The following is a 48,967-nucleotide window of genomic DNA, read 5'->3' as shown; positions in this document are numbered from 1 at the left end:
GGCTCCCCCTCCCCGACTCGAACGGGGGACCTGCGGATTAACAGTCCGTCGCTCTAACCAACTGAGCTAAGGGGGAATCGTTTATGGTTGAAAAACTTGGCTCCCCCTCCCCGACTCGAACGGGGGACCTGCGGATTAACAGTCCGTCGCTCTAACCAACTGAGCTAAGGGGGAAGCGTCTTGCCTTTCAACGGGGCGAAATATTAATGACCGAGCCGCAAAGTGTCAACATATAAAAGTCATAAATTGAAAAAAGAGGTTTATTCGTTGTTTTTGTGTTCGATCTGCGTGTTTTATAGCTCTATTAAAGTTATTTTTTTTGAAATTTAAGAATAACAGTGTGACTTTTATTATTGCAGAGTCTTTAAATTGGTTAAATTAAACACGTTATTAAAGTGGCTTGTTATTAAAAAACAACTCAAAAACATAAAAACTCATTTTTTACTTGGCGGTATTTTCAATATTAAATTTGTTTTTGTTTTAAATTTTTAAAAATATACCTACGCGTATATCCACAGAAATATTTTGTGATCTAAATTGTGATCTAATTACTATGAATAAAATAGGTATTTACTTTATCCGTTCAAAAATAGAACAATCAATAACTTAACTTTATGGTAAACGTATTTTTATACCAACCGTACAACTATGTTAAGAAGAAAAATTGGAGAGCTTCAGTTTTTAGCGTGAGTTTATAAAAATGCTACAAATAGCAAATGATCAATTGGCTAGATATCACCGAAAATGGCGGCTCTCTCAAAGCCTTTATAAATGCGGGTTTGAATGAGTTATCCACGGTTTCTGTGGATAACTCTGTTTATGAAACTTTAAGAACATCATCGGCACCAATGGTTTAGGGCGCTACAACGATTTCAAGCTTTTAAATCATTATTTTTAATTTAATATAAAACAATGAGTTATGATTTGATGCAGAATAGATGCAACTCGATGAGGGAATTTTTTCGTAACGATAAACCAAGCATCACCTTTGTGTAAAAAAGCATCAGATATCACTGGGTGTTTGTAATAAAAGTTATAAAAATGTGTTTTAATTGTTTTTTGCGGTGTTTAGGCTCTATTTTAACAAAAAGATGTAAAAACTAAGTTTTACTATTTTTTCGAATCTTTACTTCTTTAATTACTTCAATTGTAGTGATAAATCCGTGGCTTGAACTGCCTTGATGCTTTAAAATGATTCGTTCAGTAAAAGAGGCCTATTTATTTCATGCGCGCAATTTCAAAATCCCAGAATCGCCCAGATTTACTAAACGATCCCATCTTGCCAACATTAAAGACGATGACCATTCCGATGATATTCGGCATGATCACGTTAATGATGTTCAATATTGTCGATACATTTTTTATAAGCTTACTTGGCACCGAACCGCTTGCAGCGGTGAGCTTTACATTTCCGGTTACCTTTACCGTTATAAGCTTAGCAATAGGGCTGGGGATTGGTACATCGGCGGTAATAGCAAAAGCACTCGGTAGTAATAAAATAGATGAAGCGCGTTTTGATGCCAGTATTTCTTTAATGGTTGGTGTGGTTTTGGTTATTGTGTTGTCATCTATTGGTTATTTACTGATTGACCCCATATTTACTCTGCTAGGAGCGGGCGCACAAGTATTACCGTTAATACACGAATACATGAATATATGGTTTATCGGTAGTGTATTTTTAATAACCCCAATGATTGGTAACTCAGTACTGCGCGCCAGTGGCGATACAAAAACGCCAAGTATAGTTATGGGCGGAGCAGGGTTGATAAACGCCATACTCGATCCAGTACTAATATTTGGCTTTGGGCCTGTACCAGCGTTAGGAATTCAAGGCGCCGCCATAGCAAGTGTTATTGCGTGGTCGGTCGCTGTCGTTATTATTTTATATATATTAGCGTTTAAAAAGCGTTTGTTGAGCCTAAAAGCAGGCAAGCAAACAGTGGCTGGCGCTATCCGTAAGATATTAAAAATTGGTCTGCCTGCTGCCGGCGCGAACATGCTTACACCCGTTGCAATGGCTGTAATGACCGCTTTGGTGGCACACCATGGCCCAGAAGCCGTAGCTGCATTTGGAGTAGGAAGTCGAATAGAATCGATTGCAAGTATATTAGTGCTTGCGCTATCTATGACATTACCGCCATTTGTTAGCCAAAACTTTGGTGCTGGCAAATTATGCCGCGTTAAAGAAGCGTACACCGGCACACTAAAATTTGTGATGGTGTGGCAATTTGCCATCTACGTATTACTAATTGCATTCTCAGGCGTTATAAGTCAATTGTTTGGTAAAGAACAAGCCGTAATCGATGTAATTAAGCTCTTTATTTATACCATCCCGCTAAGCTACGGCTTACAAGGGGTGATCATATTATCAAACTCATCGTTTAATGCTTTACACAAACCAATGTATGCATTGGTTTTAAGTGTCATTCGGTTATTCATATTTTATGTACCATTTGCTTATATAGGCAATGAAATAGCCGGATTATTAGGGCTGTTTATTGGCGCTGCGTTAGGTAACTTATTTACAGCAATAGTGGCGTATAAATGGTTTATGAAAAAACTAGAGGCGCTGAGCGGCGAATCGTTACAGGAGTGCAATAATTGAGCGACCATTTTCAGTTAAAATCACATTTTAAACCAGCAGGCGATCAGCCCACAGCAATTAAACAGCTTTGCGAAGGGCTAGAAGCTGGCCTTGCACACCAAACGTTATTAGGTGCTACTGGTACAGGTAAAACCTTTACCATGGCTAATATTATTAACGATTTAAACCGTCCAACAATAATAATGGCGCACAATAAAACGCTTGCCGCGCAGCTATACGGGGAGATGAAAGAGTTTTTCCCTAAAAATGCGGTTGAATATTTTGTATCGTATTACGATTACTACCAGCCAGAAGCCTATGTTGTATCAAGCGATACTTTTATTGAAAAAGATGCCTCTATAAACGAGCACATAGAGCAAATGCGTTTAAGCGCAACCAAAGCACTGCTTGAGCGTCGCGATACTATTATTGTGGCCTCGGTATCGGCTATTTATGGTTTGGGCGACCCTAAATCGTACATGAAAATGATGCTACTTTTAAAAGTGGGCGAAAAAGTAGATCAACGCGACATGCTACGTCGCCTAGCTGAAATACAATATACCCGCAACGACATAGATTTTAGCCGAGGTACATACCGTGTACGTGGCGAAGTGGTCGACATATTCCCTGCAGAATCAGACACATTTGCTGTTCGAGTAGAAATGTTTGATGACGAAATAGAGCGCTTAAGTATTTTTGATCCGCTCACTGGCGCTGTTGAAAAGCACATAGTCCGTACCACTATCTACCCAAAAACACACTACGTTACCCCGCGTGAAAAAATACTCGGTGCTATCGATAAAATACAAGAAGAACTAAAAGATCGAAGAGCCCAGTTACTCAGTGCTAATAAATTAGTAGAAGAGCAACGCGTAACGCAGCGTACGCAATACGATATGGAAATGATGCGAGAGCTAGGTTATTGCTCTGGCATCGAAAACTATAGCCGCTATCTATCTGGCCGTACGCCAGGCGATCCACCGCCTACGTTACTTGATTATCTCCCAGACGATGCATTGATGATTATTGATGAATCGCACGTAACCGTATCGCAAATTGGCGCAATGTATAAAGGCGACAGAAGCCGTAAAGAAAACCTAGTTGAATATGGCTTTAGAATGCCCTCAGCAATGGACAACAGACCGCTGCGCTTTGAAGAGTTTGAAGCTATTTCACCACAAACTATTTATGTATCGGCAACGCCAGGCGACTTTGAATTAGAACGTTGTGTGGGCGCAATTGCAGAGCAAGTAATTCGCCCAACAGGCTTGCTCGACCCACTTATTGAAGTGCGCCCAGTGGGCGATCAGGTTGACGACCTCCTATCAGAAATTTATAAAAGTGTAGAGAAAGGCGAACGCGTACTTGTAACCACATTGACCAAACGTATGTCTGAGGATTTAACCGATTACTTAAGTGAGCATGGCGTAAAAGTGCGTTACTTGCATTCAGACATAGATACCGTTGAGCGCGTTGAGATTATTCGAGATTTACGTGCGGGTGTGTTTGATGTGTTAGTGGGCATTAACTTACTTCGAGAAGGTTTGGATATGCCAGAAGTAGCACTAGTAGCAATATTAGATGCTGACAAAGAAGGCTTTTTACGCTCAGCGCGTTCAATTATTCAAACCATTGGTCGTGCTGCACGTCACTTAGATGGCCGCGCAATTTTATACGGTGATAAAATTACAAAGTCGATGGCCAAGGCCATGGACGAAACAGCGCGCAGACGCGAAATTCAGCATGCTTATAATGTTGAACACGGTATTGAACCGCATTCACTAGCCAAAAAGATTCTTGATGCGATGGATGTAGGCGAAGAGGCCGGCCCTAAAGACAATTTAAGGCTTATTCGTAAAGATTCTAAAAAGGTACTTAGCGCGAAAGAAATTACAGTGCAAATTAAGCAGCTTGAAACCAAAATGCATGCATACGCAAGCGACCTAGAATTTGAAAAAGCGGGCTCTGTTCGCGATGAAATACATGAACTACAACAACAGTTGATAAATTAAAAATGACAGCAAACTTTACTCCTCTTATTACTGCGCTTGAAGATGCGCCAATTTTAAAAAATGAACTGTGCCGTGTCTTTCATGGTCGAGGCCACAGTATTGAGGCGTTAAGCCATATAAATTTAGACTTTTATCCGCCAAGTTTATTTTTAGTTTCGTACGACGAAATTGACGAGCAAACACTAAGCGAGCTTACCGATGTAGTGTGGCAGTGGGCGCAAGCAAATCAGCCTGAGCTTATTAGCTCACTTGTGTATCAGCAACGCGCTGGTGTGCAAAGCCAAAACACCGTGGTTTATGGGCAATTACCTAACCCGCATGTTGTAACCGAAAACGGCATTCGTTTTTTGGTTGATTTACAGAGCCGTCAAAATACCGGGATATTTCCTGACATGCGAAGCGGCCGTGAGTTTGTAATGGCTAATAGTAAGCATGGCAAAGTGCTTAATTTGTTTTCGTATACGTGTGGATTTTCGCTTGCAGCAATGCAAGGCGGGGCAGATCATGTAATGAACATGGATATGAGCAAAGGCGTACTTAAAGTAGGCAAGCAAAACCATCAACTAAACGGTTTTGAGCGCGGCGTAAGCTTTTTACCTCATGATATTTTAAAGTCGTTTGGTAAACTAAAAAAAGCAGCCCCGTTTGACTTAATAATAGTTGATCCGCCAAGCTTTCAAAAAGGCAGCTTTATATTAACTAAAGACTACCAAAAAGTACTGCGCAGATTGCCAGAGCTACTTTGTGATACCACACAATTGTTATTGTGCGCTAATAGCCCAGAGCTTAGCGAAGAGGCGTTTAAAGCGTTAATAAACGAGCACACCCAAGGCGCAATTGAATTTGTTGAGCGCCTAGCCCCTACTGAGCGTTTTACTGAAGTAGACAGCGACAGAAGCTTAAAAGCGCTTGTCTATAAAACGTCACAAATATCTGCTTAAATGAAGCTCAGTAAACGCCTAACTGCCATTAATACATTAATTTCGCAGCATCACGATATTATTTGGGATTGCTGCTGCGACCATGGTTATTTAGGCATGGCGCTATTAAAACGCGTAGCTGCAGAGCAGGTTATTTTTGTTGATATAGTCGCCACTTTAATGAACGACCTAGAAGCGCAATTATCATCTATTAATAAATTACAAAAAGCCTGTAATAAAAATCCACAGTGGCAGGTCTTATGTCAGGATGTAGGCAAAATTGAAATTGCTCAAAGTAAAAGCCAAGTAGTTGTAATAGCAGGTGTTGGCGGTGAGCTGTTGTTAAGTTTAATACAACAAATTACGGCTAATAATGCAGTGGAGCATTTAAATAATGTTCGGTTTATTTTATGTCCAGTGCATCACACTTATAAGTTGCGAGTCGGTTTAAAGCAACTAGGCTTAGGGCTTATAAGTGAGCAAATAGTTTACGACAACAAACGTTTTTATGAAGTAATAGAAGTGAGCTTTAATACCAATAATGAGATTAGTCACACCGGCCACAAAATGTGGGACTTTATCAATACAGAAAACGTTATGTACCAAAGCCAACTTATAAATCATTATAATAAAATGCTCAATAAAGATAAGCCATACTATCAAAAAGTTATAACAGACTATCAAGAACTCACTGATAGTTAAAAAAGCCTGAAAGTAGGGCGTACATGTGATCTAATTACGACATTGATGACGTAATGTGTTCATAGTTTATATCGCACACCGCGAGTTTATTTGGTTTATTTATGTCAGATAACAAGAGTCACATTAATCATTTGCTTAGCAATGAGCAAAAATGGCAACACAGTTACGAGCAACCTATTTCTTATGCACCCCTTGTGCAATTGGCTAATAGTAGTTGGGTGGTGCCACAGCATTTTTTACGTTACAAGCACACGCTTGAAAGCGTAAACGAAGTGCTTGAGAGTATTGAATTTTCGGCTCACTTTAGAGTGCTTGCTGCGCAAAAAGGTGAAGAAATTTACTTGCAAGTAGCAGTGCTCAGCCCAGATAACTATCAAAAAAGTGCATCTACAAATGAAGGCAAAGCCAAAAAGCTATTATTTGGCCGACGCTGGATAGTAGAGGAAAATTTACCTACTTCAGAGCTTATTCAAACAGCATTTTTAGCGTTAAAAGTAGCGCGTGAACATGAAGTAAGAGAGCTTTTTCAGTTAATGCAAAGCGGCGCAACAAGCACGCCATTTAATAACCACCACGATTTACCTGTAATGGCGCAAAACCCCGAGCTTGTTAAAAGTGTAAGTGCTGAAAGCCATGTAGATGAAGTACTTAAACGTATTGTATTTGCAGGAAAAAGTATTGAGCTTAAAAGTCAGCAGCAAATAGCCAAGCAACATTTATATACTGTTGAGCTGTTGTGTGAGAATTGCCAACTTAGCGAGTTTAATAACAAAACTATTTCGTTTTTAACAGCAGATCCATCAGCTAATAGCTTTTTGCACGCCTTAATTACAGTATTGGTAGCCACAAGCAATGATTACGTAAACGAGCAATTTAAGTACAAAGGTTTTGCCCGTTTTAGTAAGCACGTTGTGGTTGAGCAAATAGGTAACTTAAGTATCGCTATGCGCTCGCCAAGCACCGTAGGGCTTTGCTCTATGGGTAAGCAACATGCAAATAAGTTAAACTTTGAGATAGACAGTGGCCGAGCACCACAGGGCTGCGGGCAAGCTATTGGTGGGTTTTTAGCTGCTCATGGCATTGAGCAGCCAGAAAATGCTCATTTATATCCAAATTACTTATAACAACTTAAAGTTTATTAATTTCATCTTTAACGTTAAAGCTAGAATCAGTAACAATAGCCTCAAGTGTTTGTACACGCTCTTTTAATGCAAGCACTTGTGCGTTTGTTTCAGCTAATTGTTTATGGGCATCGCTGTTGTTGTTTTGCATTTTATGCTTAAACTCAAGATGCTTTTTATACATATCGTAAACCACTCCTGAGCCAACCGAAATTAGCACAATAAGTACAATCATCGTAGTTCCAGACATAACCTCATTCCTTATCATTTTATTATTCGTTTATGGTTAAAGTATAACCTTTAAGCGCTTTTGATAAAGCTGACAATTGTAACTTAATTTGTATAGCTTAATTAAGCTCAGCTTTGAGCGTGTTCATCATTTATACACTTAAGATATTGTTTAATGGCTGCATAGCCACCATATAATAAACATACTTTAGCCAATACAGTGAGTTGCCATGTTAAATAATAAAATACCTCCCGTTATTGTTGTGCTGTTTTTTGCAGGCATAATGGCGCTTATTGCGCATTACAGTGTTATTGATTTCACCGCATTTATTACCTACTTAGCAGCAAGTTTGGTCATTATAGGGTGTGTTTTTTGTATTGCAGGGGTGGTGAGTTTTAAAATAGCAAACACCACAGTAAACCCTAGTAAACCTGAGCAAGCGTCAAAACTTATTACGAGCGGCATTTATAAAATTTCCCGTAACCCAATGTATGTGGGTTTTGCATTTATTTTAGCTGGGTGGGGTATTTGGTTAAGTTCTTTGTGGGCACTTTTATGTATTGTCGGGTTTATTGCGTATTTAACGTTTTTTCAAATAATACCCGAGGAGCGAGCGCTCACTAAATTATTTGGCGAAGAGTTTACCGCTTACAAAGCGCGCGTAAAACGCTGGTTATAATCTCTACGTTAAAATTAAACAAACAAAAAAGGCTATCGATGATAGCCTTTTTTATTTGTAGCAACTGTATTACTAATTAATTGCTGCTTATTCGTATTCTAACGGGTCTGTAATGTTATTTAGTGCAAATGCTTCAAGGCGTTCTTGGCACGCGCCACATTTACCACAGGCCTTTTCACGGCCGTTATAACAAGTCCACGTTTGGCTGTAATCTAAACCCATTTCAATACCGTCGGTTAAAATACCAATTTTAGTATTGTTTAAGTATGGGCTAAAAATTTCTACAGCGTCGTAATTAGCAATACGGCACACATCATCCATTTTTTGCACAAATTCAGGACGGCAGTCGGGGTAAATAGCATGATCCCCAGAATGAGCACCGTAATAAACTTGGCTAGCTTTAAGTGATACCGCGTAACCAACCGCAAGCGAGAGCAAAATCATATTACGATTAGGAACAATCGTACTTTTCATGCTTTCTTCCTCGTAATGGCCTTCTGGCACGTCAATATCATCAGTAAGAGATGAGCCACCAATAAGCTGGTTAATCGCCGAAATATCAACAATTTTATGTGGAACGTTTAATTTTTCACACACACTTGCTGCTACTTTAAGCTCTTTTACATGACGCTGACCATAGTCAAATGATAGGGCATATACATCATGGCCTTGTTGCAGGGCTTTATTTAATACGGTAAATGAGTCCATACCGCCGGAATAAATAACAACTACTTTTTGCGTCATATCTGTTTTGCTCTTAGTTTTAATAGAGGTTTATATCAGGGCGCGATATACTACACGGCCGCAGCTTAAATAACAATTTTTGCACAGCGCTTTTTGGTTTTTTAATAGTAGCAATTTGGCTGCTAGGTAGTAAGTGAGATTTCTTTTGTACAAAATTAATGAAGTGTTTGAAACCATCCAAGGTGAAGCAAGTTTTACTGGCACACCTTCAATATTTTTGCGCCTACAAGGCTGCCCAGTAGGCTGCTCTTGGTGCGACACCAAGCAAACGTGGGATGTTGATAATGTATATAAAGTATCGCTGGACGAAACCGTAGAAAAAAAAGCCGACTCAGATCATTGGGCTAACGCCAGTGCAGAGCAAATTTTAGCGTTGTTTCAATCGCGTGGGTATACCGCAAAGCATGTAGTAATTACTGGCGGCGAGCCATGCATGTTTGATTTAAATCCAGTATGTAACTTATTGCACGAACACGGCTTTAGTACACAAATAGAAACCAGCGGCACGTTTGAAATACTCGCCCCAGTGCAAACATGGGTAACGGTATCGCCAAAAATCAATATGCGCGGCGGTTATGAAGTACTTACCAGCGCAATGAAGCGCGCCAACGAAATTAAACACCCCGTTGCCATGCAAAAGCATGTTGAAGAGTTAGAAGAATTATTTGCTAAAACAGGCGTTAATCCTAAGCTTGTTTATTTGCAGCCAATAAGCCAAAAAGTATCAGCAACAAAACTAGCAATCGACACCTGTATTGCCAAAAACTGGCGCCTATCAATACAAGTACATAAGTATTTGGGAATTAGTTAAAGCCCGCTTAAAATTATAGTACGTAAGTTGGGTAGAGCGTAGCGAAACCCAACGAACCTCCAATTTCACACCGTTTTATAACAACTCTCTATAATATTTAAATACACAGGCCGTATAAGCGAAGCGCCATCCGACAACCCTGTACTTTATAGCCTGAACTTTATAGCCTAAAATTTATATCCTAGAATTACATCTACCTTAAAGCTCATATCTTCTTCGTTAATTGTGCTAATTAGTTTACTATGCGCGACTTAAAAATATTCTACTACTTACCACTAGGCTTATATGTCCGCAAATGCACTCTACACCGACCTTTCTGATTACTATGACTTAATGTGTGCAGATATTGATTATCAAGCCCAAAGCAATTCTATTCACAGGCTGCACCAAATTTTTGGTAATGGCGCAAACACCCATCTTGATTTAGCGTGTGGTACCGGCCCGCATGTACGCCACTTTATTGATAACGGTTATAAAAGTAGTGGGCTTGATTTAAACCAGCCAATGCTCGATAAAGCAAAATTTCGTTGCCCAGAAGCGCAATTTTCGTTGCAAAACATGAGTGAATTTAAGGTAACTGAGCACTTGGATTTAATTACCTGCTTTTTGTATTCAATACATTACTGCGACGGAATTGATAAGTTAAAAGAGTGCCTTGCGAGTGTGCATAGCGCATTAAATGTAGGTGGGATATTTTGCTTTAACACGGTTGATAAAAACAAAATCGACAGCGATTCATTTGTAGAGCACACAGCAACAAGCGAAAATAGCTTCTTCACATTTCGCTCTGGCTGGCACTACAGTGGCACTGGCAGTAAACAGTTATTAAAACTCAGCATAGAAAAAACCACCGCAGACAACACACTCGTATGGCACGACGAGCACCCAATGGTTGCTTTTAGTTATACCGAGCTTAAAGAAGCCTTAAAACCGTACTTCAAAATCCACATATTTGAACATGACTACGACAAAATAACCCCATGGGCAGAGCGCTCAGGCAACGCTATTTTCGTCTGCGTAAAAATATAAGTTAAACACTCATCAAGAAGAGATAAAAGGTTGGGCAGAGCGTAGCGAAACCCAACGAACCTCCATACCCACGGCCCCAATAACCCCGCATTATATATTTGAAAACGTAGGTCGGATAAGCAAAGCGCCATCCGACACAGTAACTTATTTAAATTTCGGCGAATATAAATAGCTAATTAATTATGATGTATGAAGTCAAAATTTGACCCCTATGGTACTTTAGAAATATTATCTTCTTTAGCTACCCAAATTGAAACAAGCTCTTGAGCATTAACGTATTCTGGATTTTCAGCTAAAAAGGAAATGGCAATTTTGGCTTCTTCAATAGAAGTTAGCTTTAAATTGCTTCTGTTAAAATACGCAGTAAGCTTTTGTTCTTGTGTTTTAGTCATATTATCGTAGTTGTTTGCAACCCAATATACGATGTGAATTAATGCTTCTGTATGTTTATTTTCCATGCGCAGTATATTAGCTAAATCTACATGCACTGTGGCATCCAGCGCAAGTACTTGTTTGGCAGTGAAACCTACATAATTTGCATGTTTCATATATGACATTTTTTGTTTTTGAAGCAATTTCCATGCTTCATCAAATAACTTATTTTTTATAGCAACTTTTGCATTTTTTTTCAGTTCTGCGGCTTTGCCTAAATGATCCTCAGTAGTAGTGCTACTAAACAACTCCCCTGTATATTTAGATTCTCTCAGTCCACTACGAGAAACTATCTTTGTATCAGGTTTTCTAATCTTCTTATTAATATCTCTTTTTTGCTTTAAAGCTATGAAATATAACAATAGAAAAGCCCCGAGTAGAACTAAAATAAAAATCATCAGAATCTATCTTCCTTATATAGATATTATATTGAATATAAGATTGTTGAATTCAGTAAATGAAGTGTAAACACAAAATAAATTTAGCTCTTAGTACCGTCTGGACTTTTATTTAAATTTTCTACAACTTCTCTATAATATTGCTCTTTCAACTTTTTACGTTCTTCTAACTCTATTTTTTTCTTGGGCAATATTTCACTTGGATTGCAATACACTGATGCTTCTGAAGGAGGTAGTCCAGCCAAAATTCTCAGCTTACTTGCTAATTCTAATGCTTGAATCCCTAATTCAGTATAATGAAAATGCCGAGCATCGAAGCCTTTATCATAAGTTGGTAGATCATCATACTCAAATGCTGCTGATATTATTTCATTCGCATTTTCTATTTTATTCGGAAAGTTTAAAATCTCATACATCAATTTGTGCGGTAGTGATTTCCATTCTACATCTAACTTATAAGGGTCAAAGCTTGGTGGTTCAACTTGTGCAATCGCATAGCCGTTTTTATCATATTGACCACATACAGTTCCGTTATCATTAATTACATCTATGCAGCCATATACAAAACGATCAAGCTCACATACGACCCGAATAGAAAGGTATTCATATTCTTTTTTACGTTTTAAGTGTTGAAGATACCAATCTTTAAATATGCCCAAAACAAAACCAAGACAAACACCTATTAACCCATATGTGGCTTTATCCATAAATCTAAAACTCTTCTATAATTGCTAAACTTTTTTCTGACTCTATTAAGAATAATATTGTTGAAGCAGTCATATGAAGTGTAAACGAGGCTAATGATTCGGGTATATCTACAGTCTGTAAACCAGCCCCATGAGGACCATTTTTGTTTCTTATAGTTGGTATACTACTTTCAAGCAATGTTCTTAAAGAAGTCAATTGAGATTGTAGATAATCTGGAAATAACTTATTTTCAAAGCATATTTTAATTAAACCACTAGCACTTGCTTTAGTTTTAGCTTTATTCTCAGAAGATTCAGTTGCATTTGCAGACGTGTCGTAAAGCCAACCTTGTTTATGAATGATCACTTTCATTACACTCTCAAAAGCTTTGTTACACTCAAGAATAGCAGTGCCATTTTCGCCTTTTCTATATGCTTCATGAGCCTTTAAAAACTCGGTTTCTGCACCTACATACTCTTTTTGATTAAGTAACCTTAAAGCTGGTACAACAGCTTCTGCGTGTATGATCTCAGAATCAATTCGGATAATTTCATTATTTAAAAATTGATAGCCAACAGCATTTTCTTTAAATCTAATGTTTAGCTCGTTTATAGCTTTTTCAGCATCATCTTTACTGAATACTGTGTCATAACTGTTTATAGCTTTAAAAATCAGCTCAATAACGTTGAGGTTTTGATTTAAATCTTTGCTCTTGGTAAAGAAAGTTATAATTTCTAAGCTTGGTACACCCCTAGTTTCATAGCCGTTATGGGGGAGTACAAACTCGCCGTTCTCTCTACATAGAATTTTATGGAAGTAAGCATATACAGGATAAATTTCCTCATTGTGGCAATCCTTGTAGTCACCAAGCACATCATTCCAAATATGAATAATTTGATTTTTCAATTTATTCGGTAAATGTTTATATTGGTAAACATCAACTTGATCACCGTTCAATCTAGCTTGTCGTTTAGAGTAAGTTTCATAGACACTCATTTAAATTCCCTCTTAAATTAACTTTTTAAAGACTTAATATTACACCAGTCATGTTTTTTCTTGCCGCCAGAATATGTAACAGCTAGCTTATTATCAAGTAATTGATTTGCAAGTGATACACCATCTAAGAATACATCAGCCACTATTACTTTAGCTTCTCTTAGCTTTTGAACTGTGAATTGCTTTGCTTTTCTAGCTAATATTTTTTCATTTTCACATTTTCATTTTCACATTTTGCCCTTAACTCAGGCGTGTCGATATTAGCTACTCTAACACTTATATTCTCACCAAAAATTCAGGGCATATCACCATCAAGATTAACTCGAAATGTGTCTTCATCGTAAATACTTACAATTTCAGATACGTTCAAATCCCCATATTTTTTTGCTACTGACAATGGTACGAATAGAAGAGTTAAAATGAAAATAGAAAACCAAAGTGGTCAAATCTTGACTTCATACATCAAAATTATTGTTTGCTTATTTATCCCTCGATCATGCTCTTACTTAATCAAATTTGAGTATATAGCATAAAAACGTTGCGCTAGAGCAATACTTGTCTGTGTCTTTTTAATAGATCAAAGGCTATTCAGCCGTTAAATGAGTTTGGGGCGACTTAAGAGTGAGCTGTAGTCTTAAACTTACAACTATAAAAATTAATACTCACAAGGAAGAACACTTGCATATCCAAATTGCAGAACACATTAAGCTAGCTCCTTTAGTGGAAAGCGATGCTGCGGACATTTTAAAGACTGTTAATTTAAGTCGGGTAAGTTTAGGTGAATTTTTGCCTTGGGTAGAAGGGGTAAACAATATTGAATCAGCTAAAAAGTACATACTCGACAGAGTAAACAGCGGGCTTAATGGTTCGCGGTGGTTTAAAATTTATTACAAAGATAATCTGAGTGGTATTTTTGCAGTTAAGTCTATTTGTCCTGAGTTAAATGTAGCGGAGCTTGGTTACTGGTTAAGTAGTGACGCACAAGGAAATGGTATTATTAGTCAAGTAATTACAAGAGTGCCAAGCATACTCAAAAATACAAGCGCTAAAATAATTGAGTTTAGATGCTTAGAACAAAATGTAGCTAGTATAAAAATTGCTTTAAAATCAGGTGCAAGTTTTGTTGGTACTATTCCAAACTTTGTATCGGTTGATAATACACTACAACAACTTCATATATATCACGTGGCTTTATGAATAACCCTGAATACCACACCCTCCAGTAATAACTCCGTCTATTTAATTACTTTTCTCATCAATCTCTTTCCCGCAATTATAACAATTGTTAGTTGGGAGCTTATAACTAGAAATAGAGCGTATTACTTGGTTTTTCTTACAGGCAGGGCAGGTGTAATTAATTACAGAAATTATAAGCGCAATAGCAAAAACAAAACTACCGATATAAAACGGGTTTGAGTAAAATTGCATACTTGGCTCTGAAAAATTAAAACCGATAATACAGATGATTAAGGCAGTTAAATAAAGTTTAAATTTTAGGTTTTTATTCAAGGTTTAAATATCCAATTGGCAAGGTGCTAATAATAAGTGCTTTGGCAGTTTTAACAAATTATTTACTCAATTACTATTTAAGTTTTATATAGCGCAAATGTATAGGCATAAAAAAAGCGTTGCCCTTGAGCAACGCTTTTCTGTATTTGTCTAATAGCTGGTAGCTAACTTACTCAGCCGCTAGCTTACTCTGCTGCGAGATTACTCTGCCGCTAAATAATCCAACACTACTTGATGATGATCTTTAGTTTTAAACTTATCAAATAGGTGTTTAATTTTACCGTCTTGGCCTACTAAAAATGTTAGGCGGTGAATACCATCGTACTCTTTACCCATAAATTTTTTGTAGCCCCATACCCCAAATGCTTCTGCAATGGCGTGGTCTTCATCGGCTAATAAATCGAAATTAAGCTCTTTTTTAGTTTCAAAGTTTTTAAGGCGCTTAATTGGATCTGGGCTAATACCTACAACGCGGGTGTTAAATTTAGCAAGCTGTGCTTGCTCATCGCGTAGGTTTTCGGCTTGTACAGTACAACCCGGCGTTGACGCTTTTGGGTAAAAGTACACAAGCACTTGTTGCTCTTTTAACAGCTCGCTTAATGTTACTGTTTCGTCGTTTTGGTTTTGTAGGCTAAAAGCGGGTGCAGTATCGCCAGCTTGTAATGGACTAATTGTGTTCATGTTTAGCATCCTTAACGAATTCGTTTAAAAATATAATCTACGTTTAGCGTGTGAGAAAGGCTCTCAAAACTAATTTTAAATTGATCTATATCTACATCAACTGGAATATTAAATTCGATTTCACAACGCATTTTCATATCGACTTTTTCATCGAATGTATCTGACTTTAATGAACAAATGCTGATGTTGTTATCGGCAAAAAAGCGCGTAACTTTGCTCAATGTGCCAGGGGTGTCTATGCCAGTGTATTCTAGGGTGTAACCTGCACAAAACTCACTAGGAGTATGACTCGCTGTACGCTTCATCATGGTTAGTAGGCCAAGTTCCATGGCTTTAGTAGGCAGTACGTGCTCTATGCGGCTTATTGCCGACATGTCGCCGCTGAGTAGCATTATGAAGGTAAATTCGCAGCCTAAAATAGCAATACGGCTGTCAATAATGTTGCAGTGGCAGTCACTAACCAGTTGGGTTAGTTCACTTACAATACCGGGTCTGTCTTCGCCAATCGCTGTTAAAACAATTTGATGATTTGAAAATGCAGTCATGAGTTCAAATACCTTGTTACTTGGATTATATCAACCGAGTTGGCAACACCAAGAATACACACGAGAAGTTGCACGGCGGCGAAGTTTAACACAAAAAGGGCTCTAAACTACAGCACACGCTAATTAAGCGCTTTTAAAGTGCGGTGTTTCTTGTTTTTACTGGCACGGGAAAGTACCATAGCTAAAATTTGCTTATTTGCGCTTAGTTTTATTGCTAAGTAGAAGTGCTGAACTTTATTACATTTAGGCAGCCAAATAATAAATGTAAAGTTAATATTGATTTTACACTGAACCAAATCGGCATTACCCACTCATATATTTGTTAAAACAATTAAAGGGTATGCTAAGGAGAAATATCTGTGCAGTATTGGATCCCAAAAGCACTTGCAGTAAGTGTATTGGTAAGTTTATCAGGGTGTAGTGTATTTATTAATAAGGCACATGACGAACGTAACTATCGTACGCATGAGCCCGTAAAAGCACCAACGTCGTTATCTCAACCAGCTCAAGACCCAGTTTATAAAATGGATGTAGGTCAATACGACAACAATCCTGAAGCTACAAATTACCGCCCACCGGCACAAGTATTAACAATTGCTAAAGGCAGTTGGGTAGAAGAGACAGATAAACAAGCGCGTATTTATTTTGATAAAAACGATGGCATTGCTGATTTAGATGAATTTCTTTGGGATACGATTCAATCGGTACTTGCTGATAATAACGCGGGCACAACTAAAGAAGATAAGCTACTTGGTATCATTGAAACTGATTGGTACTCAATCATCAAAACAGAAGAAAGCTTTTGGTGGTGGGGCGATGAAGTTAACGATGATTTAGAAAAGTTTAGATTCACTATTGAAGAAAAGTCACATCAGCGTACTGCGTCTTTACGTGTAGAGCTGATAGATTTTAAAGGCGACCATACACTTACTGATTTGTTAAAGCAGCAGTTAGAAGTACGTGCGCTTAACCAAGTAGTGAGCGAGTTTGATTACCGTTACCGTCAACTTGAAGTTGATATGCGTAAACGCCAAGGTATTATTTCTCTTGAAATGGGCTTTGATAACAAAGGTAATGCAGCACTTGTAACTGAGCAATCTTACGAAGCTGTGTTTGATCGTTTCTCTGGCTTTTTAGAGCGCTTGTCGTTCACTATTGTTGAAATTAACCCAGATACGGGCTTAATTACTGCTGATTATACTAAACCGGAAACAAGCGTTTGGGATTCAATTTGGGGTGATGACGTAGCTCAACTACCTATTGATGAAGGCCAATACCAAATTTTAGTAAGTAAAACTAAAGAAGGCGGTACTAGCTTAACGTGGATGGATGACAAAGGCGAAACGCTTGAACCAGGTACTATGAATGGTTTACAACAAGCATTAGAAGCAGCACTCATTCAGCGCGGCATTAAAATTTAAATAATAATAAGTTTTACCACAAAAAGAGCGCTATGCTCTTTTTGTGGTTTTTATAGGTTAATAAATATGTCTCAGCTACCTCATCGTTCACACTATACGTGGCGCACTTGGTTTACTTTTTTGGTTCCTTCGTTAATTGGTGTGTTTTTATTTATGACACCCATTAGTACCTCGCAAGGGATGACCATTCCTATTGCCGTTATGGCAAAAGCGGTTCAAGCAATGATGCTTGGCTCTGCTCAAGCAATTATTACTCTCATTATTTGTATTACAGGGGTTATTTCTGTAATTACTAAAGTGTTTAAACCCGCCGCTATATGTAACTCACCTTTGTTAAAGCATTTATTTGACGTGAGCTGGACATGGCTGGTGGTACGCTTATTTGGTATGGCGTTTGGTTTAATGACGTACTTAAGCCTAGGTAGCGAGATGATTACCTCGGCCAATACTGGCGCGCTGGTATTAAATGACTTATTGCCAGTGTTGTTTTCGGTATTTATTTTAGCGGGCTTATTACTGCCGCTATTAATTAACTTTGGTCTACTAGAGCTTGCTGGTACGTTAATGACTAAAGTAATGCGCCCTGTATTTGGTGTACCTGGTAGAAGTGCGGTTGACTGTACTGCATCGTGGTTAGGTGATGGTAGTGTAGGCATTTTGATGACTGCAAGGCAGTACGATCAAAAGCACTATACACAACGCGAAGCGGCTATTATTGGTACTACGTTTTCAGCGGTTTCAATTACGTTTAGTTTAGTGGTGCTTGGGCAAGTTAAACTTGAATACCTATTTGCACCGTTTTACGCAACGGTATGTTTAGCCGGTATTGTTGCCGCTATTATTGTGCCGCGATTACCGCCACTGCGCTTTAAAAAAGACTTACTGATTGATGGTACTGAGCCAGATAGAGACGCTGAAACAATTCCGGGCCATAAAACTTTATTTGGTCATTCGTTAGATGTTGCACTCGCTAAAGCAGATAACTCAACGGGTGTTAAAGGTACTATAAAAGAGGGCGTACATAACGCGCTTGATATGGTATTTGGTGTGTTGCCAGTGGTTATGGCAGTAGGTACATTTGCACTGATCATTGCTGAGCATACGCCTATATTTCAGTATTTAGGTATGCCGTTTGTGCCATTTTTAGAGTTATTACAAGTACCCGAAGCGGCAGCAGCATCGCAAACTATTATGGTTGGTTTTGCTGATATGTTTATTCCGTCAATATTAGCAGCAGGTACTATTGAAAGTGATGTAACGCGCTTTATTATTGCAGCCATGAGCGTAACGCAGCTTATTTATATGTCTGAGGTGGGCGCACTTTTACTTGGCAGTAAAATACCGGTAAACATTTTAGAGTTGTTTATTATATTTATTTTGCGAACGCTAATTACTTTACCTGTTATTGCGCTAATGGCGCATTGGCTAGTAGGCTAAATTAGCATGTATTAAAAAGCCCTGATTAATCAGGGCTTTTTTGTGTCTGTTGCATTTTTAATATTGGCGTTGGGCTTTTTAAACTCCGTTTTTGCAGAGAGTCTAATCAGCGCAATATTACCAATGATAATGGCAAAAACAACGGCGACAATAATTACAATATGCCAAGTTTGCATAACCACTTACCTACTTTAAACAGGGGATAAGTGTGACTGTTTTACGCTATAACAGCAATTAAATTACTTAAAACACAATCAATAACGTTAAAAGCGTCTAGCTACCGAAAGTGTTAAAAAGTTAAGCCCTGGGTTTGGCTCTTTAAAGCCTGCGTTTGAGTAGTGAATAACTCTAAGAGCAACGTTAGTGTGGCCAAAGTCGGCAACGAGGCCTATACGGTCTTCAAACTGGTAGTGAGTGCTTATGTTTTTACCGGCAAACTGCGTCTCATCAATCAGTGATACACCAATTCCTGCTTCTACATAAAATGGGGTGTTGTTAAAACTAAAGGCAGGAAATTGCAGCACAGGTGACATAGCAAGTACTAGGTTTGATTGTGTTTCATCGCCGTGGCGGTATTCCCACATGTTTACGCTGGTTTCAAAGTAAAAGCGAGCATCGCCAATAAGGTTTTGCATACTAGGTGCATGATACTGATACGCAAGCTTAACGCCGTTTACGTTACCTTCGCCTTTGAGAAAATCAACAGCATAACCATGGTTCGATTGAGCAAAAGCAAGTTTGCCAAAAAGTGAAACTACTAATGCAAAAGAGATAATAAGTGTTTTAAGTGACGTTTTCATAGGTGCCAAATGTTTGTTTGATTTAAGTTGATAACTAAATGATAAGGGCGACCTATTAACAATTACAATGAGGACAAAATGCCGGTTGTATATGAGCTGTTAATGGAGATTTCTAACTGCTTGAATTTATTTTAGTTATTTAATTGATGCTGTTTGGGCATTAATAAGTTGCTTATTTGTGCCTTTTTTATTGCGTATAGTTCGCGTAAATTACAGCCATCTTAATCACACAGACATATACAATTATGAAACTCTTTAAACTATTCGTTTTAGCCACTGCTTTTTTTAGTAGTTCGTTATTTGCACAAACTCAGCAATCGCCAGATCAGTTACTTGAATCAGTAGCCGATAAGCTATTTGCAGACATTGGCCAAGTAAATTCAAAAGGCACAGCAAGTAAAGACGCGATGGCCGCCATTATTGAAAAACGTTTAATGCCGCATATTGATGTTAAGTTTGTGTCGTTTAAATTATTAGGTAAGCACATTAAAGGCATTGAGCGCGAACAGGCTGTTAAATTTATAGATGCAGTAGAGCATTACTTAACGGGCACATACGCTGGTGCACTAATGAAGTACACAGGTCAAAAAGTAGTGTTTGAGCGTAATAACGCAAAAAGTGACTCTGAGTACGCAACAGTTAACACACAAATTATTGAGCCAAATGCGCCTACAATCGACTTAAGTTTTAAGCTTCGTTTAGGTAAAAATGATGAGTGGAAAGTATACGATATTGTTGCCGAAGGTATTTCACTATTAAGTGCTAAGCAAAAAGAGATTATTCAACGCATTTCTGAAGTGGGTTTAGATCAAGTTATTAGCGAGTTAAAAAGTAAATAAACTATTTGTCTGGCTCTGATTAAGCCCAACTCCAACCTCAAAAACGGCCAATTACTTATGTACTTGGTCGTTTTTATATTCTTGTCTACGGTAATCCTAAAGGATTGTTGCTATTGCGTAATTTTGCGCTAGCAGCAAAACAAAGGTGTGCTAGAATATCGACACTTTGATTAAGCGTGGTGTCAGCTAAAAACTGATATAACTTACCACCCCCAAGCCACACTGGAGTTGTGTTGTTTTAATGGAAAATGTACTGATTTGGCCAAAGGAATACCCATTACTTATTAAAGGACTGGTAGAACAAAACGGTGCCTTTATTTTAGATGCTTTGGAAGCTTGGCCTGCTTGTCGTTCTACAAATGAAGACGATGGTGTATGCACCACCGTGTTACCGCCTATTTATTATTTGGCATGGTTAACCCCGTTAGAGCCATTTGAAGAATGTTATTTTCAACATATCTCTGAATATGACGAAGACGCACAAGCGTATATTAGTGCGGTTAAAAGCCATTACTACGATAATGAATACACCCCTGAAAGCTTAGTGCTTATGCTATGCCAGCGCCTTGAAAAATACGCAAGCGTGGCGGCGCAAAACACCATAGATACGCCACTGTCTTTAGTTGATTTGTTTTTTAGTAAACGCTATTTCACGTTAATTGAGCATGCGTTAAATAATAAAAGTAAACTCTCGGCAAAAGATACATTAGCCCTTTGGAAAGAAGTTGATTTTAGAGAGCGCTTAAGTGCATTTATACCCGAGTCTGTTGCTGATTTAGATATGCTTTCTGAACTTGCTAGCGAAAAAGTAGCGGCGGGTAAAGACTACTTTACGTTGCTTACACAGGTTTCTCCTGATGTTGACTCTGTTGTACTGCTAGAAAAAGCATTATTAACGCACTTACGTAAAAAAACAGCCAAGCAAACAATGGCCATGCGTTTTATTGAACAAGGCGCCACAGGCGTTCTTGCTGACGAGAACAATAAAACAGCCTTCATGTGGGCCGCCGAAAAAGGCTATGTAAATGTGGTTGAAACGCTACTTGCAAAGCAAGATAAAAAAGCGGTTGATAATTTAGGTAATACAGCGCTTCATTACGCTGTATTTGCTAAAAATGAATCGTTAATGGTGCTGTTAATTAAAGCGGGTTATAACTTTAGAGCGCGCAATAAAGAAGGCTTAAGTTGTTACCGTTTGGCGGTTAGTATTAAAGCCAATAACTTAGTTAAATGCTTAGAGCGTGACTTTGGTATTAAAGAGCTTTCGCCGGAAGGGCAGTTTGATCGTATTAAAAAAGTACATGTGCTGCACGCTATTGTCACTATATTGCTGCCTTTGCAGTTGTTCTTCTTTTTTGATGAAACACTCTCAATTAAAAGTGAGCTGACGCTGGGTTTAACCATGGTTGCAGTGATTTGTTTTTTCTTTGCGACCACTTTAAAACGCTGTGCGTTATATCCACATATTAAACACCCTTGGGGTTTGTTTGTGCTTAGGGGCTTTTCGTTTATTAGCTTAATTGCTCAAATAGGGTTAGCGAGTATTGTGGTACTAGCAGCCTTGAGTGATTTGGTTTAGTCACTTTTAAACAGTTAATAAAAAACGCGCTTAAAGCAATTTAAGCGCGTTTTTTGTATTTATATCCGTTTATGGATAAATATTATTTATTGTGCTCATTTGCTGCTTTTTCTTCAGCTAATTCTTCTTTAAGCTTACGGATTTTTAAACCCTGTTCTTGTCCGCGATGCCTTGCATAATACGTACAGCCGATAAACATTGAAGAGGCAAACACAAGCTCTAACAATACCCATATAAGCTCATCAGGAGCTGCCCAAAGCATGGTTAAGCCGTGTATAAAATACAGCATTACAATAAAGTTAGCCCACGCATAAGTGTAAGTATAGTCTTTTATTATGCCTCTTAGCGGCAGTAGTAATGGAATAATAGGCACAAATAAAGACACTAAACTCGCATTACCATTTAAAGGTGGTACAAAATACATCCACAGTGGAATAAGAACAAGTAAACCTACATAGCCAAATAGTGCGGCACGCTGAAATTTTACTGTAATTGGCTTTTTAGCTGGGTTGTCAGCTGTATTCATTTAAGTTTTCTCGCAATGTGAGTAAGGCGTTTACCAACGCTTTGGCATATTTTAATTTCGTCTTTACTAAGTTGTGCACTATTAGCGCTGCCAGCAACGTGTGTTGCACCGTATGGTGTTCCACCTGTTTGTGTTGCAAGTAGTTCGGGTACATCGTACGGCACGCCCAGTAGCATCATACCGTGGTGTAATAGTGGCAGAGATAAGTTAAGTAAGGTTGCTTCATTACCACCATGCATACTGCTTGATGACGAAAACACACACGCTGGCTTATCTATTAACTGGCCTTTTAGCCACAAGTCGCTGGTGGTTTCCCAAAAGCTTTTAGCTTGGGAGGCCATCATTCCAAATCGGGTTGGTGTACCAAATGCCAAACCATCGCAGTTTATTAAGTCATCTTTGGTGATCACAATGTCGTGCGCATTTTTAGCCACAAAGGTGCGAAGTAGTGCGCTAGCACCTTGTTGCTCTATCGACTCTGCTATTTCGTGAGCCATTGCTTCAACTGAGCCATGGCTTGAGTGATAAAGCACCACTATGGTTGCACTCATTATAAAACGCTTAGTACGTTTTCTGGTGGGCGACCAATCGCGGCTTTATTGTTATTAACCACAATAGGGCGCTCAATTAGTTTTGGATTTTGTACCATAGCATCTATTAATGCTGATTCATTGCTTTCATCTTTTAAATTAAGCGCTTTGTAGTCATCTTCTTTTGTGCGCATTAATTCACGTACGGATGAAAAACCAAGTTGGATTACAAGCGTTGCAATTTGCTCGTGTGTAAGAGGGTTTTTTAAATACTCTACAACACTTGGCTCTATCACTTTACTTTGCAGTAGTGCTAGCGTTTCGCGTGATTTAGAACAACGTGGGTTGTGGTAAATAGTAACAGACATAAAATGATTCCAAAGTGTGAATTGCGTCTATTTTAGGGTAAGCGCTTGCAGACTTAAAGTCTTGCAAGCTCTTTTTGTAAAAGTCGATACTGGGTAAGTAGTGCTTTTAAACGTTGTTGCTTTACAAGTTGGGTAGGCTCTACAAAGTTAAGTGCTTTTTGTACTTCGTCTGCGGCTTTTAAATAAGCGCCATATTGCGCTAATACATCGGCGTTCGCTTCGTGATAAGAGGCTAATTTATCTTGTTTTTTATACGCATCAGCAAGGAGTTGTTTGCCTAAGTTGTGGTCGGGCTTTTCGAGTAAAAAACTCTTTAAAATATTTTCAGCAAGCTCATATTGCTCAGCTTCGAGAGCTGCATTGGCATAGTTAAGCGTAATTACCTGATTATTAGGGCGATACTGATTTAAATCAGCTAAAAACTTAACGGCTTCATCTGCCTTTTCTTGTGCGATAAGTAAATCGGTATGGGTATCTATATAAAATAAGTTTTTAGGATCGTTTTTTAAAAGCTCGTCTAATATTGGCGCTGCTTCATCAAGCTTTTTTTGATCAAGTAAGCTTATGGCTAAGCCATACTTTAATGCAGTATTGTTGTAACTGTTTTCGCGCAGTAGTTTTTTAAATAAGTCTTCTGCGTTTTCTGGTTTGTTGTCGTAGCGGGCAAGCACTCGACTTTTTGCTAAATTAAATTCAAGGCTCGCATTCATAAGACGCACAGGAAATTGCTCTGCACGCAAACGTACGTCTGACACTCGGCTCTCTGGCAATGGGTGAGTAAGCAAAAATGCAGGTGGCTTGTATTTATAACGAATTTGCGCTGCAAGTTTAGTTAAAAACTCACTCGATGCACGTGCATCAAAACCAGCATTATTAAGTGTTTGCATGCCTATGCGGTCAGCTTCTTGCTCAGCTGAGCGGCTATGTGTTAATTGGCTAAAAGCAGATTGTGTTTGGCTTGCTGATATAATGGCAATACCCGCGTCGGGTGCAACAACGGTTGCTAATATACCAGCAATCATACCGGCAATGGTCAGTGCGCTGTTATCTTGTTGCTGCTGTATTCTACGTGCTAAGTGGCGCTGTGTTACGTGAGCAATTTCGTGACCAAGTACCGAAGCAAACTGGCTCTCGTTATCTGCTTGCGCTATTAATCCTGTGTGCACTCCAACATGGCCGCCGTAAAAGGCAAATGCGTTTATTTCTGAGTTATTTATCCAAAAAAATGAAAACGGAAAGCGTACATCGTTAGCATTAGCAACAAGTTTACGGCCAATAGTGGTGAGGTATTCATCTAGCACAGGGTCGTTTATAACTGGCGATGAACCTCGTATTTGCATCATCATTACTTCGCCAATGGCTTGTTCTTTTTCAAGTGGCAGTGCTTGTAATGCAGATGTTCCTAAGTCAGGAAGAGTAAAGTTAGTTTGCGCTTTTAAAGGTTCGCTTACTAATAAGCTAAACGTAAGCGCGGCGCTGCATAAAGTGATAAATGCTGATTTTAGCTGCATTTTATTCCTTGTTAATTTGTTCGCCAATTGCAATTTTGGCTATGTCTATTTCGTCACTGCTTGCACGGCTGTCTTTTTCGCACAATTGGTATAGTTCTTTTATTGTGACTCCATCAAGCTTTACAACGTTCAATTCTCGCTGCAAAAAAGTAATAATTTTATGTACTACTTTATGTGCATGTAAAATAATGGCTTTATCTGCTTTGTCGCCCCGTTCAAAATAAAAGCCAATAAACTTATGTAACTGACTTATTCTGATCAGGTTTTTCATTGAATGTGGGTCCCACACTCTAAACTCCATAAAGCGATTATTTTTTATGTATTGGTCAACAATAACATCTTTAGCATAAGGCTGTGCCCAAAGCTCAAAGCCTCTATCGGTAAAAACCTGGTGCAGCGCAATACGTGGCTTATATTTGGTATGTATTTCACCAAAGCTGTCTTCGTGGCCTTCTAATAAATCTAAGTTCCAATTGCGTTTATCTATAAGTTGTTTAACCGCATTATCGAATCCATGATCTAAAATACCTTCTGATTCGCTTATTGATGAGGCAACAAGGTGATAAAAAGGAGGGAGTTCGCCCCAATTAATTTGCTTTTTAAACCAATTAATCTCTTTGAGTGTTGGATTACTTGGTAGTTGCGCTTTATTATGCGTGCCAGGCATTAACTTATCCTTACTGCGAGTTATGTTATAAGGATAAACTATTGCAGGTATTGTTTTAACAAAAAATTACAACGGTTTGCGTATATAAGTATATTGACCGTAAATATGCGACTTATTATTCATTTACTATACGGATAAAGTAGTTATGGTAGAGCGCGATTTAAAAGAGTTTAAATGCCCTCAGCAATTTGTGCAGTTTAAACTTGCGCTACGAAGTGCACAGTCATCAAAACAACGTATCACTTTTAGTCTTAATAAAGGTGAGAGTGCGAACGATATTGAACGTTTTTTGCAAAAAAATGCTTATAGTTACAATTTTGATAAACAACGTGGGTTGTTATTAGTGGAGCCATTACATGTTTGAATACGTAAAAACATGGTACGAAAGGAAGTTCTCGGATCCTCACTCGTCTACCTTATTATTTTTATTATTGGCCTCAGTAGCCTTACTTTACTTTTTTGGCTCGTTAATTGTCCCTGTGCTTGTGGCATTGGTTATTGCCTATTTACTTGATTGGCCGGTTGTTCATTTAGAGCGCGTTGGTTTAAAGCGTTTTAGTGCAACGATTATTGTAATGTTGATATTTATTAGCATTATGCTCACCCTTATTTTGGTTATTGGCCCAGTGCTTTGGAAGCAAACCAGTAACCTAGTCCAAGAAACCCCGCATATGTTAGAGCAGGGGAAGTCTTATTTAATCGCTTTACCAGAACAATACCCAAGTTTGATTAGTATTGAACAAGTACAAGCTATTGTTGCAACAGTAGAAGCTAAAATTATTGAGTTTGGTCAGGTTGTGTTGTCGTTTTCACTTACCTCTTTAAAAGATGTTGTAGCTTGGCTTATATATTTAGTACTTGTGCCGTTACTGGTGTTTTTTATGCTTAAAGACAAGCTAGAGCTAACAGGAAGTATTGCTAAACTGATCCCTCAGCAACGACGCTTAATTTTGCAAGTGTGGCATGAAATGAATCAACAAATTATGAATTACATTCGCGGTAAAGTGTTTGAAATATTAATTGTTGGTGGTGTGTCTTTCATTGCATTTACTGTTTTAGATTTACGTTACGCCGCCTTACTTGGTGTGCTTGTTGGTTTGTCGGTATTAATTCCATTTATTGGTGCTGCACTGGTTACTATTCCGGTAGCGGCAGTTGCGCTGTTTCAGTTTGGATTAGAAACACAGTTTTGGACTATTTTAATTATTTACGGAATTATTCAGGCACTTGATGGCAACGTACTTGTGCCACTGTTGTTTTCTGAGGCAGTTGATTTAAATCCGGTGTTTATAATTGTCGCGGTATTATTTTTTGGTGGCTTGTGGGGGTTTTGGGGCGTATTTTTTGCCATCCCATTGGCTTCATTAGTAAAAGCGCTAATAACAGCTTGGTCGTCAACACATGAAGAGATAAGTAAAGAGCTCAGTGAATAATTAAGTAAACAAACTTTTAGTTTAAAAAAGAATAGTAAACGCACCTCTAGTGCTAATTGATTATTACTCATTACCTGTAAATTTATGTACTATTGGTAATAAGATATATTTTTTAGTAATAAGGTGCGTTTTTTAATGTCTGAGTTTTTATTGCACGATGAGCCAGTAAAACAAGTTTACCTTGATGCAAACGCAACGACCCCTGTGTTGCCTTGTATTGCTGATGTTGTTTCTCATACCATGCAAATATGTTTTGGTAATCCTTCTAGTCCTCATATAACAGGTATTCAAGCCAAGCATTTATTAGAACAAACGCGTCAAAAAGCCCACACGGTTATTGGCGCAAGTAATGGCGATATTTTATTTACCTCTGGCGCAACAGAAGGCATTCAAACTGCGGTAGTTTCTACGCTAATTGATGCTAAAAAACACCCGATTAAAAACCCTGTATTGTTATATGGCGCAACTGAGCATAAAGCGGTACCAAATACACTTAAGCACTGGAATAGCGTACTTAACGTTAATGCTGAAGTGCTTGCTATTCCGGTTGATAGTAACGGTATTTTAGATTTAGATTTTATAGCAGAGCATATTAATAACGCTTTGATGATTTGCACCATGGCCGTTAATAACGAAACCGGTGTGTATCAAGATTTACCCGCTATTGAGCAGGTGATTCGTAGCCGTAATAAAAATGTATCGTGGATGGTGGATTGCGTGCAAGCGCTTGGTAAACAAGCACTCGCGCTTAGTGATACAACAATAGATTACGCACCTTTTTCGGGGCATAAGCTTTATGCACCTAAAGGTATCGGCTTTTTATACATTCGTAGTGGCAGTGCGTATACTCCTTTTATTGCGGGTGGCGGTCAAGAAAGTGGAATGCGTTCAGGCACCGAAAATCTACCCGGTATTGCAGGGTTAAATAAGCTATTTAGTATGTTGCTTGATAAATCAGACGATACATTTAAACCAAGTAGCATACTTAACTCTTATCGAAGCCAGTTACAAAACGCGATAAAAGACACCTTTGGCGATATTACATTCAACCATGATTTTGCTTATAGCGTACCTACCACACTTAACTTTGCTGTTAACGATTTAACGAGTAAAGAGGTGATTGATTTATTTGATGCAGCGGGCATTCGCGTAAGTGGTGGCTCGGCTTGTAGTACAGGCGCATCAACAAGTTTTGTTTTAGATGCTATGGGTGCAAGTAAGTGGCAAAGCGAAAACGCGATTAGGCTATCGTTTGGACCGGCTGCAACACAACATGATATTGATGATGCTTGTGTGCGTATTCGCGCTCTAAAAGCAATATTACAGGCAAACTGTTTAATCGTGTCTGACAGTACCACACCACAACAAGAAGTATGCGCACTGGGCCTTACTCAATTTAGGCATCAAGGTGCATGTAGTTGGCTTTATGTGAGCGATGATAAACACGCAGTTATAATTGATCCGATTATTGAGCTTATTCCGCGTTTTGAAAAAATAGCCAATACACAAAACTTAACTATATCAGCGGTGCTTAATACTCATCTGCATCAAGAGCGAGAGTCAGCGACTAATTTACTAACCAGCGTTCTTGCCTCAAGAGTTGTCAAAGGTGAGGTTGATTCGCTAGGTTGGCCGCTAAATACAGCAAGTATTAATTTGGCAAATGAAGCACTTGAAAAAGTAGCTACACCTGGGCACAGCAAAGATAGCGTAAGTTATTTATTAAAAAACAGTAATGGCGAAACGCGTTATTGCTTTTGTGGTGATTTAATATTGCCTGCTGGGCTTGGCAATACATCGCTCATAGGTGGCGACGCAAAAGCAATGGCTCGATCTGTTTTAGCAATGAGCAAGCAGCTTAAAAGCACCAGCATTATTTGCTCAGGGCACGACTACCAACAATGTTTTGCCATGAACTGGGCTGTACAGCAAAACCAAACGCCACTACTTGATGCGTTAGTGAGCGGCAGTATTTCAGTTGATGAATTTGCAATACAAAAACAGCAGTACGACGCTTCAAAGCAAATAAATAACACGCAATTGTGTGGTTATGTAAATGCATTACCTGAGGTTGATACACAGCAATTAAATTTTGATGACGCTAAAGTGATGTTAAACACCAGCGATACATATTTAATAGATACCCGCGAACAGTATGAACATGGAGCAAATAATGTTGCTCAGTTATTTAATACGCTAGATGAAAAAACATTAAATATACCACTTAGCAGAATGGCAAATGCGGTATTTGAAGGCCAATTAAACAAAAATAACAAGTACATTTTATTATGCCGTAGTGGTAACCGCTCAAAAATTGCTGCAACTAATTTAATGCAACTAGGATACAAAACTGTTTATAACCTAAGTGGTGGGTTGGCGCTTAGCAATTAAACAAAGATTGTAATTTATACAAAATCGGCTTTAGAGCCGATTTTTTGTTTTTAAGGTTTATTGCACGCAATGTAAACATGCACAGTAATTAGTTAATGAGTATAAAAAGTAATTAGTAGTACTTATGAAAATTCATGAATATTTCATTTTGATTGATTAAGCTATGCCGTTGCCTTTAAAATTGAGGGTAAATTAATTTATAAAATTTTTATGATACCGGTGTCAAAAGCTAAAAATTGCGTTATCATCGGCATCTAAAATTATAAAAACAGCACTTTTTTTGCATTTTTAGTTATACTATCGACGCTTTATTTTAGTATAAATAAGCAGTGTTAAGAGTTTTGCTTTTATAAAAAGCATTTTTAAATCAATTGATTGAAAAAATTAGAGGGTACTTACATGTCTAACCGAACGCAACTAGCAAGTTGGCAAGCACTGGAACAAAGTGCAGCTAAGATGAAACAAACACATCTAAAAACGTTATTTGCACAAGATGACACGCGCTTTTCTAAGTTTTCGACTCAAGTACCTGGCGTATTATTCGACTACTCTAAGCAACTTATTGATAACGATGTTTTTGCTAACTTAATGTCGCTTGCTAAAGAGTGCGATATTGCATCGTGGCGTGATAAAATGTTTAGCGGTGCAAAAATAAATATCACCGAAGATCGCTCAGTACTGCATACGGCCCTTCGTAATCGCGCTCACACTCCATTAATTGTTGATGGCGAAAACGTAACACAAGCTGTAGACAACGAATTAGCTAAAATTAAAGTGTTTGTTGAAAAAGTGCGTAGTGGTAAATGGTTAGGTTATACCGGTAAAGCGGTAAAAGATGTTGTAAGTATTGGTGTAGGTGGTTCTAACCTTGGCCCGCAAATGGCAACCGAGGCATTAAAAGCACTTGCTGATGATACGTTAAATGTTCATTACGTATCTAATGCTGACGGTGTGCAGATTTCATCTATATTGAAAGCCATTGACCCTGAAACAACATTATTTGTTATTTCGTCAAAAACATTTACGACGTCAGAAACCATGACAAATGCTAAAACAGCGGTTGATTGGTTTTTACAAACAACAAAAGATGAAAGTACAATTGCAAAGCACTTTGTTGCAGTAAGTACAAATTTAGAAAAAACGGCAGCCTTTGGTATCAGCGACGAAAACGTATTCACTATGTGGGATTGGGTTGGCGGTCGCTTTTCACTTTGGAGTGCGATAGGCTTACCAATTGCTTTATATTTAGGCTACGACGCCTTTGAAGCAATTTTAGAAGGCGCGTTTGAAGTAGATGAGCACTTTAAATCTGCGCCGTTTGAGCAAAATATACCATTAATTATGGCGTTGCTTAGTGTATGGAATACGAGCTTTTTGGGCTACACAGCGCAAGCTATATTACCATACGACCAAGCACTGCACATGTTGCCTGCGTATCTACAGCAAGGCGAAATGGAAAGTAACGGTAAACACGTTAACTTTGCAGGCGAAACGGTACCTTATACTACAGTTCCAATTATTTGGGGCATGACGGGTATTAATGGTCAGCATGCATTTTATCAGTGTTTACACCAAGGCAATGTAATTGTACCTGCAGATTTTATTGCATCAGTTAAACCACAAGTGAATGTTGATAAGCATCACGATATTTTATTATCTAACTTCTTTGCACAAACAGAAGCGATGATGAGTGGTGTAGATGCAGCGCAAGTTACTGCTGATTTAACCGCTAAGGGTAAATCGCAAGCAGAGATTGATGAGTTATTAAATCATAAAATTCATCAAGGCAATCGTCCTACAACGTCTATGCTATTAGATACAGTAGATGCTAAAACAGTGGGTCGTTTAATTGCACTGTATGAGCATAAGATATTTTGCCAAGGCATTATTTTAGAAATATGTTCGTTTGATCAATGGGGTGTAGAGCTAGGTAAAGGTTTAGCATCTAAAATTGAGAGTGAACTAACTGATGAGAGCGTGAAACACGCTCATGATAGTTCTACAAACGGCTTAATGGCGTACTACAAACAAAACCGTACGCAGTAAAAAATTCGCTTACGCAAGTAAGTAAACCGAGTACCTTTGAACGGGTAGCGCTGGAGTGCTTAGGGTCTGTATTTTTGTGAGAGGAGATACAGGGCCCCTAAGGCTCATTTAATAAGCGCAATGATAAAAATAATAATAAATCATCGATACAGAACAATTCAGCAGGCTTTTATTTAAATACAGCTATAAAAGCCATCTAATCTAGCAATAAATAGGCATATCCGCGCATTTATAAAATGTACTGGGTATCACAACGTAGAGAGTAACTATGCTTAATCCTTTTGATATTATAATTTTTGGGGGCGGTGGTGATCTTGCGTTACGCAAATTGCTACCTGCAATGTACAGAGCATATCAAGAAGGTAACTTACCTGAAGGCTCACGTATCCTCCCAACAGTTCGCGAAGAATCTAAACGTGCTGAATACGTAGAAACAGCGCATAAAGCATTACAAGAATTTTTAAGCAAAGGTGAGTTTAACGCTAAAGATTGGAAAGCGTTTTCTACTTTTTTAGTGCCAGTAGTAAGTAATGTTACAGAAGCAGACGACAACTGGGATGTGTTAAAAGGCATTTTAGATGAGCACGAAAGCACTAAGTCTCGCGTGTTTTATTTATCGCTTCCGCCTGCTGTTTACGGCACATGTTGTGAAATATTATCGACTAAAGGTTTAATTACACCTACATCGCGCGTTGTTGTTGAAAAGCCAATTGGTTATTGCGGTGATTCTGCTGAAGCAATTAACGGAAAAATTGCAGAATTTTTTAATGAAGAGCAAATTTTCCGTATTGACCATTACTTAGGTAAAGAAACAGTACAAAACTTAATGGCGCTGCGTTTTTCAAACTCATTGTTTGAAAATATGTGGGATGCTAAATCTATTGATAACATCCAAATTAGCTTATCAGAAACGGTTGGCCTTGAAAGCCGCGCTGGTTTCTACGATAAAGCCGGTGCACTTCGTGACATGGTTCAAAACCACTTATTACAACTACTTTGTTTAGTTGCAATGGAGTCGCCTAATAAGCTTAACGCTAATAGCATTCGTAACGAAAAATTAAAAGTATTAGAAGCACTTCGTCCACTTGTAGATGGCGATGTTGATGAAAATATTGTTCGTGGACAATACGTACCTGGTGACTTAAACGGTAAAATTGTACCGGGTTACTTAGAAGAGCTAAATGAAGGTTCTAGTAAAACAGAAACGTTTGTAGCTATTCGTGCGCACATTGATAACTGGCGTTGGGCAGGTGTTCCATTTTACCTTCGTACTGGTAAACGTATGGCTAAGCGCTGTGCAGAAATTGTGGTTGAATACAAAAAAGTATCTCACAATATTTACGAAGATAACGTGGGTAATATTGAGCCAAACCGCCTTGTTATTCGTTTGCAGCCAGAGGAAACAATTCAACTAACGCTTATGTCTAAGCGCCTTGATAATCTTCAAATGCAACTTGAGCCAGTAACAATGAATATTGAGCTTTCACAAGCTTACAGCAATGGTTTCCATTCAGATGCGTACAAGCGTTTAATGCTTGATGCCGCTGCAAATAACCCATCGTTATTTATTCACCGTGATGAAGTGCGCCAAGCGTGGAAGTGGATTGATCCAATTATTGATAGATGGCAAGGCAAAGGCAAACCTGCGCTTTACCGTTCTGGTAGTTGGGGTCCTGAAGATGCTGATGAATTATTAGCAGAAAACAACCACGTATGGTTTAACACAGGCGATAAGGTATAAGCATGGCAACATTAGTTGAAAAGTTTTTTGACGATAAAGACGCGTTAACAGCTGAGCTTTCTGCAACGCTTGAGCAATCACTACGTGATGGTATTAAAAATGATGGCCGTGCTGTATTGATGGTATCTGGCGGTTCGTCGCCAGCACCTGCGTACAAGCATTTATCAACGCTTGACTTAGATTGGCAAAATGTTGATGTTGCCATGGTTGATGAGCGCTGGGTAGACCCAAGCCATGAAAAAAGTAACGAAGCCTTTATTAAGAGTACGTTATTACAAAACTATGGTAGTGCTGCTAACTTTATCACTATGAAGAACACTGCTGCAACGGCCCAACAGGGCGCACAAGAGTGTGAATCTGCCTACAGCGAACTAAAAAAACCATATGACGTGACTATTTTAGGTATGGGTCCAGATGGCCACACAGCGTCGTTATTCCCAAATGCAGACGGTTTAGAGCATGGTTTAACAACCACACAATCAGTGTGTGCTATTAATGCAATACAAAGCGACGTTACAGGTAGTATTACTGAGCGAATGACGCTTACGTTAAATGCCATTGCGCAATCTAAAGTAGTTAAGCTTTTAATTAGCGGTGAAGAGAAACTCGCTGTTTATAAGCAAGCAAAAGCGGGAGGCGATGTTAATGACATGCCACTACGTGCGGTACTTAACCACCCAAGTATAAATATTGAAGTATATTGGGCACCTTAATTTAGATGCTAATTTAACTTTTAAAGGCCGCTTATATAAGTGGCCTTTTTTATTTGCTCAAATTTAAGCCTAAACACAACAAAAAAATAGACCTGTACTGTTAACCAATGTTAACGAATAATCGGTGTTTGTATTAAAAACAACCATGAAGTGTGTTGTTTTTGCACAAAATTTATGAGTTTTAGCTGTATGTTTTTTAGCAACGTTCAGATTTAGTTAAATTTTATTTTTTCATGGTTGTTGTCATAAAAGTTTCCCTTCCTTTTTTAGCTCAAAAGCATTAGCCTAAAGGCATTAACAATGAAACATATAAATTAAAATAAACGGAGCAGTAACATGGCGGAGCAACAAGTACAGCCTTTACACAACGAAAAACATGCCAATACTAAAATTCAAAACGGCATCAATGTAGAATTCATGAAAACTCAACACTTAGTGCCAGTAGTTGCACATGAGTTTGCACGTGTAGCAAACGAGTTTCCAATGTCATTCGTTAAAAACAACGAAAGCGGCACTTTTCAAGCAGTTGCTATGTTTGGCTTAGAGCCAGGCGAAAACCTTTTTGTAGAAGATGGTAAATGGACTGCAGCATTTGCACCTATGGCATCTACTCGTTACCCACTGGGCTTAGTTAAACACCCAGATCAAGATCAATACGGTATCGTAATTGACGAAGCAAGTGCGCTTGTTGGTGAAGACGAAGGTAACGCATTATTTGAAAACGGCGAAGAAACAGATTACCTAAAACGTCGTAAAGAAGCGCTTGTATCGTTTATTGAGTTTTCTCAAGTAACTGAAGCGTTCACTAAATTTCTTGCTGATAAAGAGCTACTAATTGCGCAAACGCTAACAGTAGACATTAAAGGCGAGAAAAAAGACATCAACGGTATTTACCTTATCGATGAGAAAAAGCTAAACGAATTAAGCGATGCTGATTTCTTAGAGCTTCGTAAACGTGGTTACTTAGCACCAATTTATTCTTTCTTAACGTCTACTCATCAAGTAGCACGTTTAGCGCGTTTAAAAGCAAAACAAGCTTAATTACAAACACGTTAAATTTAAAAAGCGCCTTAAGGCGCTTTTTTTATGCCATTAAACTCACTTTAGTTGAAATTAAGCTCTCAACCATTCACATTAGTTTATAACTTCCCCATAAAAGAACTTATTATGAAAACACCCTTATTAGCAATTTTTGCGAGCAGCCTTTTTGCTTTAAGTAATAGCGTATTAGCAGCAGAGACTCCATTTGCCATTGCGATTCATGGTGGGGCAGGGACCATCGAAAAAGCACGGTTTACACCCACTCAAGAAAAGCAGTACCGCGCTAAATTAAGTGAAGCAGTAGAGACAGGCTATAAAGTATTGCAGCAAGGCGGTGAAAGTTTAGATGCGGTGATAGCGGCCATTACAGTATTAGAGCAATCGCCTTATTTTAATGCAGGACGCGGAGCGGTATACACTTACGATGGCGGGCATGAACTTGATGCATCTATAATGGATGGCCGAAACCGTGAAGCAGGCGCTGTTGCAGGTGTAAAACATATTGAGAGCCCGATTAAATTAGCACGTTTGGTAATGGATAACTCCGTGCATGTAATGCTCAGCGGCCAAGGCGCTGAGGAGTTTGCTAAAGAGCAGGGCGTTGAGCTTATTGAAAATAACTTATTTGATACTGAGCCTCGTTACAAAGCACTTTTAAAAGCAAAACAAAAATTAGATGAAGCCAAAGCAACCAGTAAAGAGTACCAAGCCGCGCACAAAGCATTACCCAATAACTATAAAATGGGCACGGTTGGTGCCGTGGCACTTGATAAAAACGGTAATTTAGCAGCTGGTACATCAACAGGCGGTATGACCGCAAAACGTTATGGCCGTGTGGGTGATGCGCCAGTAATTGGGGCAGGAACATTTGCTGAAAACGAATCGTGTGCTGTATCGGCAACTGGGCATGGTGAATATTTTATTCGCTATAACGTAGCTAGCGATATATGTGCGCGTGTTAAGTATCAAGATAAAACCATAGCTGAAGCTGGAGATGAAGTTATAAACGGTGTGCTTAAGCCTATAGGTGGGACTGGCGGCGTTATTATTATTGATACTAAGGGGAATATTAGCTTGCCGTTTAATACCTCGGGCATGTATCGCGCGAGTAAATCGAACACACAAGCGACTTATGTCGGAATTTTTAACGACGAATAGCCCATAAGTACATATATCTGGGCAGTTATGCGCTTTGTAGGATTAACCCTGAGCATTTAGTTTGATACAATTAATGCTCTATTATTAAAATTTTATAAGGTATGCGGGTGGTTAACCTAGGTCAGTTGTTTGGCGAGCTAAAAACGTGCTTAAAAAAAGATCAATTTATTTTAAAAAAACGCTTACATGGTGTAAAAAAAATAACCGATGAAAACAAGCATGCCAACGCGCTTGAAAAAATAGCGGCTGATATAACCCGTAGCCAAGAACTGCGAGCTAAGCGCTTAGCGGGTCTTCCTAAAGTGACTTACCCTGAGCAATTGCCAGTAAGCCAAAAAAAGGAAACAATTAAAGACGCCATTGCAAATAACCAAGTGGTTATTATTGCCGGTGAAACGGGCTCTGGTAAAACAACGCAAATTCCTAAAATGTGTTTAGAGCTTGGCCGCGGTGTTGATGGCTTAATTGGCCACACGCAACCACGACGATTAGCTGCGCGAACCGTGGCTAATCGTATTGCTGAAGAAATGAAATGTGAACTTGGTCAGCAAGTCGGTTTTAAAATTCGTTTTAGCGATCAGGTTTCTAATAATACCTACGTTAAACTAATGACTGACGGTATTTTACTGGCAGAAATTCAGCAAGACCGATTTTTAAATCAATACGACACCATCATTATAGATGAAGCGCATGAGCGTAGTTTAAACATCGACTTTATTTTGGGTTATTTAAAAAACCTACTTCCAAAACGCCCTGATTTAAAAATAATTATTACCTCTGCGACCATCGATCCTGAGCGCTTTTCAAAGCATTTTGATGATGCGCCTATTATAGAAGTATCGGGTCGTACTTTCCCTGTGGACGTGCGCTACAACCCAACGACTGATATTAATAAAGATGATATGGAAGCCGAGGGCGATCAGCTGCAAGGTATTTTTGATGCCGTTGATGAACTATGCGCCGAAGGCCCAGGTGATATACTAATATTTTTAAATGGTGAGCGTGAGATACGCGATACCGCTGATGCACTTAGCAAGCGTAATTTAAAACACACTGATGTATTGCCACTATACTCGCGCTTATCTAACGCAGAGCAAAACCGTATATTTGCGCCACATTCTCGTCGTCATATTATTTTATCGACCAACGTAGCCGAAACGTCACTAACCGTGCCGGGTATTCGTTATGTAATAGACCCAGGTACTGCGCGTATAAGCCGCTACAGTTATCGTACAAAAGTTCAGCGCCTGCCAATAGAACCTATATCGCAAGCAAGTGCTAATCAGCGTATGGGTCGTTGTGGACGTGTTGAAGCGGGTATTTGTATACGCTTGTACTCTGAGGATGATTTTTTATCGCGCCCAGAGTTTACCGACCCTGAAATACTGCGTACTAACCTTGCATCTGTTATTTTACAAATGTTGGCACTCGGGCTTGGTGATATGGCGCAATTTCCGTTTGTGCAAGCACCAGATAGCCGTAATATAAGTGATGGTTTATCGTTATTAGAAGAACTACAAGCCGTAAAGCCAGACAAACGTGATAGTAAAACGAGTTTAACTCAATCGGGTAGAGAGCTAAGTCGATTACCGGTTGACCCTCGTTTAGCTAAAATGGTGCTCACAGCTCACAAACTTGGTGCGCTGCGTGAAGTGATTGTTATTGTGGCGGCACTGTCGATTCAAGATCCACGCGAACGCCCGCAAGAAAAACGTGCTGCAGCCAATGAAAAACACGGCCGCTTTGACGACCCAGATTCAGACTTTATCGCTTTTTTAAACTTATGGAATTACCTAGAAGAGCAGCAAAGCGAGCTAACTAACGGCCAGTTTAGAAAGCTGTGTCAAAAAGATTTCCTAGCCTATATGCGCCTGCGTGAGTGGCAAGATATTGTTTATCAAATAAGTACTGTGTGTAACGAAATGGGCATGAAAGCGACCAGCCAAGCGGCTGATGGCGAACTTGTCCATAAAGCGTTATTAAGCGGAATGCTGAGCCACATTGGCTTTAAAGATGATAAACAAATATACAAAGGCGCACGTAATAGTCAGTTTCATATTTTTCCGGGTTCAGCTTTATTTAAAAAGAGCCCTAAATGGATTATGTCGGCAGAGCTGGTAGAAACCAGTAAGTTATATGCCCGCACAAATGCAAAAATAGATATTAACTGGGTAGAACCATTAGCACAGCATTTAGTAAAACGCAGCTACACAGAGCCACACTGGGAGAAAAAGCCAGGTGCGGTAATCGCGTTTGAGCAGCAAACTTTGTACGGCCTACTTGTTGTAAATAAACGCCGCTGTGTTTATAGCAATATTGACCCTAAAGTAAGTCGAGAGCTTTTTGTACGCACCGCATTAGTTGAGCAAGAGCTGGGTTTAAATGAGAGCTTTTTAGCGTTTAACCGTGAACTAATAGAAGATATTCAAGTTCTGGAAAATAAGTCGCGTCGCCGTGATATTTTAGTTGACGAGCAAACGTTATTTGAGTTTTACGATAAAAAAATTCCCAAAGAAATCAATAACCGCGCTGCATTTTTAAAATGGTATAAAACACAAAAACAACAAAATAAACATTACTTACATATGACTCGTGAAGAGTTAATGCAGCATGGCGCAAGTAATATTACTGAGTTTGATTACCCTGACACATGGCAGCAAGACAATATTATATTACCACTTGCTTATCATTTTGACCCAGGACAAGCGGTTGATGGTGTTACGGTACAAATACCGGTAGCGCTGTTGAATCAAGTACAAGAGAGTGGTTTTGACTGGCACATACCTGCATTTAGACATGAGCTAATAAGTGGACTTATAAAGTCATTGCCTAAATCGCTGCGCCGTAATTTTGTGCCAGCACCAAATTATGCAGATGCAGTGCTTGCAGCCATTGAGCCAATGCAAGGGGGCTTAATTGATGCTTTAGCTACGCGTTTATTAAGAATGACAGGTGTGAGAGTTGATATGGAGGCGTGGGATTTAACAGCCCTTGCGCCGCATTTGCGATTACAGTTTGAAGTACGTGATGAACACGATAAGTTACTTGCCCGTGGACTTGATTTAGCCAAACTTAAAGCAGAGCTGCAAGGTGAAGTAACCGAAACATTGTCTAAAGTAGCCGATAAAGGCATTGAAAAATCAGACCTAACACAATGGGACTTTGGTGAGCTGCCAGCGTCATATGTTAAAAAACAAGGTCAATACGAAATAAAGGCGTACCCTGCGCTGGTGGATAAAAAGTCAGCCGCTGCAGTAGAGCTTTTTGATAGTGAAGCAAAAGCGCAGCAAGCGCATCAACAAGGTTTGCGCCGTTTAGTATTGTTAAATGTGCCGTCGCCAATTAAGTACTTACAACAAAACTTACCCAATAAAGCAAAGTTGGGTTTGTACTTTAACCCATTTGGTAAAATAGCCGATTTAATTGATGACTGTATCGCCGCAGGTGTTGATAGCTTATTAGTGAAACACGGCGATATACGCGATGAAAAAGCATTTGAAACAGTAAAAGAGCAAATACGAGGTGAGCTCGGTGACTCAGTTGTATCGATTGCAACGCAAGTTGAGCAAGTATTGAGTATTGGGCACGCACTGCATAAAAAAATGAAAGGGCGCGTTGATTTAACCATGATAACTGCGCATGGCGATATAAAATCACAGCTTGAGTCACTTATATTTAAAGGTTTTGTGAGCGCGCATGGCGCAGATAAAATAACGGATTTAATTCGTTATTTAAAAGCGATTCAAAAACGCTTAGAAAAACTACCTGTGGATCCAAATCGTGATAGGTTATGCGTATTAGAGCTCGATAAAGTCGCTCAAGAGTACAAAAAGGTAGTTAATAAAACGCCTAAAGGGTTACCTATCCCACAAGAGGTAACCGCTATCTTTTGGATGCAACAAGAGCTAAGAGTGTCGCTATTTGCTCAAACACTTGGAACTCCTTACCCAATTTCGGCTAAGCGAGTACTTAATGCGATAAAAGAGATAGAATAAAACTTGCATTTTCTATTAAGCTTAGTACCTTAATAGGAGGATTTATTTTTGTTTTGAAAAGGAAGCGACATAGTTATGTCCTCATCGATTGAACATAAAACAAAGCGACTTTTAGTGGTAGACGACGAGTATTTTAATTTTGAAATGCTTAAAGCAGCACTGGCGTCGAAATTTGATGTTAGTTATGCAGATTCAGGGCAAAGCTGCCTTGCATCGGCAATTGCGAGTCCGCCAGATATAATTTTGCTTGATGTTTGTATGCCAGGTCTTGATGGTTATGATACATGCCGAATGCTAAAACATACACCTGAAACAAAAAATATTCCTGTTGTTATGGTATCGGGCCTTGAGTCTCCATCTGAAAAGCAAGCAGGGTTTGATGCTGGTTGCAATGCATATGTTGTAAAGCCATTTTCAGTGGGTGCTTTATTGGAAGAAATTAACACGGTTGTTTAGAGGTAACGTATGTTTACTGATGATAAGCGAAATTTTAGACGCATGCAGATCAATACACCTGCAAATTTAACGACGATAGAACCCATAGCGGGTTTAAGTTTTGCCGCAGAGTGCGTGGATTTAAGTGCAACAGGTTTATCAATTCATTTAGATGAATTACTTGAACCTAATACATTACTGACGGTGAACATTGATTCAACTCACCCAAGTATTGCGCCTTTAAATGCAACAGCAAAAGTAATACGTGCCAGCAAAGAAGATGATGGCACGGTAACAGCAGGTCTTGAAATTATTCAGTTTAACTAAGTTGAATCTAGTTAAACTCAATAGTAGATATTAAAAAACCTTACAGATTAAGCCTTTTAAGTAAAAGCCTTCAGGGTAGCTGCCAGCAATTGGATGATCAGCTGCCTGGTTTAATCGCTCCATTATAAGTAGGTCTTTACCTGCATCAAGAGCTGCATCGGCGACTACTTTTTGAAACAAGTTTTGTTCCATTAAACCAGAACATGAGAATGTTAGTAATGTTCCGCCTGGTTTTAGTATTTGCATGGCTATCATGTTGATATCTTTATAACCACGGCACGCACCTGTTAGCTGCGCTTTATTATCAGCAAACTTTGGTGGGTCCATTACGATGGTATCAAACTGTTTGCCTTCGTCGCGGTATTGGCGTAGTAACTTAAATACATCCTGCTTAACAAAGCTCACTTTATCTAAATCTAAGTTATTATGCTCAACATTACGTTTTGCAGTATCAAGCGCTGGCTGAGATACGTCTACGTTAGTTACATGCTCACATCCACCACGCAAAGCGTACAACGAAAATGTACCTGTATAACTAAAACAGTTAAGTACCGTTTTACCCTTTGAAAAACGCTCAAGTGCGGCACGGCTATCGCGTTGGTCTAAATAAAAGCCCGTTTTATGTCCGTCGATTATATCGACTTCAATTTTAAAACCGTTTTCATCAATAAGTACTGGTTGTGTTGGTTCATTACCCCAAAGAGCGCCTTTTATTGGCTCTAAGCCTTCTTTAGTACGTACTTCTACATCTGAACGTTCGTATATGCTAGAGCCTGGGAAAATAGACATCAACGCGCCAACAATCTCGCCTTTATGACGCTCGGCACCCGCACTTAGTAGTTGACACACTAATACGTTATCAAACTTATCGATTGTAACGCCTGGTAAGTAATCAGATTCAGCGGCACATAATCGAAACCCTGTTAATCCGCCTTCTTCTATTACTTGGCTACGTGCTTCTAATGAACGACGTAAACGGCGTTCAAAAAAGTTTTGATCGATGATTTCTTTTTCGTCAAAGCTCCAAACACGTGCGCGAATTTGTGAGTGAGGGCTATAAGCAGCAGTTGCTAAAAATTTACCTTCACTGTCGTGAATCGTTACTGTGTCGCCTAATCCTGGTTTACCTTTAATTTTTTTGATGGCTTTTGAAAATAACCAAGGGTGTTTTCTTTTTAATGATTTATCGCGACCAGCTTGTAGGTAAACGGCAGATGACATAAGGCTTCTCAGTAGTAATAAATAAGCGCTGTATTTTAGTCAAGCAGCGAGCAACATACAATGAATGTTTTGCAAGGGGGGCATAAAGCACGGTAAAGTACGGATAATTTACCGATTCATTAGCTTTTGGAACCTAATAGTGCCTGACGCCGTTTTAAGCCCCGATTTAAAAATACTTAATTCACAATGTAGAGAATTTATAACTTCTTTAGTGCATGCCGATGTAGCTCACGATATTACCCATATAGAACGCGTGGTACGTGTTGCAATACAGCTATGTAATGCAGAGCAGGCAAACATGTCGGTGGTATTACCTGCAGCGTGGATGCACGATTGCGTGGCAGTTGCTAAAAATCACCCTGATCGTGCAAAAGCCTCTACTATGGCAGCCGATAAAGCATTGGAATTTTTAAAATCTATTAATTATGACGAGTCACTTTTTGATGAGATTCATCATGCTATTGCGGCGCATAGCTTCAGCGCAAATATAAAAATTAAAACAGTTGAGGCGCAAATAGTACAAGATGCTGACAGAATGGATGCATTGGGCGCTATTGGGGTGAGTCGCTGCATGAAAGTAGGCGGATCAATTTCTCGGCTATTGTACAATCCAGAAGACCCTTTTTGTGTTGAACGCGAGGCTGATGATAAAAAATACACGCTTGATCACTTCTTCATAAAGTTATTACATATTGCCGACAGCATGAATACGCCATCAGCTAAAGCAGAAGCGAATAGGCGTACAACGTACATGCATGAATTTTTAGAGCAATTAAAGTCAGAAATAGGCGAGTAGCGTGAATAATACAAGCATACCTAAGTTATCTGGAATTGATCATTGCCATTTAAATGTTGATAACTTGGTTGGTGCCGTTAAGTGGTATGAGCGTGTTTTAGGTTTTAGTGTAGTACCCGAGCTTGCCTTTTGGGATGAGGACGGACGCGGCCCTTTAACACTTGAAGATACTAGTTCAACAACTCGTTTAGCACTTTTTGAAGGTGAGGGGCGTAGTAAAGGGATTGCATTTTTGGCCTCAGGGGATCAATTTATTCAATGGCTCAATCATCTTGAGGGTTTAAATGTAAAAGCAGTTTTAGCAGATCATGGTGTAACGTTTTCTATGTACTTTAAAGATGAAAGCGGTAATAGCCATGAAATTACCTCACATGACTACAGCTACATTAAGTGTATTTATAACGATGTGAAGCTTGGGTCGCACGTCAGTAAAAAACGTACTGATTAAATGAACACTAAGCATTAATTGCTTAGTGTTGTTGTTCTTGGTGCGCTTCTTTAATCGCAATAATATCGTCAATTTTCTCTATAAACAATTCAACTAATTTAGGGTCAAAGTGTTCACCGGCTTGTGATTGTATATGCTGAATTGTTTTTTCAACACTCCAAGCTTCTTTGTAAGGACGTTTCGAAGTAAGTGCATCAAATACGTCAGCTATAGCTACAATTCTACCTTCAATTGATATATCTTCGCCTTCAATTCCATTAGGGTAGCCAGTGCCATCCCACTTTTCATGGTGCTCAATAGCAAGTGTATGAGCGAGTTGTAATAATGGTGACGAGGAGTTTGCTAATATTTGCGCGCCAATTATGGCGTGCTTTTTCATATGATCAAACTCTTCAGAAGTTAACTTTCCAGGCTTGAGTAAAATGGCATCTGGGATACCTATTTTTCCTACATCGTGCATTGGAGCGGCTTGATGTAAAAGCTCTGCTTTTTGCTCATCCATACCTAGTGCTAACGCTAATACTTTACTGTATTGGCTCATACGAACTATATGCTCGCCAGTATCGGTATCTTTATATTCAGCAGCACGACCTAAGCGTTGTACTAAATCTACATGAGCTTGTTTTAATTGCTCTGCTTGCACTAGCGACAAGTGAGTTTTAACTCTAGCTCTTACAATAGCAGGGCTTATTGGCTTAGTAATATAATCTACGGCACCTAACTCAAAACCTTTATATTCATCGCTTTCATCGCCAAGCGCAGTAACAAATATAATGGGGATATGTGATGTTTTAGGGTTAGCTTTAACTATTTGACAGACTTCAAAACCATTCATATCTGGCATCATTATGTCGAGTAAAATTAGCTTTGGTAATTCTTTTTCAAGTAATGCCAGTGCAGCGTCACCCGATTTAGCAAACGACATACGATATTGATTACCTAACACTTCGCGCATTACTTTTAGATTTGCAGGCTCATCGTCAACAATTAATACCCGTGGCCTATCTGTCGTAAAATCCATTAATTAATACTCATTATTTGTTAGTTTTTCAAGCAAGGTTTCTAGTATTACGTGTGCTTTATCAAAATCAAATTCATCAAAGGCTTCGGCTATATCATTAACTTCATTTTGAAAAGATGAAGGGGCACCGCGTTGTAGTTTTGCTAGTAGTTCATCATTTAGCTCTGCGTTTTGTGCATCTTGAGAAAGTATTTCACACAATGACTTAACTTCATCTATTGATAATGTGTCTAAACTATTACCTTCAGACTTACTGCTTGGCTTGTCGCAAGTATTTGATGAGAGTAGTTGCGATATAACAGTTAGCTCGCTTTTTATATCGTCTAAAATACTAATAACTTTAGTATCATTTTGCTTTTGCTCTAAATCGGCTAATAACTTCATTAACGTTATTAGGCCCAAATTACCAGCAACACCTTTAAGAGTGTGGATGAGACTATCAGCATCTTTTATATTTGATAATTTATCACTGAATAATATTTCGAACCGCTTATTGCTATCACTAATAAATTTAGTGATTTCGGTAAGCTGCTTACACTTAGAGCCCCACAGTGCTAACCCTTTTTCAAAATCTATATGCTGTGCTTTAGGATCGCTTTGCGATATAACCATTTCTTTTGCGATACCAAGGCCAAGGACTTGTGCTATTTCTTGGTTTAGTTGGTTTATATCAATAGGCTTATTAGCAAAGCCATTCATGCCTGCTTTTTTAGCGGTTAGTTTATCTTGCTGTAGTACACTGGCAGTGAGCGCAATAATTGGTGTGTACTTAATTTGTCTTTGGTTTTCTATTGCTCTTATTTTTTGCGTTGCTTGTATGCCATCACACAATGGCATATGTATATCCATTAAAATGACATCAAAGTCTTGTTCTTCAAATACTTTTATCGCCTCGAGCCCGTTTGATGCCTTGGTAACGGCATGCTGGTCGCGCGAAAGGAGCAAAGAAAGTAGTTCTGTATTTTGTTCAATATCGTCAACTACCAATATTCTAAGAGCTGGTAACTGGGTGTGTAGACCATCAAAATGATCTATTTTAGTTTCGTCACCTATAGCAAGTGGCATTGAAAAGTAAAAGCAGGTGCCTTTACCTAATTCGCTGACCAAGTTTATTGTTCCGCCCATAAGCTCTACAAGTTGTTTGCTTATGGTTGTACCAAGACCTGTTCCACCAAAGCGGCGCGTAGTAGTGCCATCGGCTTGCTCAAAAGGTTGGAACACTGCTTGAATACGATCTTTTGCAATGCCAATACCGGTATCTTGTACTTCAAAAAACAGATGCTGATTTTGTGTCACGCCAACGGTTACGGTAACAGAGCCTTTTTCGGTAAACTTAATAGCGTTACCAATTAAATTAGTAAGTACTTGCCTGAGTCGATCCGGATCGCCGTAATAAGTAGCACTTACTGATTCTTTAATGTGAAGTTTAAGTTCTAAATCTTTCTTTTTAGCTTCTAGCCAAAAAGTAGAAATAATACTGTCTATTACTGGTTTTAAACTAAAATGTATTGGCTCAATAGTAAGCTTACCGCGCTCTAGTTTTGCGGAATCGAGAATTTCATTTAATAATCTAAGTAATGAACGAGCCGCATTATTCACAGTAACTAAATGTTTTTGTTGTTCTTGATCGAGTGGTGTGTCCATTAATAGGTCGCTAAAACCTATTATAGAGTTCATAGGTGTGCGTATTTCATGGCTCATATTAGCCATAAAAGATTGCTTTGCATGAGCGGCTTCTTCAGCTTTAAATTTAGCCTGCTCTAGTTTTTCTTCATATTCTTTGCGTTCAGTAATATCAACTAAAACACCATCAATCCACTTTGCTTGACCTTGGGGATCAAAGTCGATACTGCCTTTATCTAAAAGCCATAAGATTTTGCCGTTTCTATGGCGAATCCTGTATTCGATTGAGTACTGACGTTTTTCATCTACTGCTTTAGTTACGGCATCTACAATAGGCTGCTGATCGGATTTTAAAATCAGATCGTTAAATTCAATGCAATGTTCAGTAAATTCATTTGGATTATAACCCGTTAACTCGTTGATGCTCGGGCTGATAAAAAGCATGGTCCAGTTATCATCAAACTTACACCTAAAAGCTACACCTGGCATGTTATCCATTAAAGAGCGGTATTTTTGTTCTTTTTCCTCAAGGCTTTTTTGTAAAGCTCGCTGCTCTGATAAGTCTGTAATGAAGCCAACGTATAGAGGATTTTGCCCTGGCTGATTAACTTCTCCAATCCCCAAGCGAATAGGGAATAAGTGGCCGTTTTTGTGTTTAGCAAAAATTTCACGGTTAACACCAATTACTTTACCTAAATCAACATTTTTAGCATGTAAAAGATAGCTATCGTGATGTGTCGCGATAGCATCATCCATTAGCATCTTAATATTATGATTTTGTACTTCATTTTCATGCCAGCCAAAAATTTTACTGGCTGATTCGTTAAAACTTAAAATAATGCCTGTATGATCAATCGTTACAATTCCATCAATGGCTGTGCCTAAAATTGCGTTTAAGCGAGACTCGTCTGCTGACTTTTCTTCGAGCAACATACGGTATCGAACCATGCCATTTATAACTGCCACAATACTCGTGATTGCAATTGTTGCAGTTGCTACAGCAATAGCTACAAAGGTGAGGCCTGAATTAGCATTTACATCATCGTAAATGAGTGGAGAAGTTGCTACAAATCGTGTTGCAACCATTCCCATATAATGCATGCCAGCAACAGCCAATCCAAGAATTGTTGCGCTGATTAAATTATTTTGCAGCGGTGTTAGGCCTGGTAAAACACGTTCAAGATTAAAGCGACTGTACAAAGCAATAAAAGAAAGAACAACGGCAACTATAATTGATAAACCAAATGTGAGAGGGTCGTACCGAAGAAGTGGAGCAAGCTCCATTGCGGCCATACCACTGTAATGCATAGTGCCAATACCAGCGCCAAGTAGCACGGAACAAATAGATAATACTTTTAAGTTACCATTACTGTTCACCAGCATCGATATTGCATACTGACAAGCAAAAAATGCGGGTAAAAAAGACAGCAGTGTAATGGTTGGATCGTAACTAATGTTGGTACACAATGAAAATGCGAGCATACCGATAAAATGCATACTCCAAATGCCGGCTGAAAAAACAGTCGCTGCGGTCATATTTGCTATACGTTGATAACCAGGGAACTCAGTTTCTTTTGCTAAATCGATAAGGCGGGTAGTAAAAAAAGCTGCAAAAATAGCAATCAGGATAGACATTGAAACTAAAACAGGATCATAAACGCCATTAATAATTAAGCTTGGGTCTTGGTCAGTAATGAAAAAAGCTGATAACATAATGGCTCAAAATATAGTCTTTATTGCACAAGTTTAATCTAATTTACTAATAAATAAACTGTTAATTAAGTTAACCGTCTAAAATAATGTCTTTATAACTTTATACTACCTTTTAATCAGCAATTATTGTTTTTCTAAATCTGTTTTTTTGTTTTAATATCACACATTTTATAATGTTAAGTTTTAATACGCCTGTTTTTAGCCTACGCAGGGTTGAGTTATAATAAAAAGTTTATGAGAAATTGAGTGTTTGAATATAAGTTAAAGAAAAGTGTTAGACGCAAAACAGTTGCTATAAAAGTACACAATCAAAATGTGACTGTGTATGCACCACATTTTGTCGCAAAAAAGCAAATTGACACTTGGTTATTTGACAAACAAGAGTGGGTTGAAGAGCAATTAAAAAAACAATTTTTAATTGAGGACACTAAGCAATACCCTTTTGAATCGAGAGAGATTTGTGTTTTTTCAGAAACTATTTATTTGAAACTGGACTCAGGCCAAGATTCTAAAGTAATCCCACATGATAACCATTTACTCATTACAATATCTCCTCGAGTTAAAAACACTTCTCAAAAGTATCAACAGCTATTAGAGACTTATCTAAAAGAGCAGCTTATTGCTTATATAGAAATGCGTTTAGCGTATTTTTGCACTCAGATGAATGAAGAGCTACCGAATGATCTAAAAATAGGGGTTTATAAGCGAAAGTGGGGGAGTTGTAATAGTAAGCGAGAACTCACTTTTAATTTGCATCTTATCGGTGCTCCTTATCATGCTATAGATTATGTGATTGTTCATGAACTTGCTCATCTAAAGTATTTGAACCATAGCAAAGCTTTTTGGCAACGAGTAGAGGCGTTTTTCCCCGATTACAAAGCATCCTCTAATTGGTTAAAACAAAATGGTATGAGTTTGCAGTGGGTATTTTGATACTGCTGAATATAGGAATATAGGAATATAGGAATATAGGAATATAGGAATATAGGAATATAGGAATATAGGAATATAGGAATATATGAATAGTAGAGAAGTGGTGGAGGGAGCTGGATTCGAACCAGCGAAGGCTGAGCCGTCAGATTTACAGTCTGATCCCTTTGGCCGCTCG

The 48,967-nt window shown here is 38.7% G+C and carries 44 protein-coding genes and 2 tRNA genes; 27 read left to right on the top strand and 19 right to left on the bottom strand.

What is annotated here, in order from left to right; all coding sequences use genetic code 11:
* Positions 1–2: 2 nt before the first annotated feature.
* Together WNY98_RS18825 and WNY98_RS18820 are read right to left on the bottom strand one after the other, a co-directional pair.
* Positions 3–76 (bottom strand) — tRNA-Asn (locus WNY98_RS18825).
* Positions 77–97: 21 nt separating this feature from the next.
* Positions 98–174 (bottom strand) — tRNA-Asn (locus WNY98_RS18820).
* Between the two features lie 1,051 nt (positions 175–1,225).
* On the opposite strand from WNY98_RS18820, the gene WNY98_RS18815 reads away from it, so the two are divergent.
* The 5 genes from WNY98_RS18815 to WNY98_RS18795 all read left to right on the top strand — a co-directional run bounded on the left by WNY98_RS18815 (position 1,226) and on the right by WNY98_RS18795 (position 7,342).
* Positions 1,226–2,605, top strand: a complete 1,380-nt coding sequence (locus WNY98_RS18815) for an MATE family efflux transporter (protein WP_076924862.1) — start codon at positions 1,226–1,228, stop codon at positions 2,603–2,605.
* Positions 2,602–4,596: an excinuclease ABC subunit UvrB gene (gene uvrB, locus WNY98_RS18810; protein WP_342878640.1), complete on the top strand. Its 1,995-nt coding sequence runs from the start codon at positions 2,602–2,604 to the stop codon at positions 4,594–4,596. Before WNY98_RS18815 ends, uvrB begins: the two co-directional genes overlap by 4 nt.
* 2 nt (positions 4,597–4,598) lie before the next feature.
* On the top strand, positions 4,599–5,537 hold the full coding sequence (locus WNY98_RS18805; RefSeq protein ID WP_342878639.1) for a class I SAM-dependent methyltransferase: 939 nt from the start codon (positions 4,599–4,601) through the stop codon (positions 5,535–5,537).
* On the top strand, positions 5,538–6,218 hold the full coding sequence (locus WNY98_RS18800; RefSeq protein ID WP_342878638.1) for a tRNA (adenine(22)-N(1))-methyltransferase TrmK: 681 nt from the start codon (positions 5,538–5,540) through the stop codon (positions 6,216–6,218). It abuts the gene before it with no gap.
* A 101-nt stretch (positions 6,219–6,319) separates the two neighbouring features.
* A complete protein-coding gene (locus WNY98_RS18795; protein ID WP_342876605.1) occupies positions 6,320–7,342 on the top strand; it encodes a hypothetical protein in 1,023 nt (340 codons plus the stop codon).
* Between the two features lie 4 nt (positions 7,343–7,346).
* Here WNY98_RS18795 and WNY98_RS18790 read toward each other — a convergent pair whose 3' ends face one another.
* On the bottom strand, positions 7,347–7,589 hold the full coding sequence (locus WNY98_RS18790) for a hypothetical protein (protein WP_010553668.1): 243 nt from the start codon (positions 7,587–7,589) through the stop codon (positions 7,347–7,349).
* 208 nt (positions 7,590–7,797) lie between these two features.
* Here WNY98_RS18790 and WNY98_RS18785 point away from each other — a divergent pair, with 208 nt between their 5' ends.
* Positions 7,798–8,247 carry an isoprenylcysteine carboxylmethyltransferase family protein gene (locus WNY98_RS18785; RefSeq protein ID WP_342878637.1) on the top strand — a complete coding sequence of 150 codons (450 nt, stop codon included), beginning with the start codon at positions 7,798–7,800 and terminating at the stop codon, positions 8,245–8,247.
* 87 nt (positions 8,248–8,334) lie between these two features.
* On the opposite strand, the gene queC is transcribed toward WNY98_RS18785, so the two are convergent.
* Positions 8,335–8,991, bottom strand: a complete 657-nt coding sequence (gene queC / locus WNY98_RS18780) for a 7-cyano-7-deazaguanine synthase QueC (protein WP_002960416.1) — start codon at positions 8,989–8,991, stop codon at positions 8,335–8,337.
* 145 nt (positions 8,992–9,136) lie between these two features.
* On the opposite strand from queC, the gene queE reads away from it, so the two are divergent.
* Positions 9,137–9,802 carry a 7-carboxy-7-deazaguanine synthase QueE gene (gene queE, locus WNY98_RS18775; protein ID WP_342878641.1) on the top strand — a complete coding sequence of 222 codons (666 nt, stop codon included), beginning with the start codon at positions 9,137–9,139 and terminating at the stop codon, positions 9,800–9,802.
* Between the two features lie 285 nt (positions 9,803–10,087).
* Positions 10,088–10,831 (top strand): class I SAM-dependent methyltransferase, encoded by a 744-nt coding sequence (locus WNY98_RS18770; protein WP_342878636.1) that lies wholly within the window; start codon positions 10,088–10,090, stop codon positions 10,829–10,831.
* Between the two features lie 209 nt (positions 10,832–11,040).
* On the opposite strand, the gene WNY98_RS18765 is transcribed toward WNY98_RS18770, so the two are convergent.
* From WNY98_RS18765 to WNY98_RS18755, 3 genes are all read right to left on the bottom strand, one after another.
* The gene (locus WNY98_RS18765; RefSeq protein WP_342878635.1) at positions 11,041–11,661 is read right to left on the bottom strand and encodes a hypothetical protein; all 621 of its coding nucleotides are present in this window, start codon (positions 11,659–11,661) and stop codon (positions 11,041–11,043) included.
* An 83-nt stretch (positions 11,662–11,744) separates the two neighbouring features.
* On the bottom strand, positions 11,745–12,368 hold the full coding sequence (locus WNY98_RS18760; RefSeq protein ID WP_342878634.1) for a hypothetical protein: 624 nt from the start codon (positions 12,366–12,368) through the stop codon (positions 11,745–11,747).
* Between the two features lie 4 nt (positions 12,369–12,372).
* Positions 12,373–13,344, bottom strand: a complete 972-nt coding sequence (locus WNY98_RS18755; RefSeq protein ID WP_342878633.1) for a hypothetical protein — start codon at positions 13,342–13,344, stop codon at positions 12,373–12,375.
* 678 nt (positions 13,345–14,022) lie between these two features.
* Here WNY98_RS18755 and WNY98_RS18750 point away from each other — a divergent pair.
* Positions 14,023–14,541 carry a GNAT family protein gene (locus tag WNY98_RS18750; RefSeq protein ID WP_342878632.1) on the top strand — a complete coding sequence of 173 codons (519 nt, stop codon included), beginning with the start codon at positions 14,023–14,025 and terminating at the stop codon, positions 14,539–14,541.
* A 513-nt stretch (positions 14,542–15,054) separates the two neighbouring features.
* Here WNY98_RS18750 and bcp read toward each other — a convergent pair.
* Positions 15,055–15,534 carry a thioredoxin-dependent thiol peroxidase gene (gene bcp / locus WNY98_RS18745; protein WP_002963124.1) on the bottom strand — a complete coding sequence of 160 codons (480 nt, stop codon included), beginning with the start codon at positions 15,532–15,534 and terminating at the stop codon, positions 15,055–15,057.
* 11 nt (positions 15,535–15,545) lie between these two features.
* The gene (locus WNY98_RS18740; RefSeq protein WP_002963123.1) at positions 15,546–16,079 is read right to left on the bottom strand and encodes an ACT domain-containing protein; all 534 of its coding nucleotides are present in this window, start codon (positions 16,077–16,079) and stop codon (positions 15,546–15,548) included.
* A gap of 359 nt (positions 16,080–16,438) precedes the next feature.
* Here WNY98_RS18740 and bamC point away from each other — a divergent pair, with 359 nt between their 5' ends.
* Complete coding sequence (gene bamC, locus WNY98_RS18735) at positions 16,439–17,500, top strand: outer membrane protein assembly factor BamC (protein ID WP_002963120.1); 1,062 nt, start codon at positions 16,439–16,441, stop codon at positions 17,498–17,500.
* Between the two features lie 66 nt (positions 17,501–17,566).
* Complete coding sequence (locus WNY98_RS18730) at positions 17,567–18,937, top strand: YjiH family protein (RefSeq protein ID WP_294120827.1); 1,371 nt, start codon at positions 17,567–17,569, stop codon at positions 18,935–18,937.
* 29 nt (positions 18,938–18,966) lie between these two features.
* On the opposite strand, the gene WNY98_RS18725 is transcribed toward WNY98_RS18730, so the two are convergent.
* Positions 18,967–19,113: a DUF2897 family protein gene (locus WNY98_RS18725; protein WP_076915758.1), complete on the bottom strand. Its 147-nt coding sequence runs from the start codon at positions 19,111–19,113 to the stop codon at positions 18,967–18,969.
* Positions 19,114–19,200: 87 nt separating this feature from the next.
* A complete protein-coding gene (locus WNY98_RS18720) occupies positions 19,201–19,737 on the bottom strand; it encodes an acyloxyacyl hydrolase (protein WP_002963116.1) in 537 nt (178 codons plus the stop codon).
* A 245-nt stretch (positions 19,738–19,982) separates the two neighbouring features.
* Between WNY98_RS18720 and WNY98_RS18715 the strand changes: the two genes are divergently transcribed.
* Both WNY98_RS18715 and WNY98_RS18710 read left to right on the top strand, forming a co-directional pair.
* A complete protein-coding gene (locus WNY98_RS18715) occupies positions 19,983–20,576 on the top strand; it encodes an ABC transporter substrate-binding protein (RefSeq protein WP_342878631.1) in 594 nt (197 codons plus the stop codon).
* A gap of 241 nt (positions 20,577–20,817) precedes the next feature.
* The gene (locus tag WNY98_RS18710; protein WP_002963113.1) at positions 20,818–22,155 is read left to right on the top strand and encodes an ankyrin repeat domain-containing protein; all 1,338 of its coding nucleotides are present in this window, start codon (positions 20,818–20,820) and stop codon (positions 22,153–22,155) included.
* Between the two features lie 82 nt (positions 22,156–22,237).
* On the opposite strand, the gene WNY98_RS18705 is transcribed toward WNY98_RS18710, so the two are convergent.
* The 5 genes from WNY98_RS18705 to WNY98_RS18685 are packed head-to-tail and all read right to left on the bottom strand — an operon-like array spanning position 22,238 to position 25,757.
* A complete protein-coding gene (locus WNY98_RS18705; protein ID WP_002961460.1) occupies positions 22,238–22,681 on the bottom strand; it encodes a DUF2069 domain-containing protein in 444 nt (147 codons plus the stop codon).
* Positions 22,678–23,232, bottom strand: coding sequence for an NAD(P)H:quinone oxidoreductase (gene wrbA / locus WNY98_RS18700; protein ID WP_010555076.1), 555 nt, complete (start codon positions 23,230–23,232; stop codon positions 22,678–22,680). Before wrbA ends, WNY98_RS18705 begins: the two co-directional genes overlap by 4 nt.
* Positions 23,232–23,579 (bottom strand): arsenate reductase (glutaredoxin), encoded by a 348-nt coding sequence (gene arsC / locus WNY98_RS18695; RefSeq protein ID WP_182196880.1) that lies wholly within the window; start codon positions 23,577–23,579, stop codon positions 23,232–23,234. The genes wrbA and arsC overlap by 1 nt, the downstream gene beginning before the upstream one ends.
* A gap of 53 nt (positions 23,580–23,632) precedes the next feature.
* Positions 23,633–25,090, bottom strand: a complete 1,458-nt coding sequence (locus tag WNY98_RS18690; RefSeq protein WP_342878630.1) for a M48 family metalloprotease — start codon at positions 25,088–25,090, stop codon at positions 23,633–23,635.
* A 1-nt stretch (position 25,091) separates the two neighbouring features.
* Positions 25,092–25,757: a hypothetical protein gene (locus WNY98_RS18685; protein ID WP_002961456.1), complete on the bottom strand. Its 666-nt coding sequence runs from the start codon at positions 25,755–25,757 to the stop codon at positions 25,092–25,094.
* A gap of 145 nt (positions 25,758–25,902) precedes the next feature.
* Here WNY98_RS18685 and WNY98_RS18680 point away from each other — a divergent pair, with 145 nt between their 5' ends.
* The 11 genes from WNY98_RS18680 (at position 25,903) to WNY98_RS18630 (ending at position 41,037) form a co-directional block, all read left to right on the top strand.
* Complete coding sequence (locus tag WNY98_RS18680; protein ID WP_002961455.1) at positions 25,903–26,121, top strand: sulfurtransferase TusA family protein; 219 nt, start codon at positions 25,903–25,905, stop codon at positions 26,119–26,121.
* Positions 26,114–27,190, top strand: a complete 1,077-nt coding sequence (locus WNY98_RS18675; protein WP_342878629.1) for an AI-2E family transporter — start codon at positions 26,114–26,116, stop codon at positions 27,188–27,190. Before WNY98_RS18680 ends, WNY98_RS18675 begins: the two co-directional genes overlap by 8 nt.
* Before the next feature lie 135 nt (positions 27,191–27,325).
* A complete protein-coding gene (locus WNY98_RS18670) occupies positions 27,326–29,581 on the top strand; it encodes an aminotransferase class V-fold PLP-dependent enzyme (protein WP_342878628.1) in 2,256 nt (751 codons plus the stop codon).
* A 399-nt stretch (positions 29,582–29,980) separates the two neighbouring features.
* The gene (gene pgi, locus WNY98_RS18665; RefSeq protein ID WP_342878627.1) at positions 29,981–31,627 is read left to right on the top strand and encodes a glucose-6-phosphate isomerase; all 1,647 of its coding nucleotides are present in this window, start codon (positions 29,981–29,983) and stop codon (positions 31,625–31,627) included.
* A gap of 268 nt (positions 31,628–31,895) precedes the next feature.
* Entirely contained in the window at positions 31,896–33,368 is a 1,473-nt protein-coding gene (zwf, locus tag WNY98_RS18660; RefSeq protein WP_002961451.1) for a glucose-6-phosphate dehydrogenase, read from the top strand.
* Positions 33,369–33,370: 2 nt separating this feature from the next.
* Positions 33,371–34,081 (top strand): 6-phosphogluconolactonase, encoded by a 711-nt coding sequence (gene pgl, locus WNY98_RS18655; protein WP_197185908.1) that lies wholly within the window; start codon positions 33,371–33,373, stop codon positions 34,079–34,081.
* Positions 34,082–34,417: 336 nt separating this feature from the next.
* A complete protein-coding gene (locus WNY98_RS18650; protein ID WP_002961447.1) occupies positions 34,418–35,122 on the top strand; it encodes a SapC family protein in 705 nt (234 codons plus the stop codon).
* Between the two features lie 126 nt (positions 35,123–35,248).
* Positions 35,249–36,280, top strand: a complete 1,032-nt coding sequence (locus WNY98_RS18645) for an isoaspartyl peptidase/L-asparaginase (RefSeq protein ID WP_342878626.1) — start codon at positions 35,249–35,251, stop codon at positions 36,278–36,280.
* 107 nt (positions 36,281–36,387) lie between these two features.
* Positions 36,388–40,275, top strand: coding sequence for an ATP-dependent RNA helicase HrpA (hrpA, locus tag WNY98_RS18640; protein ID WP_342878625.1), 3,888 nt, complete (start codon positions 36,388–36,390; stop codon positions 40,273–40,275).
* A 75-nt stretch (positions 40,276–40,350) separates the two neighbouring features.
* Positions 40,351–40,731, top strand: a complete 381-nt coding sequence (locus WNY98_RS18635) for a response regulator (RefSeq protein WP_024597850.1) — start codon at positions 40,351–40,353, stop codon at positions 40,729–40,731.
* A 9-nt stretch (positions 40,732–40,740) separates the two neighbouring features.
* Complete coding sequence (locus tag WNY98_RS18630) at positions 40,741–41,037, top strand: PilZ domain-containing protein (protein ID WP_007581065.1); 297 nt, start codon at positions 40,741–40,743, stop codon at positions 41,035–41,037.
* A gap of 30 nt (positions 41,038–41,067) precedes the next feature.
* Here the strand turns inward: WNY98_RS18630 and WNY98_RS18625 are convergent, their stop codons facing one another.
* The gene (locus WNY98_RS18625; protein WP_024597851.1) at positions 41,068–42,258 is read right to left on the bottom strand and encodes a class I SAM-dependent methyltransferase; all 1,191 of its coding nucleotides are present in this window, start codon (positions 42,256–42,258) and stop codon (positions 41,068–41,070) included.
* A 139-nt stretch (positions 42,259–42,397) separates the two neighbouring features.
* On the opposite strand from WNY98_RS18625, the gene WNY98_RS18620 reads away from it, so the two are divergent.
* Together WNY98_RS18620 and WNY98_RS18615 are read left to right on the top strand one after the other, a co-directional pair.
* Entirely contained in the window at positions 42,398–43,054 is a 657-nt protein-coding gene (locus tag WNY98_RS18620) for an HD domain-containing protein (RefSeq protein WP_076924084.1), read from the top strand.
* 1 nt (position 43,055) lies between these two features.
* Entirely contained in the window at positions 43,056–43,502 is a 447-nt protein-coding gene (locus tag WNY98_RS18615) for a VOC family protein (protein ID WP_294116785.1), read from the top strand.
* 22 nt (positions 43,503–43,524) lie between these two features.
* Here the strand turns inward: WNY98_RS18615 and WNY98_RS18610 are convergent, their stop codons facing one another.
* Both WNY98_RS18610 and WNY98_RS18605 read right to left on the bottom strand, forming a co-directional pair.
* Positions 43,525–44,523, bottom strand: a complete 999-nt coding sequence (locus WNY98_RS18610; RefSeq protein ID WP_342878624.1) for a two-component system response regulator — start codon at positions 44,521–44,523, stop codon at positions 43,525–43,527.
* A gap of 3 nt (positions 44,524–44,526) precedes the next feature.
* Positions 44,527–47,859, bottom strand: coding sequence for an MHYT domain-containing protein (locus WNY98_RS18605; protein WP_342878623.1), 3,333 nt, complete (start codon positions 47,857–47,859; stop codon positions 44,527–44,529).
* Between the two features lie 246 nt (positions 47,860–48,105).
* On the opposite strand from WNY98_RS18605, the gene WNY98_RS18600 reads away from it, so the two are divergent.
* Positions 48,106–48,792 (top strand): SprT family zinc-dependent metalloprotease, encoded by a 687-nt coding sequence (locus tag WNY98_RS18600; protein WP_342878622.1) that lies wholly within the window; start codon positions 48,106–48,108, stop codon positions 48,790–48,792.
* The last annotated feature ends 175 nt before the right edge of the window (positions 48,793–48,967 follow it).

Origin of the sequence: Pseudoalteromonas sp. AS71 (assembly GCF_038900275.1) — a bacterium.
In the GTDB taxonomy this organism is placed as follows: Bacteria; Pseudomonadota; Gammaproteobacteria; order Enterobacterales; family Alteromonadaceae; genus Pseudoalteromonas.
Note: the sequence above shows the minus strand (reverse complement) of the source record. Positions and strands in the feature narration are given on the sequence as shown.

Coding starts and splice junctions, on each gene's coding strand:
- WNY98_RS18815 (WP_076924862.1), top strand. CDS start 1,226: ATGCGCGCAATTTCAAAATCCCAGAATCGCCCAGATTTACTAAACGAT.
- WNY98_RS18805 (WP_342878639.1), top strand. CDS start 4,599: ATGACAGCAAACTTTACTCCTCTTATTACTGCGCTTGAAGATGCGCCA.
- WNY98_RS18800 (WP_342878638.1), top strand. CDS start 5,538: ATGAAGCTCAGTAAACGCCTAACTGCCATTAATACATTAATTTCGCAG.
- WNY98_RS18795 (WP_342876605.1), top strand. CDS start 6,320: ATGTCAGATAACAAGAGTCACATTAATCATTTGCTTAGCAATGAGCAA.
- WNY98_RS18790 (WP_010553668.1), bottom strand. CDS start 7,589: ATGTCTGGAACTACGATGATTGTACTTATTGTGCTAATTTCGGTTGGC.
- WNY98_RS18785 (WP_342878637.1), top strand. CDS start 7,798: ATGTTAAATAATAAAATACCTCCCGTTATTGTTGTGCTGTTTTTTGCA.
- queC (WP_002960416.1), bottom strand. CDS start 8,991: ATGACGCAAAAAGTAGTTGTTATTTATTCCGGCGGTATGGACTCATTT.
- WNY98_RS18770 (WP_342878636.1), top strand. CDS start 10,088: ATGTCCGCAAATGCACTCTACACCGACCTTTCTGATTACTATGACTTA.
- WNY98_RS18765 (WP_342878635.1), bottom strand. CDS start 11,661: ATGATTTTTATTTTAGTTCTACTCGGGGCTTTTCTATTGTTATATTTC.
- WNY98_RS18760 (WP_342878634.1), bottom strand. CDS start 12,368: ATGGATAAAGCCACATATGGGTTAATAGGTGTTTGTCTTGGTTTTGTT.
- WNY98_RS18755 (WP_342878633.1), bottom strand. CDS start 13,344: ATGAGTGTCTATGAAACTTACTCTAAACGACAAGCTAGATTGAACGGT.
- bcp (WP_002963124.1), bottom strand. CDS start 15,534: ATGAACACAATTAGTCCATTACAAGCTGGCGATACTGCACCCGCTTTT.
- WNY98_RS18740 (WP_002963123.1), bottom strand. CDS start 16,079: ATGACTGCATTTTCAAATCATCAAATTGTTTTAACAGCGATTGGCGAA.
- WNY98_RS18730 (WP_294120827.1), top strand. CDS start 17,567: ATGTCTCAGCTACCTCATCGTTCACACTATACGTGGCGCACTTGGTTT.
- WNY98_RS18725 (WP_076915758.1), bottom strand. CDS start 19,113: ATGCAAACTTGGCATATTGTAATTATTGTCGCCGTTGTTTTTGCCATT.
- WNY98_RS18720 (WP_002963116.1), bottom strand. CDS start 19,737: ATGAAAACGTCACTTAAAACACTTATTATCTCTTTTGCATTAGTAGTT.
- WNY98_RS18715 (WP_342878631.1), top strand. CDS start 19,983: ATGAAACTCTTTAAACTATTCGTTTTAGCCACTGCTTTTTTTAGTAGT.
- WNY98_RS18710 (WP_002963113.1), top strand. CDS start 20,818: ATGGAAAATGTACTGATTTGGCCAAAGGAATACCCATTACTTATTAAA.
- WNY98_RS18705 (WP_002961460.1), bottom strand. CDS start 22,681: ATGAATACAGCTGACAACCCAGCTAAAAAGCCAATTACAGTAAAATTT.
- wrbA (WP_010555076.1), bottom strand. CDS start 23,232: ATGAGTGCAACCATAGTGGTGCTTTATCACTCAAGCCATGGCTCAGTT.
- arsC (WP_182196880.1), bottom strand. CDS start 23,579: ATGTCTGTTACTATTTACCACAACCCACGTTGTTCTAAATCACGCGAA.
- WNY98_RS18690 (WP_342878630.1), bottom strand. CDS start 25,090: ATGCAGCTAAAATCAGCATTTATCACTTTATGCAGCGCCGCGCTTACG.
- WNY98_RS18685 (WP_002961456.1), bottom strand. CDS start 25,757: ATGCCTGGCACGCATAATAAAGCGCAACTACCAAGTAATCCAACACTC.
- WNY98_RS18680 (WP_002961455.1), top strand. CDS start 25,903: ATGGTAGAGCGCGATTTAAAAGAGTTTAAATGCCCTCAGCAATTTGTG.
- WNY98_RS18675 (WP_342878629.1), top strand. CDS start 26,114: ATGTTTGAATACGTAAAAACATGGTACGAAAGGAAGTTCTCGGATCCT.
- WNY98_RS18670 (WP_342878628.1), top strand. CDS start 27,326: ATGTCTGAGTTTTTATTGCACGATGAGCCAGTAAAACAAGTTTACCTT.
- pgi (WP_342878627.1), top strand. CDS start 29,981: ATGTCTAACCGAACGCAACTAGCAAGTTGGCAAGCACTGGAACAAAGT.
- zwf (WP_002961451.1), top strand. CDS start 31,896: ATGCTTAATCCTTTTGATATTATAATTTTTGGGGGCGGTGGTGATCTT.
- pgl (WP_197185908.1), top strand. CDS start 33,371: ATGGCAACATTAGTTGAAAAGTTTTTTGACGATAAAGACGCGTTAACA.
- WNY98_RS18650 (WP_002961447.1), top strand. CDS start 34,418: ATGGCGGAGCAACAAGTACAGCCTTTACACAACGAAAAACATGCCAAT.
- WNY98_RS18645 (WP_342878626.1), top strand. CDS start 35,249: ATGAAAACACCCTTATTAGCAATTTTTGCGAGCAGCCTTTTTGCTTTA.
- WNY98_RS18635 (WP_024597850.1), top strand. CDS start 40,351: ATGTCCTCATCGATTGAACATAAAACAAAGCGACTTTTAGTGGTAGAC.
- WNY98_RS18630 (WP_007581065.1), top strand. CDS start 40,741: ATGTTTACTGATGATAAGCGAAATTTTAGACGCATGCAGATCAATACA.
- WNY98_RS18625 (WP_024597851.1), bottom strand. CDS start 42,258: ATGTCATCTGCCGTTTACCTACAAGCTGGTCGCGATAAATCATTAAAA.
- WNY98_RS18610 (WP_342878624.1), bottom strand. CDS start 44,523: ATGGATTTTACGACAGATAGGCCACGGGTATTAATTGTTGACGATGAG.
- WNY98_RS18605 (WP_342878623.1), bottom strand. CDS start 47,859: ATGTTATCAGCTTTTTTCATTACTGACCAAGACCCAAGCTTAATTATT.